This window comes from Selenomonadales bacterium (assembly GCA_018335585.1).
Classification (GTDB): Bacteria; Bacillota; UBA994; order UBA994; family UBA994; genus UBA994.
Genome location: JAGXRZ010000040.1, coordinates 115,344 through 159,428, shown reverse-complemented (window position 1 = coordinate 159,428; position 44,085 = coordinate 115,344). Strand labels below are relative to the sequence as shown.

Annotated in this window: 41 protein-coding genes and 1 tRNA gene (1 of these 42 cut by a window edge); 25 read left to right on the top strand and 17 right to left on the bottom strand. The window is 54.5% G+C overall.

Annotated elements, in window-relative coordinates:
- Positions 1-222 precede the first annotated feature (222 nt).
- Positions 223-1,590, bottom strand: a complete 1,368-nt coding sequence (locus tag KGZ66_07270) for a L,D-transpeptidase (GenBank protein ID MBS3985388.1) — start codon at positions 1,588-1,590, stop codon at positions 223-225.
- Between the two features lie 302 nt (positions 1,591-1,892).
- Between KGZ66_07270 and KGZ66_07265 the strand changes: the two genes are divergently transcribed.
- The 5 genes from KGZ66_07265 to KGZ66_07245 all read left to right on the top strand — a co-directional run bounded on the left by KGZ66_07265 (position 1,893) and on the right by KGZ66_07245 (position 7,808).
- Positions 1,893-3,857 carry a hypothetical protein gene (locus tag KGZ66_07265; protein ID MBS3985387.1) on the top strand — a complete coding sequence of 655 codons (1,965 nt, stop codon included), beginning with the start codon at positions 1,893-1,895 and terminating at the stop codon, positions 3,855-3,857.
- A gap of 87 nt (positions 3,858-3,944) precedes the next feature.
- Positions 3,945-4,916 (top strand): ABC transporter permease, encoded by a 972-nt coding sequence (locus KGZ66_07260; GenBank protein MBS3985386.1) that lies wholly within the window; start codon positions 3,945-3,947, stop codon positions 4,914-4,916.
- Between the two features lie 13 nt (positions 4,917-4,929).
- Positions 4,930-5,823: an ABC transporter permease gene (locus KGZ66_07255; GenBank protein ID MBS3985385.1), complete on the top strand. Its 894-nt coding sequence runs from the start codon at positions 4,930-4,932 to the stop codon at positions 5,821-5,823.
- An 18-nt stretch (positions 5,824-5,841) separates the two neighbouring features.
- Positions 5,842-6,843, top strand: a complete 1,002-nt coding sequence (locus KGZ66_07250) for an ABC transporter ATP-binding protein (GenBank protein ID MBS3985384.1) — start codon at positions 5,842-5,844, stop codon at positions 6,841-6,843.
- Positions 6,840-7,808, top strand: a complete 969-nt coding sequence (locus KGZ66_07245) for a dipeptide ABC transporter ATP-binding protein (GenBank protein MBS3985383.1) — start codon at positions 6,840-6,842, stop codon at positions 7,806-7,808. Before KGZ66_07250 ends, KGZ66_07245 begins: the two co-directional genes overlap by 4 nt.
- Positions 7,809-7,819: 11 nt before the next feature.
- Here the strand turns inward: KGZ66_07245 and KGZ66_07240 are convergent, their stop codons facing one another.
- Together KGZ66_07240 and KGZ66_07235 are read right to left on the bottom strand one after the other, a co-directional pair.
- Positions 7,820-8,572 carry a DUF421 domain-containing protein gene (locus KGZ66_07240; protein MBS3985382.1) on the bottom strand — a complete coding sequence of 251 codons (753 nt, stop codon included), beginning with the start codon at positions 8,570-8,572 and terminating at the stop codon, positions 7,820-7,822.
- A 27-nt stretch (positions 8,573-8,599) separates the two neighbouring features.
- Entirely contained in the window at positions 8,600-8,920 is a 321-nt protein-coding gene (locus tag KGZ66_07235) for a DUF1657 domain-containing protein (GenBank protein MBS3985381.1), read from the bottom strand.
- 151 nt (positions 8,921-9,071) lie between these two features.
- Between KGZ66_07235 and KGZ66_07230 the strand changes: the two genes are divergently transcribed.
- The 10 genes from KGZ66_07230 (at position 9,072) to KGZ66_07185 (ending at position 20,048) form a co-directional block, all read left to right on the top strand.
- Positions 9,072-10,859: a sigma 54-interacting transcriptional regulator gene (locus KGZ66_07230; protein MBS3985380.1), complete on the top strand. Its 1,788-nt coding sequence runs from the start codon at positions 9,072-9,074 to the stop codon at positions 10,857-10,859.
- Between the two features lie 212 nt (positions 10,860-11,071).
- A complete protein-coding gene (locus tag KGZ66_07225) occupies positions 11,072-12,625 on the top strand; it encodes an acyl CoA:acetate/3-ketoacid CoA transferase (GenBank protein ID MBS3985379.1) in 1,554 nt (517 codons plus the stop codon).
- Positions 12,626-12,707: 82 nt separating this feature from the next.
- Positions 12,708-13,997 (top strand): GntP family permease, encoded by a 1,290-nt coding sequence (locus KGZ66_07220; GenBank protein MBS3985378.1) that lies wholly within the window; start codon positions 12,708-12,710, stop codon positions 13,995-13,997.
- Between the two features lie 99 nt (positions 13,998-14,096).
- Positions 14,097-14,837 (top strand): 3-oxoacyl-[acyl-carrier-protein] reductase, encoded by a 741-nt coding sequence (fabG, locus tag KGZ66_07215; GenBank protein MBS3985377.1) that lies wholly within the window; start codon positions 14,097-14,099, stop codon positions 14,835-14,837.
- 24 nt (positions 14,838-14,861) lie between these two features.
- Entirely contained in the window at positions 14,862-16,064 is a 1,203-nt protein-coding gene (locus KGZ66_07210) for an acetyl-CoA C-acetyltransferase (GenBank protein MBS3985376.1), read from the top strand.
- Positions 16,065-16,167: 103 nt separating this feature from the next.
- Positions 16,168-16,252: transfer RNA gene (locus KGZ66_07205), tRNA-Leu, on the top strand.
- Positions 16,253-16,600: 348 nt separating this feature from the next.
- Positions 16,601-17,164, top strand: coding sequence for a hypothetical protein (locus tag KGZ66_07200; protein ID MBS3985375.1), 564 nt, complete (start codon positions 16,601-16,603; stop codon positions 17,162-17,164).
- The gene (locus KGZ66_07195) at positions 17,112-17,876 is read left to right on the top strand and encodes a DUF1828 domain-containing protein (GenBank protein ID MBS3985374.1); all 765 of its coding nucleotides are present in this window, start codon (positions 17,112-17,114) and stop codon (positions 17,874-17,876) included. Before KGZ66_07200 ends, KGZ66_07195 begins: the two co-directional genes overlap by 53 nt.
- A gap of 356 nt (positions 17,877-18,232) precedes the next feature.
- The gene (locus tag KGZ66_07190; protein ID MBS3985373.1) at positions 18,233-18,997 is read left to right on the top strand and encodes a site-specific DNA-methyltransferase; all 765 of its coding nucleotides are present in this window, start codon (positions 18,233-18,235) and stop codon (positions 18,995-18,997) included.
- Positions 18,990-20,048, top strand: coding sequence for a hypothetical protein (locus KGZ66_07185; protein ID MBS3985372.1), 1,059 nt, complete (start codon positions 18,990-18,992; stop codon positions 20,046-20,048). Before KGZ66_07190 ends, KGZ66_07185 begins: the two co-directional genes overlap by 8 nt.
- A gap of 78 nt (positions 20,049-20,126) precedes the next feature.
- Here the strand turns inward: KGZ66_07185 and KGZ66_07180 are convergent, their stop codons facing one another.
- Positions 20,127-20,654 (bottom strand): hypothetical protein, encoded by a 528-nt coding sequence (locus tag KGZ66_07180; GenBank protein MBS3985371.1) that lies wholly within the window; start codon positions 20,652-20,654, stop codon positions 20,127-20,129.
- Positions 20,655-21,093: 439 nt separating this feature from the next.
- On the opposite strand from KGZ66_07180, the gene KGZ66_07175 reads away from it, so the two are divergent.
- Entirely contained in the window at positions 21,094-22,005 is a 912-nt protein-coding gene (locus tag KGZ66_07175) for a DMT family transporter (protein MBS3985370.1), read from the top strand.
- A gap of 4 nt (positions 22,006-22,009) precedes the next feature.
- Positions 22,010-23,848, top strand: coding sequence for an asparagine synthase (glutamine-hydrolyzing) (gene asnB, locus KGZ66_07170; GenBank protein MBS3985369.1), 1,839 nt, complete (start codon positions 22,010-22,012; stop codon positions 23,846-23,848).
- Positions 23,849-23,877: 29 nt separating this feature from the next.
- Here the strand turns inward: asnB and KGZ66_07165 are convergent, their stop codons facing one another.
- From KGZ66_07165 to KGZ66_07135, 7 genes are all read right to left on the bottom strand, one after another.
- Positions 23,878-24,990 (bottom strand): YibE/F family protein, encoded by a 1,113-nt coding sequence (locus tag KGZ66_07165; protein ID MBS3985368.1) that lies wholly within the window; start codon positions 24,988-24,990, stop codon positions 23,878-23,880.
- Between the two features lie 41 nt (positions 24,991-25,031).
- Positions 25,032-26,171, bottom strand: coding sequence for an aminotransferase class I/II-fold pyridoxal phosphate-dependent enzyme (locus tag KGZ66_07160; GenBank protein ID MBS3985367.1), 1,140 nt, complete (start codon positions 26,169-26,171; stop codon positions 25,032-25,034).
- Between the two features lie 66 nt (positions 26,172-26,237).
- Positions 26,238-26,663, bottom strand: coding sequence for a hypothetical protein (locus KGZ66_07155; GenBank protein MBS3985366.1), 426 nt, complete (start codon positions 26,661-26,663; stop codon positions 26,238-26,240).
- A gap of 70 nt (positions 26,664-26,733) precedes the next feature.
- Complete coding sequence (locus KGZ66_07150; protein ID MBS3985365.1) at positions 26,734-27,756, bottom strand: aspartate-semialdehyde dehydrogenase; 1,023 nt, start codon at positions 27,754-27,756, stop codon at positions 26,734-26,736.
- Between the two features lie 20 nt (positions 27,757-27,776).
- A complete protein-coding gene (gene pfkA, locus KGZ66_07145) occupies positions 27,777-28,736 on the bottom strand; it encodes a 6-phosphofructokinase (GenBank protein ID MBS3985364.1) in 960 nt (319 codons plus the stop codon).
- 22 nt (positions 28,737-28,758) lie between these two features.
- On the bottom strand, positions 28,759-29,229 hold the full coding sequence (locus KGZ66_07140; protein MBS3985363.1) for a phosphatidylglycerophosphatase A: 471 nt from the start codon (positions 29,227-29,229) through the stop codon (positions 28,759-28,761).
- Positions 29,230-29,263: 34 nt separating this feature from the next.
- A complete protein-coding gene (locus KGZ66_07135) occupies positions 29,264-32,722 on the bottom strand; it encodes a DNA polymerase III subunit alpha (GenBank protein ID MBS3985362.1) in 3,459 nt (1,152 codons plus the stop codon).
- Positions 32,723-33,242: 520 nt separating this feature from the next.
- On the opposite strand from KGZ66_07135, the gene KGZ66_07130 reads away from it, so the two are divergent.
- The 3 genes from KGZ66_07130 to KGZ66_07120 all read left to right on the top strand — a co-directional run bounded on the left by KGZ66_07130 (position 33,243) and on the right by KGZ66_07120 (position 34,523).
- The gene (locus tag KGZ66_07130) at positions 33,243-33,890 is read left to right on the top strand and encodes a cell wall hydrolase (GenBank protein MBS3985361.1); all 648 of its coding nucleotides are present in this window, start codon (positions 33,243-33,245) and stop codon (positions 33,888-33,890) included.
- Positions 33,891-34,005: 115 nt separating this feature from the next.
- Positions 34,006-34,260, top strand: coding sequence for a type II toxin-antitoxin system Phd/YefM family antitoxin (locus KGZ66_07125; protein ID MBS3985360.1), 255 nt, complete (start codon positions 34,006-34,008; stop codon positions 34,258-34,260).
- Entirely contained in the window at positions 34,260-34,523 is a 264-nt protein-coding gene (locus tag KGZ66_07120) for a Txe/YoeB family addiction module toxin (protein ID MBS3985359.1), read from the top strand. Before KGZ66_07125 ends, KGZ66_07120 begins: the two co-directional genes overlap by 1 nt.
- A 91-nt stretch (positions 34,524-34,614) precedes the next feature.
- On the opposite strand, the gene KGZ66_07115 is transcribed toward KGZ66_07120, so the two are convergent.
- Together KGZ66_07115 and KGZ66_07110 are read right to left on the bottom strand one after the other, a co-directional pair.
- Entirely contained in the window at positions 34,615-36,237 is a 1,623-nt protein-coding gene (locus KGZ66_07115; GenBank protein MBS3985358.1) for an ABC transporter ATP-binding protein, read from the bottom strand.
- 43 nt (positions 36,238-36,280) lie between these two features.
- Positions 36,281-37,066, bottom strand: a complete 786-nt coding sequence (locus KGZ66_07110) for a CPBP family intramembrane metalloprotease (GenBank protein MBS3985357.1) — start codon at positions 37,064-37,066, stop codon at positions 36,281-36,283.
- Between the two features lie 530 nt (positions 37,067-37,596).
- On the opposite strand from KGZ66_07110, the gene KGZ66_07105 reads away from it, so the two are divergent.
- Positions 37,597-38,808 carry a DUF401 family protein gene (locus tag KGZ66_07105; protein ID MBS3985356.1) on the top strand — a complete coding sequence of 404 codons (1,212 nt, stop codon included), beginning with the start codon at positions 37,597-37,599 and terminating at the stop codon, positions 38,806-38,808.
- A gap of 12 nt (positions 38,809-38,820) precedes the next feature.
- Here the strand turns inward: KGZ66_07105 and KGZ66_07100 are convergent, their stop codons facing one another.
- Positions 38,821-39,024 carry a small, acid-soluble spore protein, alpha/beta type gene (locus KGZ66_07100; GenBank protein MBS3985355.1) on the bottom strand — a complete coding sequence of 68 codons (204 nt, stop codon included), beginning with the start codon at positions 39,022-39,024 and terminating at the stop codon, positions 38,821-38,823.
- A 100-nt stretch (positions 39,025-39,124) separates the two neighbouring features.
- On the opposite strand from KGZ66_07100, the gene KGZ66_07095 reads away from it, so the two are divergent.
- The gene (locus KGZ66_07095; protein ID MBS3985354.1) at positions 39,125-39,376 is read left to right on the top strand and encodes a hypothetical protein; all 252 of its coding nucleotides are present in this window, start codon (positions 39,125-39,127) and stop codon (positions 39,374-39,376) included.
- A gap of 196 nt (positions 39,377-39,572) precedes the next feature.
- Here the strand turns inward: KGZ66_07095 and KGZ66_07090 are convergent, their stop codons facing one another.
- Positions 39,573-40,259 (bottom strand): TIGR01906 family membrane protein, encoded by a 687-nt coding sequence (locus tag KGZ66_07090; GenBank protein ID MBS3985353.1) that lies wholly within the window; start codon positions 40,257-40,259, stop codon positions 39,573-39,575.
- A 139-nt stretch (positions 40,260-40,398) separates the two neighbouring features.
- Here KGZ66_07090 and KGZ66_07085 point away from each other — a divergent pair, with 139 nt between their 5' ends.
- The 3 genes from KGZ66_07085 to KGZ66_07075 are packed head-to-tail and all read left to right on the top strand — an operon-like array spanning position 40,399 to position 42,388.
- Complete coding sequence (locus KGZ66_07085) at positions 40,399-41,175, top strand: DUF368 domain-containing protein (GenBank protein ID MBS3985352.1); 777 nt, start codon at positions 40,399-40,401, stop codon at positions 41,173-41,175.
- Positions 41,172-41,597 (top strand): hypothetical protein, encoded by a 426-nt coding sequence (locus KGZ66_07080; GenBank protein MBS3985351.1) that lies wholly within the window; start codon positions 41,172-41,174, stop codon positions 41,595-41,597. Before KGZ66_07085 ends, KGZ66_07080 begins: the two co-directional genes overlap by 4 nt.
- Before the next feature lie 20 nt (positions 41,598-41,617).
- Positions 41,618-42,388, top strand: a complete 771-nt coding sequence (locus KGZ66_07075; GenBank protein ID MBS3985350.1) for a carbon-nitrogen family hydrolase — start codon at positions 41,618-41,620, stop codon at positions 42,386-42,388.
- Here KGZ66_07075 and KGZ66_07070 read toward each other — a convergent pair.
- Both KGZ66_07070 and KGZ66_07065 read right to left on the bottom strand, forming a co-directional pair.
- A complete protein-coding gene (locus KGZ66_07070) occupies positions 42,330-43,343 on the bottom strand; it encodes a transcriptional regulator (protein ID MBS3985349.1) in 1,014 nt (337 codons plus the stop codon). The two genes, KGZ66_07075 and KGZ66_07070, sit on opposite strands and share 59 nt — an antisense overlap.
- A gap of 2 nt (positions 43,344-43,345) precedes the next feature.
- On the bottom strand, positions 43,346-44,085 hold the 3' portion of the coding sequence (locus KGZ66_07065) for an amidohydrolase (protein ID MBS3985348.1). The gene runs 457 nt beyond the window's last position; the window shows 740 of its 1,197 coding nt (coding positions 458-1,197); its start codon lies beyond the right edge, outside the window; its stop codon occupies positions 43,346-43,348.

Genomic DNA, 44,085 nt, shown 5'->3' with positions numbered 1-44,085 from the left:
GAGAACACAGAGAGGGCACTAACAGGCCTCTGTGCCCTCCGTGACTCTGTGGTGCAAAGTCCATCTTCCCCACTCAAGCATACGTGGCACTTCGCACTTTGCACTTAGCACTTCGTGGAGGAGGGGGACCCTTTTAACCACAGAGGCGCGGAGAACACAGAGAGGGCACTAACAGGCCTCTGTGCCCTCCGTGACTCTGTGGTGCAAAGTCCATCTTCCCCCTCACCGCTCGCTGCTCACAGTTAGAACTCCGCTGGCTAGGTCCCACGTTGCGCGTGGGGCGATGCGGCGAAGCTCTGGCAGGGCGAGAAAACTCTGCGTGCCAAGCATCTGGATGGCTAGGCGGTGTCCGCCAAGCAGCACTTGGCTCGGGGAGAGGGTGCTTAGGGCAAGGCCTAACCCGCGCGCGAGGTCGTCTGCGTTTACTAGTGGGCCAAGCTCAGGGTGGACAAACACGCTGTTGAAAGATACGGTGCTGCCGTTAACAACGAGCCGTGTCACTGACAGCTGCACGGCGTTTTGGAGTTCGTCGTAGAAGTACCCGCGACCTGTGATAGCGGCGATAAGGCTGCCACGCAAGAATATCTGCTGATTATAGAACACTGCATCTCTTGGCGTAAGCGGCAGGCCGCCCAAGAAAGCTTCGCCCCCTGCTTCCGTGTATGTCACACCAAGAAGTCGCTCCACGATGGGTAACGGCAGGAACAACTCGTTGTCGCTCCTTAGCGCACCCACTGCCACTATCTGCCCGTTGTTTTCCACCCGCGGGTAATGGCTTAAAACAAACGAACCTGCAAAGGGCTCGCGTAGGCTTAGGCGAAGCCAGCTAGGCACAGAGGCACCGATTTGCGACGCCGCCTCGTCCACATGACTCGCCTTATCTCGCATACGCCCATAGACGTCGTGAAAGACTTCGATAAACGGCGCACCTGTTATCATGTCGCTCCGCTTGACTACCGGCTCATACAGAATGGTGACGGGTATGCGCACGCCGTTTGGCAACATATCAAAGAGCCTTTCCACATCGCGATTGTGCATACGCATACAGCCGAGTGAGACGGAAGTCCCTATAGAAGCGGGAGCGTTTGTGCCGTGGACGCCATAGCCGTCGTGCCTATGCACTACGATAGTCATCCCCGGCACTATGCGTGTCGTAGCAGGCAGGCTGTTCCATCTGCGGAGAGTAGCGGCGGTAGTGCGGTGTTGCCGCGCTAACGACTCCCAGGTTTCGTTGCCCCGCAGCGTAATGCTGTCGATAGTCATTAACCCTAGCCAGCGCGTGCCCAGCGGATTGGCCGGCCCTGCAGCCATTACTTGACCCGTTATTGGACTCCGCCATGCCGGGTGCTTTGCTCGGGAGAAAATCTCAAAGCGCCGCGTAGGCGATGACACCGGCGTAGGCGTAGTCACCCTGCCAATGGAAATGGCGTAGCTGGCCACTAGCTCCTGACCGACAAAATGCCGCAGTCTAAACTCCGGCAGGTTAATAACTATGGAATGGCTGCCTTCATTACGGGCCGAGGCAGGCACAACAAACAAACTGCAACCGACGACTAAGGCAACAGCCAACACCTGACGCAAAAACCGCATTATTGCGCTCCTTTCTTAAGCCACATTAGTATATGCAGAAACGTGCGGCGCTAAGAAAAGACATAGAAATGCAATACAAAATGCGTTGCTTTCGCTCGCCCATTCCTGTATAGTTGTCCACATCATGAATATATATTCATAGCGACGGTGCGATGCGCGGACGGTCAGCACCTGTCGCCGGCCGGACATACCTGACTTGCGACAATTTTTGTGCGAAATGCAGGATTTGCGGTTGCGAGAATAGTATATTACATGAAGAAGTATTGCTTCTTGGCATTCGACATCATTAAGGAGGGAAATGAATGGTAAGAAAATGTCTAGTTGTTCTGGCGGCAGTGTCGCTCCTAGTCGCAGGTTTTTATGGCTTGGGGCCCACAGCTACGGCGTCGCCTAGAATTGCCGTCAACATTAACGGCCGACCCCTAGTAACCGACGTCGCCCCCGCCATCGTAAACGGGCGCACATTAGTGCCCTTCCGTGCCATTTTTGAGGCTCTCGGAGCCAGAGTAGAATGGGACGAAGCTACTAGCACTGTGCGCGGCACCAGAGGACAGACCACCGTCAGGCTGACCCTCGGGCAGCGGATGGCCTTTGTCAACGGCGCACCATTACCTATCGATGTAGCGCCGCAAATCCTTAACGGCCGCACCATGGTACCGGGCCGCTTCGTGGCCGAGACCCTAGAAGGCAAGGTAGACTGGATTGCAGCCACTAACACCGTGTCCATCACTACCCCGATCGAGCCTGCCGTCGGCGGTGAAATCGTGTTTGGCTTGGGCGGCGACCCGACGACGCTAAACCCAATCCTTAGCACCGATGCCGGATCAAATACCGTCATCGGCATGATTCACAACGGCTTGGTGCGCACAAACGAGCGCCTTGAGTTTATGGGTGACCTGGCGGAAGACTGGATTGTCAGCCCCGACAACTTGACCCTAACTTTCTTTATGCGCCGCGGCGTGCAGTGGCACGACGGTCGCCCCTTTACCGCCCACGATGTTAAGTTCACCTACGACACAATCATGCACCCCGATTACACCGGCGTGCGCAGGCGGGACTTCCGCGCGGTGCGCGAAATTACCGCACCGAACGACCACACTTTGGTTATTCGGCTTAGCCAAGTAGACGCCGCGTTTATCTCGAAGCTGACTATCGGCATTATCCCCCGCCACATCTTTAGCGGCACTCCGGTAGCACAGCTGCGCGAGCATCCTCGCAGTCGCTCTCCGATTGGTACGGGGCCATACTTCTTTAGGCAGTGGATCCCCGGGCAGTTCGTAGTGCTCGAGCGCAACCCCAACTACTTCTGGGCAGGCAACGAGCCCTACATAGAGCGCATTCGCTACCGCATTATTCACGACACACAAGCTATGCTGGTGGCGCTTGAAGCCGGGCAAATCGACTGGATGGGCAACATTCCCGTAGACGACATCGAGCGCGTGCGCACGCAGCACGCGGCACGGCTGCAGTTTAGGGAACTAAGACAGCATGGCTATTGGTATATCGGCATGAAGCAGGATCACCCCATCTTTAAGGATGTGCGCGTCCGGCATGCCATGAAGTACGCACTTGATCGTCCGGGCATGGTACAGACCCTCTTTAAGGGGTACGGCACCGTCATTAACGCTGACCAACCCCCAACCTCCTGGGCGCATAACCCTAACGTCTACAATTACCCGCATAATCGCCAAAAGGCCATCGACCTCCTGGTGCAGGCCGGATGGAACAGGGTAGGAGCAGACGGCATACGCATGAACGCTCAAGGCCAGCGCCTAGCGTTTAACCTCATCAGCGCCTCCGGCGACCAAACCCGTACCGAAATGTTAGCCATTATCCGCAACCAGTGGCGCGCGGTCGGGATTGACATGAACATTGAGCTTTTTGAAGTCTCCGTGTACTTCGGCAAGCTCGACGCCGGTGAATTCGAGATTTACCAGTGGGGTTGGAACCTTAGCCTAGACCCGGATAACTTCATCTTCTTCCACTCTAGCTCTGGTTTTAATGCCGAGGGCGTCCTCATGGGCTTTAACGACGTCGGCTACAACAACCCGCAAGTTGACCGCCTCATTGAACAAGCCCGCGGTACCTTCGACCAAGAGCGGCGCCGTCAGCTCTATTGGGAAATCTCCTCGATCCTCAACCGCGACCTCCCATACATCTTCCTCTACAACCGCAACCAAGTAGCAGCCCATCACAGGCGCATCCAAGGGATAGTGTGGTCTCATATCGGCACGCTGTTCCCGGAAAAGTGGTTTATCGGTAGATAGTCTGGCGAGCAATGGGCAGGGAGAATTGCTCCCTGCCCGTTTTTGCGATTATAAGTTCTGACTTTTGCGTGGAAAGGGTGTTACACCTTGGCTGGGTACATCGCTCGTCGCGTTATGCAGATGGTTATCCTCCTTATCGGTATCAGTATTGTTTCGTTTGGCATCATGCACTTAGCCCCGGGCAGCCCCATTGACCTTATGGTAGACCGCACGGCCACCGCCGAGGACCGGGCGCGCATAGCTGCTATCTACGGCTTTGATAGGTCAATCCCCGAGCAGTACATCCGCTGGGCGGGACAGGTTGTCCGCGGCGAGTTCGGAAACTCCTTTGTGACCGGCGAACCTGTCTTAGATATGATCACAGCCCGTCTGCCGGCCACACTGTTACTTAACTTCCTTACCCTGATCATTATCTACCTCTTGTCGATACCAATCGGCATCATCTCTGCAGTTAGACAGTATTCGTGGTTTGACCATGTGGTGACCTTTTATGCCTTCCTTGGGCAGTCGATGCCGCAGTTCTGGCTTGCACTGCTATTGCTGTACTATGTAGGACTGCGCTTCCCCTTTATCCAAACCACAGGCATGGCAACGTGGGGGGTTTCGATTGCCGAACACGGGCTATGGTATTTCCTGGTCGACCGCGTGCGATATCTCATTCTGCCGCTAGCGGTAGTGAGCTTTACAAACTTAGCTAGCATTACGCGCTATATGCGCGCTAGTATGCTCGAGGTTGTTAGTCAAGATTATGTGCGTACCGCTAGGGCAAAAGGCTTGCCGCAAATCAAAGTAATCCTTAAGCACGCTTTGCGTAACGCCCTCTTGCCCATTGTCACCTTGATTGGCTTTGAGTTGCCGATTCTCTTTAGCGGCTCCGTTATCATTGAGACCATCTTCTCGTGGCCTGGCGTAGGCCTTTTGAGCTGGAATGCTGTGATGCAGAGAGACTACCAAGTGATTATGGCTTTTAATCTACTGGGAGCGTCGTTAATGGTTCTAGGCGCGTTCCTTGCGGACATGCTGTATCTCGTGGTCGACCCCCGCATCAAGTACAACTAAGGTGGTGAGCGGTTTGAAATCTAGTGTTGCACCTAACGTAACACCTCTGGTTTTGGCAATGCCCAAAGAAGAAACCTACGCGCGCATGGTTTGGCGCCGTTTTCGCCGCCATAAGCTGGCCATGGTCAGTTTGTTTGTGTTGCTCCTGCTCTATGGCATGGCTATTTTTGCGCCGCTTGTGGCGCCGCACCATTACGACCATATGGACTTCACTAAGTCACTGCAGCCCCCATCGCTCACCAGCTGGTTTGGCACTGACCGCATCGGCGGAGACATCTTTAGCCGGGTAGTTTGGGGGAGCCGCATCAGTCTCTCGGTAGGATTCGTGGCAGCAGGCATTGCCCTAGTTATCGGCACGATAATCGGCGCGGTGGCAGGCTACTTCGGCGGCGTCATTGACGACATTCTCATGCGCTTTACCGAAGTAGTGGCTTCCTTTCCCACGATGTTTCTCCTCCTGACCGTGATTGCCGTACTCCCGCGCAGCACCATGAACATTATGATAGTTATTGGTGCTACCGCTTGGCCGGGACTCGCGCGCATGGTGCGAGGTCAGTTTCTGTCCTTGCGCGAAATGGACTACGTAGAAGCCGCGCGGGCGATTGGAGCGACAGATTCAAGTATTGTGTTTACGCACATTTTGCTTAACACCATGGCTCCTATCATTGTTAATGCCTCGTTGCGCATCGGCGGAGCCATTTTGGTCGAGTCTGGCCTTAGTTTCCTTGGGCTTGGCGTCATCTCGCCTCCTAGCTGGGGAACTATCCTTAACGGCGGCAGGCCCTTGCTCCGCAGCGCGCCGTGGATTAGCACTATCCCGGGGCTGTTTATCTTCGTGACAGTATTGGCCTTTAACTATGTGGGCGACGGCTTGCGCGATGCACTTGACCCCCGTGCCACGCGGTAGCTTTTAAGGAGGGTATGTATGACTGAGCGTTTGCTAGAAGTTAATAACCTCAAGACTTCCTTTCGAGACAAAGACGGACATTTCGTCCCGGCCGTAGACGGCATTACATTTCACGTCAACCAAGGCGAAACGTTGGGAATTGTAGGGGAGAGCGGCTGCGGTAAGAGCGTCACCATGCTCTCGGTGATGCGGCTCCTCGACATCCCCCCGGCGCGTGTAGAGGCCGAAAGCGTTAAGCTCTTGGGCCAAGACCTGCTCGCCCAAAGCGAAAAAGCTATGCAGGGGATTCGCGGTAATCTCATGTCGATGATCTTTCAGGAACCGATGACGAGCCTTAACCCCGTGTTTACTATCGGCGACCAAATTGCGGAGACGCTCGAGCTACACCAAAAGCTGCACAAGGCCAAGGCCCACGCTAAGGCCGTTGAGATGTTGCGCAAAGTGGGCATCCCTAGTGCCGAGCGGCGCGCCCTAGATTACCCCCACCAACTTTCCGGCGGTATGCGACAGAGGGTGATGATTGCCATGGCCTTAGCGTGCAACCCAAAACTCCTGATTGCGGATGAGCCTACGACCGCGCTTGACGTCACTATCCAAGCCCAAATTCTCGACCTAATTCGCGATTTGCGCCAAGAGATGGGCATGAGCATTGTGCTGATTACGCACGACCTCGGCGTAGTAGCCGAGACCGCCGACCGCGTAGTTGTAATGTATGCCGGCAAGATTGTGGAAGAAGCCAGTGCCATAGACCTCTTCGAGCGGCCTAAGCACCCCTACACCGAGGGACTCCTCCATTCCATCCCGAGGCTCGACAAACAAAGCGACCGCCTGCACGTCATTAAGGGCGTAGTGCCGCACCCCATGCATATGCCGCTTGGGTGTCGCTTTAACCCGCGCTGCCCTTACGCTAAGGAGCGGTGCTACACTGAGTCCCCGCCAGAGGTTGATATCGGCGAAGGGCACCGCGTCAGCTGCTGGTATCCCCTACCTGACCACAATACCGGGGAGGTATCGGCATGAGCGAGCTGTTACTTGAAGTCAATAATCTGGTTAAGTACTTTCCCATACGCGCCGGTTTCCTGCGCCGGATAGTTAACCATGTACGTGCGGTCGATGGCGTCAGCTTCACCGTACACAAGGGCGAGACACTTGGTTTGGTGGGCGAGAGCGGCTGCGGCAAGACTACCACAGCGCGCACCATTTTGCGCTTGCAGGAACCGACCTCAGGCAGCATCAAGTTCGAAGGGCAAGACCTTCTCAAGCTGCGCAAACGGGAACTGCGCTTAAAGCGGCGCGATATGCAGATTATCTTCCAAGACCCTTACTCGTCACTTAACCCCCGCCTCACGGTAGGGCAGATTATCGGCGAACCGCTGCGTATACACAAAATGGTAGCGGGTGCCGACTTAGAAGCACGAGTTAAATCACTCCTAGAAAAAGTCGGGCTCGCTTCGTATCACTACCGCCGCTACCCGCATGAGTTTAGTGGCGGGCAACGACAGCGCATCGGCATTGCGCGAGCCCTAGCTCTTAACCCCAAGCTAATCGTCTGCGACGAACCGGTGTCGGCACTAGATGTTTCTATTCAATCGCAGATCCTCAATCTCTTGGAAGACCTGCAGAAAGAGTTCGATCTGACGTATCTCTTTATCGCGCACAACTTAAGTGTAGTTAAGCACATTTCCGACAGAGTAGGCGTCATGTATCTAGGCAAGCTTGTTGAAATGACAACTTCAAACAAGCTCTACGCTGAGCCGCTGCATCCGTATACGCAGGTACTGCTCTCTGCTATTCCGCAGCCTGACGCTAGGCGCGAGCGTAAGCGGATTGTCGTGCAAGGCGATGTCCCAAGCCCCATTAACCCGCCAGCCGGGTGTCGCTTCCACACACGTTGCCCATATGTTGTCGACCGCTGCAAGAGCGAAGTACCGGAGTGGTCAGAAGTGCGGCCGGAGCATTTCGTGGCTTGTCACCTTGCGAAGTAAAACGGACAGGCCTAGCGCCTGTCCTCTTTGTCCATGTTTACCCAAGCGTCTAACTTGTAGTCGCTTGGGTCGCGAATTTGTGCGATTTGGTCTTCGTATTTGTCCACAAACAGGTGCCCCTGCTCATCTATGGAGCAGTAGAAAACTTCGCTAGCAAACTCCACGCCGTGCGCTTTAAGCATTTGCTTGAGCCACGCTTCATCCTTCTTTAAGTCCGAGAGGTTCTTAGACATAATCTCGCCGTCGACTATAAGCTCCATTTCGATGCCGGCATACTCGCCTTTTAGCCCTATCTCCTGGCGCGAGGGCGGCTCCTTATGCGGGCTCTTTTGCACACTTAGTTCGCCCGTAGTCTCAAGTATGGCGTATTCCACATCGGCTAGGCTAAAGGCGTTCATGGCACGCAACTGAGCGCGCAGGTCGTCCACTGTGTAACGTACTTTGCCTAAGTTTCCCTCAAGGATTTTGCCTCTATGCACGAGAATGGTCGGCTCGCCGTCTAGGAGCTTGCGCAGCTTGCGGCTAGAGAGGGCTATTACGGCAGAGAGGACGGTCAACCCGGTCCAGGCTAAGAGAGCTACCCATGCTTCCCAGCCAACTGTCAGGTCGCTTGCCGCAATCGCCGCAATAGAGCCAATGGTGATGCCCGAGATAAAGTCAAAGAAAGTCATCTGACTTAGCTGCTGTTTGCCAACGAAGCGCACCATGAGGAACAAAAAGAGAAAGGCAGCGAAAGTGCGCAGCAGTACCGCTACTAGGGTCATCTGCGTCACCTCCCTGCCCTTGGTCTGTTAGTAGGTCCCTCTATCGCGCTTCTGTTTCTGACCTGTCGTGCCCGCGGCCCCACCGGTGCCCCCTAGCGTGGTAGTGCCCGTTGTGCCGCCGGAGATGTTGTAGGTGCCCTGAATCTCCTGGGCGTACTGTGGTTCTTGCTGCATAATGTAATCCATACGGCCACGCAACTGCTGTGCGGATTGGTCCATGCTCTGGCTTAACTGCTGAAACATCTGCTTGGCTTGTTGGTCTTGTGTCTGCAGGGCGAAGCTTTTAAGATTTGCCGCTGCACCTTCAATGTTTGCTAAGCACTGCGCCACTTGGCTCGCTATTGTCACAAACCTACCTCCTTAATCTTTTGGCCTTAATCTTTTGGACCGAGTGTAGTTTGCGCGAATTGTCTCGCGCCAAATCGTGGTAGATGTTGGATTTCTATTGTTCTGGTATTTGGTATAATAATGGCGAGTCTACGGCAAAGGCGGGTGAAGTATGAAAGGTAAAGATGCTCTCTTAGACAGACAAACGCTATTAAGATCGTATTTTGACAGGCTCGAGGCCGCCGACGCCAACTTGCGCGCTGTCATTGAAGCAATGGAGGCAGCCCTGCTCGCGGTGGACGGTGCAGGCAAGATAGTTTACGCGAACGGCGCTGCGGAGGCGCTCGTTGCCGAGTGCGGCGGCAAAGGAGCGGTTGGCTCAAACATAGGTGATTACCTGCAGAGCGAGGCAGAGCGGTATCTCATCCTCGCTCAGCGCGAAAAAACAACCTTCGTCACGACGCTTTCCGGTCGGCGCTATCGCGTGCGCGCTGTGCCTCTCAGGGGCCGGAAAGCTACTACAGGTGCCATGCTAGTGCTCGAAGACATTTCCGAACAGGAAGTGTTAAGGCACGAACTCGAACATGAGAAGCGCTACAGCGAGGTACTAAAAACGATTCTAGAAATCGCCTACGACGGTATCATCGTGGTAGATAAGCGCGGGATAATCACCATGATGAGTCAGGCCTACCTAAACTTCTTAGGACTAAAAGAAGAGGACGCTATCGGGCGTCACGTCACCGAGGTCATAGAAAACACGCGTATGCACATCGTCTTAGAGACCGGCATCCCGGAAATCGCTGACCTGCAGTTAATTCGCGGCAACTACATGATTGCCACGCGCATTCCCATGATCAGCAACGGCGAAATAATCGGAGCGGTCGGCAAAGTGCTGTTTCGTAAAATGAGCGATCTTGAGGCCCTGCACGAGAAGATTAGCCGCATGGAGGAGCAACTTGAGCTCTACAAAGGGCAGATAAACACAGCCAACCGCTCTCGTTTTTCGTTTGCGAACATCATCGGCAGTAGCCCGGCCATAGAGGAAGTGAAGCGCCATGCGACTAGGGCTGCGCTATCTGATGCCACTGTTCTGGTGCTAGGCGAAAGCGGCGTAGGCAAGGAAGTTTTCGCGCAAGCGATCCACGCGCACAGCAAGCGGGCGGCGCATCCCTTTGTGCGCATAAACTGCGCGGCCATTCCTAACGACCTCTTGGAGATGGAGCTGTTTGGCTACGAAGAAGGCTCCTTCCTCGGCGCGCGGCCCGGCGGCAAGGCCGGCAAGTTCGAAATCGCTGACGGCGGCACGCTTTTTCTGGACGAAATCGCGGATATGCCCCTTAGCATGCAGGCTAAGATCTTGCGGGTTCTGCAGGAGCGTGAAGTTGAGAAGATTGGCGCACAGACGCCTAAACGTGTTGACGTCCGCATTATCGTCTCCTCTAATCAAGACCTAGAGGAACGCGTGCGCCTTGGGTTTTTGCGTCGCGATTTATACTACCGCATCTCTGCCTGGAGCCTCGTAATTCCACCGCTAAGGGAGCGCAAGGAGGACCTAGCCGACCTCATCGAGCATATCTTGGACAGGTATATCCAGAAGTATGGCCGGTACATCGAAGGCGTGAGCGAGAAAGCCATGAGCCTCCTGCACCGTTACTCCTGGCCGGGTAATGTGCGCGAGCTTGAGAACGAGTTAGAGCGCGCGATTGGTCAGCTCGACAAGGAATGGGTGATTCAGCCGCGGCACCTATCAGAGAAAATCACCGAAGGGCGACATGTGGAGCACATTAAGCCACTTGAAGAAGTAATGCTCGCGGCAGAGCGGCAGGCCATCCTAGACAGCCTACGACTGACGGAAAACAACAAGGCAGCTGCAGCTAAGTTGCTCGGCATCGGCCGCACTTCCCTCTATGAGAAGATGCAAAAACACAATTTACTGGAACGCAAAGACGAGGGAGAATAGCGCCTGTACGGGAACCCAAACATATTACGGCCTTGTGTCGGGCAGAAGAACACACAGGGAGCACCAGGACGGTGCTCCCTGTCGACTTTCCGTACAGTTTTTTGACGTCAAAGTGAGCCGTATTACAGCAAAATTCGCATAATTTCCTGCTTGTCGAACTTTGTCCTGCCGCTTAGACTCAAGGTGAAGGAAGAGAAGAAGGAGGACGATTTATGCGGTCTAAAGTTATGTCCGCTGCGCAAGCGGTGGCCCACATTAAAGATAACGCCACCATCGCTTGCGGCGGCTTCGTGGGCAACTGCCACCCCGAGGAACTAACATCTGCCATCGAGAAGCGCTTCTTGGCGGAAGGGCACCCCACCGACATTACGCTGGTGTACGCGGCCGGGCAAGGTGACGGCAAAGAGAAGGGCATGAACCATCTAGCCCACGAGGGATTGGTGGCTAAGGTCATCGGTGGCCACTGGGGATTAGCACCAAAGCTCGGTCGCATGGCAGTTGCCAACAAGATTAAGGCCTACAACTTACCTCAAGGAGTTATCTGTCATCTTTTCCGCGATATAGCTGCAGGCAAACCCGGCACCCTCACACATGTGGGGCTAAAAACATTTGTAGACCCGCGGCGCCAAGGCGGCAAACTAAATTCCATCACCACCGAAGATGTAGTCGAGCTGATGCACGTGCATGGCAAGGAGTATTTATTCTACAAAGCCTTCCCGGTAGATGTCGCCCTCATCCGCGGCACGTTTGCCGATGAGGACGGCAATACCACCATGCACAAAGAGGCCGTGACACTCGAGGCCCTCTCCATTGCGCAAGCTGTGCGCAACTCCGGTGGCTTTGTCATTGTGCAGGTAGAGCGCGTTGTCGCCAAGGGAACACTTGACCCGCGTCTCGTGAAAATCCCCGGCATTCTCGTTGATGCCGTGGTCGTAGCGGCACCTGAAAACCATATGCAGACCTTTGCCGAGCAATTTAACCCGGCTTACTGCGGTGACGCTAAGGTTCCCGTGCAGTCGCTAAAGAAGCTCCCGCTAGATGAACGCAAAGTTATTGCCCGCCGCGCCGCGATGGAACTTGTGCCGCAGGCCATCACGAACTTAGGTATCGGCATGCCGGAAGGCGTGGCACTTGTCGCTAACGAAGAAGGTATTGGCGAGCACCTCCGCCTAACCATTGAGTCAGGCCCTATCGGCGGCGTCCCGGCAGGCGGCTTAAGCTTTGGCTGCTCCACCAACCCGGATGCAATTATCGACCAAGCCTACCAGTTTGACTTCTATGACGGCGGCGGTCTCGACGTGGCCTTCCTTGGCTTGGCCCAATGCGACATCGCCGGTAATGTCAACGTCAGCAAATTTGGCGTGCGCGTCGCCGGCGCGGGCGGGTTCGTCAACATCACGCAAAACGCCAAGAAGGTTGTGTTCTGCGGCACCTTTACCGCAGGCGACCTCCAAGTGAAGGTAGAAGACGCTCAACTCAAAATCGTGCAGGAAGGCCCGCACGTTAAGTTTATCGATGAGGTCGAGCATGTAACCTTTAGCGGCGATTATGCGCGCGAGAACAAGCGCAGAGTTGTTTATGTCACGGAGAGGGCAGTCTTTGAGCTGCAAGCGCAAGGCTTAGTCCTCACAGAAATCGCACCCGGCGTTGACCTGCAAAAGGACATTCTAGACCTCATGGCCTTTAAGCCGATTATCAGCCCAGAGCTTAAGCTAATGGACCAGAGGATTTTCGTGGAACCACCTATGGGGCTAAACTTAGTCTAATCGGCTAATCTTTCGGTAGCAGATCTTGGGCCGGGCTAAGCGCTCGGCTCAAGGATGCGATATAGACAAGGAGGGGAAATTAATGTTAGGTCTAATTCTTGGTTTGGGGCTCCTTATGTTCCTAGCGTACAAAGGCATGTCCATCATCTGGATTGCCCCAATCTGCGCACTCGTCGTCGCTGTCTTTGGCGGTCTGCCCTTACTCCCTACGTATACGACGACGTACATGGACGGGTTTGTTGGCTTCACACGCTCTTGGTTCCCCATCTTTATGTTAGGCGCAATCTTTGGTAAAATCATGGAAGAGACCGGGATGGCGCAGGCAGTTGCCCATTGGTTTGTGCAAATCCTTGGCAAGCAGCGCGCTATCCTGGCAGTAGTCGTCGGCTGTGCTATTCTGACTTACGGTGGCGTCAGCCTGTTCGTTGTTGTGTTCGCTATGTATCCTCTCGCCCTCGCTCTCTTTAGAGAAGCCAATATTTCCCGTAAGCTTATTCCAGGTTGTATCGCGCTTGGCTCATTTACTTTCACCATGACTGCCCTGCCGGGCACACCGCAGATTCAGAACCTTATCCCCATGGAATTCTTTAAGACTCCAGCCACCGCTGCCCCCATTATGGGTATTGCCGCCGGTATTGTGCTCATGGTAGGCGGCTACCTATACATGATCTGGAAAGAAAAGCGCCTCACGGCGGCAGGCGAAGTCTTTACCGAAGGCAAAGGCGCACCAAAGAGCGTCGACGCCTCGAAACTACCCAATACTCTCCTCTCCTTCGTTCCCATCATCGTAGTACCCGCCACGCTAAATCTGCCCTTCCTCAAGTTCCCCCCCATTCTTGCTCTGCTTTCCGGTATTGTTGTAGCTATCGCCCTTAACCCGGGCATCCTAAAGAAACTAGTCGCCACGATTAACGCAGGTGCCAACGCTTCGCTTATAGCGATTATCAACACCAGTGCCGCCGTCGGCTTCGGCATGGTAGTGCGCGCGGTACCCGCTTTTAAGACCTTGACCGATGCCCTCATGGACCTTGGCGGCAACCCGCTAATTTCGCTATCATTGGCAGTTAACGCGCTTGCCGGCGCAACCGGGTCTGCCTCGGGTGGTCTAGGTATTGCGCTACGGGCGCTTGGCGCAGAATATTTGGCCTTAGCGCAGGCAACCGGACTTAATCCCGAAGCCCTGCACAGAATCGCCTCGCTGTCTTCCGGCGGTTTGGACACCCTGCCGCATAACGGTGCCGTGCTTACACTGCTCGCAGTTACAGGCTTAACCCATCAAGACTCCTACTTCGACATCTTTGTCGTATCGCTGCTAATGCCCGTCCTAGCCACCGTTGTCGCCATAGTTCTTGCCAGCATGGGGTTAGTCTAAGTCGGACCGAGTTTCCACCCCGCAGAACGCGAGTGACGGCAGAAAGGAGGCTACTCCTTTCTGCCTCTCGCTCTGAGTAAAATCAAGGGAGGTTTGTTTATGAGACTCAAGGACAAAGTCGCAATCGTCACCGGCGGAGGACGCGGCATCGGCGAAGCTACTGCTAAAGCCTTTGCCCGCGAAGGCGCAAAAGTTGTAGTTGCCGACATGAACCAAGGGGATATCGACCGCACTGTAGCTGAAATCACGCAAGGCGGCGGGCAAGCTATCGGTTGCCTCGTCAACGTTACCGACCGCGCCATGGTGGACGCTTTGGTGCAGACCACGCAGACCCAGTTCGGCCGTATCGACATCCTTGTTAACAACGCCGGCATCACCGCCGACAACACGCTCGCCAAGATGACCGAGGCAGAATGGGATAGAGTTATTGACGTCAACTTAAAGGGTGTCTTCCACTGCGGCCAAGCCGTAGCCAAAGTAATGACCGAACAGGGCGGCGGGGTAATCCTTAACGCTTCGTCGGTTGTAGGCATCTACGGCAACTTCGGTCAAACTAACTATGCGGCCACCAAGTGGGGCGTTATCGGTATCACTAAGAGCTGGGCCAAGGAACTTGGCCGCAAGGGTATTAGGGTTAACGCAGTAGCGCCAGGGTTTATCCTGACACCTATGACAGATAAAATGCCGGAAAAGGTGCTTGAGATGATGAAGGATAAGTCCCCGCTCAAGACCCTTGGCTACCCCGATGACATTGCCGCGGCTTACGTGTATCTGGCCTCGGATGAGGCGCGCTTTGTTACCGGTGCGGTTCTCTCGGTTGATGGCGGCCTAGTGCTGTAGTTTAAGCTAAGAGGAGGAAGAGTAATGGCTAAGGTCTACTTAGTAGCCGCAAAGCGCACTGCCATCGGGTCCTTTAACGGTGCCTTGGCTGCCGTGCATCCGGCTGAGCTAGGTGCCGCAGTAGTAAAGGACTTGCTGCAGACGACCGGCATTCCCGCAGCCGATGTCGACGAAGTAATTGTCGGCAACATACTCCCCGCCGGACTCGGGCAAGGTCTGGCACGTCAAGTATCGATTAAGGCTGGGGTTCCCATTGGAGTCCCCGCTTACAGCCTAAACATGGTCTGCGGCTCGGGCATGAAGGCGCTGTTTAACGCTTACGCCAATATCAAGGCCGGACTGCACCACGTCGTCATTGCCGGCGGCACGGAGAACATGTCGATGACCCCCTACATTTTGCCTAACGCGCGCTCAGGCTTCAGAATGGGTCACGTACAGGCGCTCGACCACATGATTCACGACGCACTGACAGACGCCTACAACAATGTCCATATGGGCATTACCGCCGAGAACATTGTAGAGAAGCACGGCATCCCCAGGCAGGTACAGGACGACTTCGCCTTTAACTCGCAGAAGAAGGCCATTGCCGCTGTAGATGCCGGGCGCTTTAAGGACGAGATTACGCCGGTGGAGATTAAGGATCGCAAAGGCACCGTTGTCGTGTCGCAAGACGAGTATCCAAACCGCGCTGCGGCTGCCGACAAGTTTGCTGGATTGCGGGCTGCCTTTAAGAAAGATGGCACGATTACCGCTGGCAACGCATCTGGGATAAACGACGGCGCAGCCTTCACCGTCGTAGCTTCCGAGCAGGCAGTCGCCAAATACGGACTTACCCCGCTAGCCGAGATTATTGGCATAGGTCAGGGCGGCGTCGAGCCTTTGGTAATGGGTCTGGGCCCGGTTCCCGCTGTTTCGGCGGCACTAAAGCATGCAGGCGTCAAGTTGGCGGATATGGATCTGCTCGAGCTTAACGAAGCATTTGCCGCACAGTCGCTCGGCGTGGTGAAAGAACTGAGCGAAGAGCACGGCGTAAGTGAGGAATCCATCCTCGCGAAGTGCAACGTCAACGGCGGCGCCATTGCTTTAGGTCACCCCGTCGGAGCATCAGGCGCACGCATAATTACTACCCTAGCGCACGAAATGAAAAAACGCGGCTCGAAGCTCGGCTTGGCCTCGCTCTGCATCGGCGGCGGCATGGGCACGGCGATTGTCCTAAAGAACATCTAGTCGCACATCTTCTGCATCTAGCCAACAGGTGGGCCGAGCTCGCGCTCGCCCACCTGTTGCTTATGCGTGAAGTCGATGCTATACTACTTGTGGCTTCACTCATGCCGAGATGGCGGAATGGCAGACGCACTTGACTCAAAATCAAGCGTCCTCTGGACATGTGGGTTCAAGTCCCACTCTCGGCACCAGCCAGCAATAGCAAGGACCTTCGGGTCCTTTTTAGTTTAGTTTTTCGAGTCTTTTCGGTGGGCTACTAAGAGCTTATCCGCGAATTATCCGCGAATCTGGTGAAAACCAAAGTCCACAATAGGCCAGCGGCTTCTTGTCGTCGATTGTCACCGCGGCTGTTTCAAACACAAGGCCCATTTGTTATAATGTTCATAAGCGCCGGTAGTGATTCCCAAGGAGGGACCTCAGCCAAACGCGTGCACGTCAGGATGAGCCTTGTTTTCATGGAGGCTTTCTGCGGAAATGCGCCTAGCATGCACGCAAATGTCTGCGCTAGGCTACTAGAATAGTTACAGGGGTGTTGACAGGTGGCGTATCTTCAGTCCGACATCGACCAGTTGATTCAGTGCCCAAAGCGGATAACAAAACCGCCGAAACGTAGCCACACAGAGGAGCGGCAGCACAAGAAGAATGGGATAGAACTCGCTTCCCTAGACGGTAAACTGAAGTTCTCCGCTTATTTCAGGCAGCACAGCAGTTTTGAAGAGAACTACAGCGTTGGCCTTATCTACCACGCTGACGACGGGACGGAATTAACACTTATGCGCTGTAACGGCCCGCACGGTGAGCAGTCAGAGATACAGACTAATAATAACAACCACCACCCCTATACTCACATCCACCTAGCGAACGCGACGTGCATCGAGGCCGGACTTAGGGCCGACCGATACGCCGTAGTGTCGGCGGCATGTTCTTCATACCAAGACGCAATCAGATACTTTTTGACGGCAACAAACATCCAAGGCGGAGAGGTATACTTCCCATATCTAAGTCAAGCTGTACAGACCTCATACTTAAGCTCAGAAGGAGAAAACAAAGATGGCAATAGCGTACCAAGATCTACTGCGCACCCAACTGAACAATCGTATTAGCTTCAGAGAAAAGCGGCCTGGCATTGTACAGCTCTTTGCTCCTTTTTACCATGAGGACGGCGATATGGTGGATGTTTTCTTCCAAGAGATTGGGGAAGATATAGTAAGGATTAGCGATTACGGCCTTACTGTTATGCGTCTATCCTACAACTACGAGCTTGACACCCCGCACAAGGAGAAGGTCTTTACTAGGATAATAGCAGAGCATGGCCTCAAAGAAGAGCACGGCAACATCTATGCAGATACTGATGCAGAACACCTGTACATGAATCTAATGACATTCGTTCAAGTAGTGTCTAAGGTTTCGAGCATGCGGCATTTCAGCAGAGAAGTGGTAAGGAGTATGTTCTATGAGATGCTAGAGGAACACATCATGGGAAAGTTCAGCAAGTACCACCCGGCTAAGAGGACTGTCCCCCTTGTTAATAGGGACGATCTTGAGGTGGACATGTGCCTTGAGGTTGGCCACCGACCCATTTATCTGTTTGGCGTAAAAGATGCTATGAAGGCACGCTTAGTAACGATATCCTGCCTAGAGTTTCAGAAGGCGCGACTGCCCTTTAGAAGCGTGATTGTTCATGAGGACATGAGCGCTCTGTCTCCTAAGGACATCAGGCGCTTAACTAACGCTGCAGACAAGCAGTTCCCGTCTTTAGAGGACTTTAAAGCAGATGGCGAAACATATCTTGAGCGTGAGGCGGCTGCTAGCTGAGAGCTACAAAAGCGAAACAAAAGAAACAAAAGGAAACAAAAGGAAACAAAAGGGACGGTTCTTCTTGTATTTTTCAAGAAGAACCGTTCCACTTGTTGTCTATTTGGCTTTGCGCAGACGCATCAGCTCATTGTCGTGTTCATTGGTGCGATGGATGAGATCGGCCTGTAAGATTCTTTGGCTTAAGGCGTGGTCTTTTACTTGAGGCCCGCGATATGCATGCCATAGTAATACAAAGAGAACCGTCCCTTTTGTTTTTCAAATTGTCTTGGATTGCCACCGTAGCTGTTTGAAACGCAAGGCCCGTTTGGTATAATGGAGCTGAAGTCACGCGATCATTTCGAGGAGGCGTGTTAATGGCTAACACTATTTTTCAGCTAGAGCGCCACAAGCTAGATAGCTATAGAAATACCTTTATTTGTGGCGATGCAATTGATGTCATGAAGTCACTGCCACAAAACAGCATTCCACTCATCGTTACTTCTCCGCCATACAACCTAAAGAACAGCTCGGGAAATGGGATGAGGGATGGTCGCGGCGGTAAGTGGTCGAACGCGAGGCTTATTCAAGGTTACGAGACCCACAACGACAACATGCCACATCGCGAATATGTTGCTTGGCAACGTGACTGCCTAACCGAGATGGTTCGCTTGCTGACGGACGAGGGAGCAATCTTTTACAACCATAAGTGGCGAGTGCAGAACGGGTTGCTGCAGGATCGAAGTGATATTTTGGCAGGCTTCCCTGTCAGACAGATCATTATTTGGCGCCGCAAGGGAGGAATAAATTTTAACCCAGGGTATTTCCTACCTACATACGAGGTTATTTATCTTATCTGCAATAGAGGCTTCAAACTAAAGCCCAAGTGCAACAGCTATGGGGATGTATGGGAATTTACGCAGGACATGGACAATCCCCACCCCGCCCCTTTTCCGGTGGACTTAATTGAGCGAATCGTGTCGAGCTGCTATACTGACTTGGTTTTAGACCCATTTATGGGCTCAGGAACAACCGCCGTGGCTGCTCGTAATCAAGGAGTAGACTTCATCGGCATCGACATTTCCCCCGAGTACTGTGCAATGGCCAACAGGCGGCTGGCAGGTGTTAGCTGGCATGAGTAGGCCTGTCTGTGAGGTTATTGAAGACAGCCCATGGGCAAATGTATATTGGTTTGCCCGCATGCTCATAAACGGCGACAAGTATGGAGGAATAGGCACGAACTCACGGCTCTTGTCAGATCTAGCATTGTCCCTAAGAGCAATTACTAGCGACAAAGCCAATGACGACAATGTGAAGGTGAAGATCGCCCAATCAACCATCCAGACCCTTATTTCCACTAGGTATGCTAGCTCACGCGCCAAGGCAGATAGGGTGGCTCTGCTCGCGGCAGATATCACGGATAGGATTAAGACTGTGGACGATGTGACTGTTCTCGCCCTGACGTGCGAAAACGTGATGATCCCAATAAATAAGGCCTTGTCCGAGATTCCTGCAGATGATCGGGCCTATACATTGGCTACTGCAAGGGCCTACTTCGATACGCTCGGGGAGAAGGCTCTGGCAACTGTAGTACGTCTCTGGGATGATGCGGGTGTTGAGGGGTGCCTTAGAGTTGAACGGACAGCCGTAACGAGAGAGTTCGGTGCATTGCGCCGCTGCCTTGCTTTCTTGCCTGAGGCTGCGGAAGACATGGTTCTAACGGCGTTTGTCCAAGAGTTTGAGCGACGATTAGGCCAGAAGCGTAAATCGCGTGCAGGCGGCAGCCTTGAGGATATCACGGACTTCTTGTTCCATTACTTTAGTATCTCTGCAACCACGCAGCCGGAGCACTTCCAGGCAGACATTGAAGTTGACAAGTGGGTAAAGTGCAAGCAGGGCTGGCTAATTGGAATATCGTGTAAAAGAACCTTGCGAGAGAGATGGAAGCAAGTCTCGAGCGCGACGGGCGAGATATTATCCAAGTATAAGATTCGGTATCTCTGGCATCTCGTCACCTATGAGGAGGACTTGTCGGATGACAAACTTGCCCTGCTAGGTGGTCTTCGCCACCGCTTCTATTTGCGTGACGATAACAGGGTGCTTAAGGCCGCACTAGACAATGTAGGTCTGCGGGACTATGTTCGCCCCATGTCCGCCTTTATTGATGATCTAAAGGGTGAACTGCAAAAGTAACAAATATGATGGCAAACAAAAGAAACAAAAGGGACGGTTCTTCTTGTATTTTTCAAGAAGAACCGTTCCACTTGTTGTCTATTTGACCTTGCGCAAGCGCATCAGCTCATTGTCGTGTTCATTGGTGCGATGGATGAGGAAGTTAATCGCGGCCTGCACAGAATCAAAGCGGCGGTCCATATGCTCCCTTAGGTCATTGACTTGGTCGCCCCGCAGCGAGAAGGCATCAAAGAGCGCCCCGAGCTGCATGCCGTGGTCGTTTTCAATGCGGACAACGGATTCCTCTAGACGTGTAGCTCTAACGTCGAGTCGCGTCACCTTTTCATCTAGGCGCGAGACGCTGACATCTAGTTGCGTCACTTTCTCATCTAGGCGGGTTACTCTTTCACCGAGCTGCGTGACTTTATCGCCTAAACGGGTTACCCTTTCATCGAGCTGGGTGACCTTATCGTCCAAGCGGGCCACCTTGTCGTCTAACCTGGTGACCTTGTCATCTAATCCTGCCACTCTCTCTGTCAAATGCTTCTGCCCGTGGGCTAGGTCCTGCACTGATTCAGTAAGCTTCAGCAGTTGCTCCAACACAGCTTCCTGCACCTTGTCGCTCAAATCAAGACACCTCGTTTCTGCTCGTGACAGAATGATTCTCTAGCAGCAGTGTTGTTTCCTGCACAACACAAGAGAACAAGGAGGACGGAAACAAACCGAGACCAAAAGGAACGGCAGACTGTGTGAAAACATGGCTACCCCTCACTGGCAGAAAGCAGGAGGCGACAGAAACCTTGTAGGGACGTGCGTTTCGCACGTCCGCTGACGTGCCACAGGCACGTCCCTACGCCCGAGGAAGGATTTTCGCACAGTCTGACGGGTCTTCTTGTATCGGACTGCAAGATTCTTTGGCTTAAGGCGTGGTCTTTTACTTGGGGGCCGCGATATACAGGCCACAGTAATACAAAAAGAACCGTCCCTTTTGTTTTCTACGGCGCACCGCAGTGTGTTACAATATGAGTGTTGCCGTGTCGGGCTTGACTGAGATGAGGTGAAGAGCTTGCGCTCTAGACAAGGTATCACGCCCCCCGTGGGGCGTCTCGTGTCGGATTCCCCGCTGGTGGGATTTCTGGCTGTGCTGCTGTCATCCTTCTTGTTTGGTTTTAACGGCTATTTCGGCAAGCTCGGCTTTGAGCTAGGGTACACGCCTCTTAGGCTCCTTACAGTTAGATTCACGGTAGCCGCGGCAGTGATGTGGGGTATAATGACGTGGTACGGGAAAAATAAGGGCAGCATAACCCGCCCAGAGCTAGGTAGCCTAGCGGTGCAAGGCGTAGCCTATGCCTTGACGGCGCTTGGCTTTTTTAAGGCGCTAGAAGTAATGCCCGCCGGATTAGTAGCAGTTTTGTTCTATATTCATCCGCTTATTACGATGAGCGTAGCCAGAATCATCTGGGGGGAACGAGCGAACAAGGCCATGCTCGGGGCAGTTGTCTTAGCCCTCTTAGGCACAGCACTGGTCACTTGGTCGGACGGTGGGCGAACGATTGCCCCGCTTGGTTTGCTTTGGATTGCGCTTTCGGCTTCTTCGTACGCCGCCTTCACTCTTATTGGCCAAAAGACGACCGGCAAACAAGACGCAATTGTAGTCACGACTTACTCGATTACTTTTTGCGCTCTGTTCCTGAGCTTACTTAACCCACCGGTGTATATGCTCTCCGGGGAGCTTACCGCGGCTATGTGGTTAGTGGGCCTAGGGATTGGCATTATATGTACTGCATTGGCAATACTGCTTTATGTAGTGGGGATTAAGTCTATTGGAGCGTCGCGCACGGCCATTCTTAGCGCCGCTGAGCCGCTCTCCGCTGTACTGCTGGCTGCCGTGCTGCTAAATGAGCGGCTCTTTGCCTGGCAATATGTCGGTATGGCTTTGATTGTCGCTGCGGTGGCAACATGCAAAAAGGGAGGCTAACACTATGTGTGGTATTGCGGGCTTTCTTGACACGCGTCTCAGCCTAGAAGAGAAAAAAGGCGTACTCGCCCAGATGATGTCGGCCATCGCTCACCGCGGGCCAGACGACAGCGGCTCGTTTGTGGACGAGGATGTCGCGCTTGGTTTCCGCCGCCTCAGCATTATTGACGTGGCGGCCGGGCATCAGCCGCTCTGCAACGAGGACGGCACGCTGTGGCTTACATTTAACGGCGAGATTTATAACTACGAACAGCTGCGCGCCGAGCTTATTTTGCGTGGCCACCGCTTCGCTACGCATACAGACAGCGAAGTAATCCTCCACCTGTTTGAGGAACAAGGCATAGAGTGCCTTAGTGCCCTGCGCGGCATGTTTGCCTTTGTTGTTTGGGACACTGCCAACAAGACCCTCTACGGGGCGCGCGACCGCTTTGGCATTAAGCCACTCTACTACACCATGCAAGGCGATGCTTTCATCTATGCTTCCGAGGCCAAGGCCGTTCTCGAACATCCTGCCGTTATGCGCGCGGTCGACGAGGACAGCTTACAGCACTACTTCACCTTCCAGTTTGTACCTGACCCAAGAACTCTGTTTAAGGGGCTGCTGCGTCTCCCCCCTGCCCACTACTTCTCGCTCCGCGACGATAAGCTCACGCTTAAGAGGTATTGGCAACTGGAATTCCGTCCGGTGAGCAAGCCCGCGTCATACTTTATAGAGGGCACCGAGCACTTATTGACCGAAGCCGTAAGAATGCACATGATGAGCGAAGTCCCGCGCGGCGCGTTTCTCTCGAGTGGCGTAGACTCAAGCGTGATTGCCGCGTTGCTGCGCAGAATGGACAACCTCTCCACGTACTCCGTGGGATACGCCGAAGAAAAATACGACGAACTGCCGGAAGCGCGCTACACCGCGCAAGCTTTAGCCACCGACCACCACGAAGTCCACGTTTCTGCCGAGGATATGTGGCAGGCACTGCCGGATATTATCTGGCATATGGACGAGCCGGTAGCTGACCCTGCCGCCTGCGCACTCTACTTTGTCGCACGCCGTGCGAGCCAAGACATTACAGTCGTTCTGTCAGGCGAAGGCGCAGACGAGGTGTTTGGCGGTTATGGCATCTACAAGGAGCCGGGCGAGGTACGCAAATTCGCGCGCTTCCCCTCCCCGGTGCGGGCTCTGCTTTCCTCGCTTGGGCGCGCATTGCCGGAGGGCGTAAAGGGAAAAGACTACCTGCGCCGCGCCAATACCCCACTAGCCGAGCGTTACTTCGGCAACGCCCTTATTTTCACCGAAGCACAGAAGGACAGGCTGCTCGCAATGCGGTCCAATCGACGCCTGCTACCTACTGACATTACCCGCCCCTACTTCGAGCAAGTAAAAGACCTAGACGACATCGCGCAAATGCAGTATCTAGACTTTAACACTTGGCTCTCCGGCGATATTCTGGTTAAGGCTGACCGCATGACGATGGCGCATTCCTTGGAACTGCGCGTCCCCTTTCTTGACCATCGCCTCGTGGAGTTTGCGGCTACCATCCCCCCGGAGCTAAAAGTTACAGGCAACATAACGAAGTACATCTTACGCCAAGCAGCGCTTAACTGGTTGCCCCCGGAAGTGGCCAGCCGCCCGAAGCGCGGCTTCCCTGTGCCTACCCGCGAGTGGATTAAGCGCGAGTGGCAGGCACGCCTTGCAGATACGCTGCAGAGCCCGAGCATCAGTCAATACGTCAACACGAAATACGCACAGGAAATGCTAGCTGAGCATATCGCGGGAAAAAACGACCACAGCCGCAGGCTGTGGACGATTCTGGTTTTTCAGGTGTGGCATAAGTTGTATATTGAGTAGGAGGACGAGGGGTTGCTGGCTCCTCTCCCCTACCGCTTCTTCGCCAAGAACGCCGCCGCTAAAGCCGTCATCGGAATGGCTGACACCAAGCCTATGCTTCCGGCAAGTGCCCGCAGCACTTCACTGGCGATAGAGTCCATGTTAATGAGGCGGATAAACTCAACCTCGTAGGCCTGCACCAAGAGCAGCAAAGCCAACGAGCCGCCTGTATAGGCGAGAATAAGGGTGTTGGCCATGGTACCCATTACGTCGCGCCCGACGTTCATGCCTACCCAAAAGAGCTCTTTTCTTCTAAGGCCCTGACTAGCGCGCTGCACCTCGGACACGGCTGAGGAAATGCTCATGCCCGTGTCCATAATTGCGCCAAGCGCCCCGATAATAATCCCCGCCATGAGCAAGCCGCGGAAGTCAAAGGCCACGCCTTGAGGAATAAACGCAAGCATCTGCGCCTCCTCACCCGCTAGGCCCGTAGTGTGGATTGCTCCGCCTACGACTATGGCCAGCACCCCGGCAACTATTAGGCCACCCACTGTGCCGACAATGGCCGCTAGAGCCTTACGGTTAGCTCCCCCTACTAATGTAGTGGTAAAGGCCGTGGCGATAGCGGCTACGATTACGGCCAGCGTAATCGGGTTATAACCGCGCAGCAACAGCGGGATAAGCACATAGATAATCAGCACCCCGATGAGGGCAAGCGAGATAAGGCTAAACAGCCCCTTCTTGCCGCCTAAGACAATGAGTAGGGCGCTAAAGGCAATAGCTAAGGCCAACAAGTGGCGGTCGCGCTCGTGGTCGGCGATAGCTACCTCTATAACTTCACCCTCAACCTGCTCTACCGCGATAAGCACACGTTGCCCGGGCGAAATGACAATATCGAAGGCGGGCGTCCCGGTGAGCACATGTCTGATGTCCACCGTGCGACCGCGGAGGCTGCCGCTTAAGACCTCTAGCTGTACGTCAAACTCGCGCAGTTCAAACCCTGTTTCAGTCTGCCCTTCCTCTGCCGGCAGTTCCACTAGCGTCAGCACACGCGCTCGCGCGAACTCAATCGCTACGTCTGCTGGTGGTTCCTCGGTTTGGGCTGCCACGGGCGATGCCAAACACACCAGGAACAACAGCACAAGAGCTATTGTTCGCCTCACTTCCACTGCTCCCCTCACGTTAAATTTGGCTGCGAAAAGACTCACCAAGTGAGCGCTTGCGCAAAGTCGGCACGAATCTCTTCTTGGTCCTCTAATCCCGCTGATACGCGGATAAGGCCGTCATCTATGCCTAGCCTAACTCGCTCCATAACGGTCATGCCGCGGTGACTGGTTTTGGCCGGATGCGAAACGGTAGTCGAGGTGCCGCCAAGGCTTGGCACAAAGTCTACGCGCCGTAAACGCTTAATGACTTGCCCGGCGCCGTAGCATCCGCCTTCTACAACAAAGCTCAGCATGCCGCCGTAACAGCTCATCTGCGCCTTGGCCAAAGCGTGCTGCGGATGCCCAGGCAACCCGGGGTAGTACACCTTCATGACCTTAGGCTGTGCGGCCAGAAACTCGGCCAAAGCCGCGGCGTTTTGGCAGTGCTGCTGTAGCCTAAGCTTTAATGTTTGCAGGCTCCTTTGCACTAACCAAGCGTCAAAGGGGCTGGTGATGGCACCAAAATCTGTATGGAGCGGCCGCATGCGCTCGATTAATTCCTTAGAGCCCATTACGGCACCGGCGGTGACATCGGAGTGCCCGTTAATGTACTTAGTTAGGCTCTCCATGACGAGGTCTGCTCCCCATTCGCTTGGCCGACACAGCACCGGGCTGGCAAAAGTGTTGTCTACCATCAAAGTGATGCCAAAACCACGCTTAAGGGCGGCTAGGCGCGACAAGTCTGCCACTTTCATGAGAGGATTCGAGATTGTCTCCACAAAGATAAGCTTAGTATTTGGCCGAATTGCTTCCTCTACTCGGGCTATGTTTTGCGCGTCCACAAAGGTTATATCGATACCCCATCTGCTAAAGTCGCGTTGAAACAGCGCTTGCGTGCCTCCATACAGGTCTTGCGCCGCGATAATGTGGTCGCCCTGCCCGCACAGAGACAGCACGGCGACAGCAAGCGCAGCCATACCCGAGGACGCGACTAAGGCGGCTTCCGTACCCTCTAAGTGGGCTAAGGCCGTCTCTAGTGCCCTAACTGTTGGGTTACCGTAACGGGAATAGACGAATGCTCCTTCTTCGCCGCCAAAGGCTTGGTCCACCTGCTCTAGCGAGTCAAAGGCAAAGACTGATGTCTGATAGACAGGTGGAACCGCCGGACGGGTACGGAGCGGCAGCATGCTTCTTTTCATGAAATCACCCCCGAAGGTAAGTGTTCGGGGGTGATGCTCTTAATCCTTCTCGGATCATGGGTTTGGTTAAACTGACATGAGTTTGAGCATGGCGGGATTCTTTCGCCCTTCATCAGACACGTTGCCGTCTAGAGCTTGTTGGCAGTCAAAGGTGAAGGCCCCCCTCGCGTCTTCCCACTTGCCGTGCACGCGCTTCTTGATGAGCCCGAGCACCGCCGCCCATTCGCCGATTGAGGCCGCACAGACCTGGGCGCTGCTCTTATTGGTGATTAGCTTAAACCCGGTCTCATGCTGCCCTACGGGAATAATGACGAACAGCCCATCCTGCAGCCCCATGCGCACGTAATGCGCACCCATATGTGAGAGTCTCCGCGTCAGCGCGACATTACAGCGCACGCCTTTAGGCTTGTCGGTGAAGGTAATCTTGAGTGCCTTATCCCCTGCTGCGTTCCCTCTCCCCTTAGGCGCCTTTTCAAACCAGACGATGTTCACAAACCATACCTCCTATATTGGTATCACCATCCATAGTATGATTTGCCAACACCTTTGTTATGCATAGTTCTTAATTCTTAATGATGGCCTCCGCTATCTGCACGGCATTTGACGCAGCGCCCTTTCGCAGTTGATTGCCTACTGCCCAAAGGTTGAGCGCATAGTCGCGACTTATGTCTTCGCGGATTCTCCCTACAAAGACTTCGTCACGGTCAGGAAAGTCAATGGGCATAGGGTAGAGCTGTTCGCCAGTATCATCAAGCACAACCACACCCGGGCTCCTTGCTAAAAGCTCGCGCGCGCGGCTCGCCGTGAGCTTTTGCTTTGTCTCGACGTTAATGGACTCGGAGTGGCACCACATCACGGGCACGCGCACGCACGTGGCCGAAACCATCAGCTTGTGGTCATGAAAGATTTTCTGCGTTTCGTAGGTCATCTTCCACTCTTCTTGGCTGTATCCGTCAGCCCGAAAGACATCTACCTGGGGGATTACGTTAAACGCTAATTGGTAGTGCTTCTTACCGAGCGCTGTGGGCAGCACTTCCGCCGTCAGCGGGCGGCCCTCGATGTAGGCTGCTACCTGAGCTTTGAGCTCCTCCACGGCGGCTATCCCGGCTCCCGAGGCCGCCTGATAGGTCGACACTACCACCCGGTTAATGCCCACCGCGTCATATATGGGCTTAAGAGCCACGGCCATAATAATGGTAGAGCAGTTGGGATTGGCGATAATCCCGCGGTGCTGCCTTAAGTCCGCGGCGTTAATCTCCGGGACTACTAGCGGCACTTCTTCTACCATCCGGTAAGCAGAGCTATTATCGATGACTATGGCGCCGTGCGCCACGGCTGCCGGTGCTAACTCCTTAGCTACTTCGCCGGAAGCCGCGAAAAAGGCGATATCGATGCCGGCGAAGGCCGCAGGAGTGGCCTCGGCTACAGCGAGCTGCCGGCCCCCAAACTCCATCGTCTTTCCCACAGAACCAGCCGACGCCAACAAACGCACTTCGCTCTGGGGAAAACGGCGCTCATCTAGTACTTTGAGCAAGGTCTGACCGACGACGCCCGTCGCGCCAACGATGGCTAGCTTGATACCCACTCTGGTAGTTCCCTCCTTAATTATTGTGCCAAAATCGCGGCCAGGCGGTAAGACGCATGGCTAAAAGTTGAATCTGCGGCAAGCGCTTGACTGATGGGTAAGGCCACAATTTCGCCTCGCTTTACCCCAACCATTACGCCGCCCTTCCCTTCCGCCAATAGATCTACTGCTTTGGCACCCATGGTGCTGGCCAATACTCTGTCGCGTGCGGTGGGACTCCCGCCGCGCTGTACATGGCCTAGCACTGTCACGCGCGTGTCAAAACCTGTGCACTGCCGCACAAAGTCGCCTAGCTTAAAGCCCTCCCCCGCCCCTTCGCACACGACGATAATGCTGTGGACTTTGCCGCGTTGGTGGCCGCGCTTTAAACGTGCGCAGATTTCGCTTAAGTCGAGCGGTTCTTCCGGCACAAGTATAGACTCCGCTCCCCCCGCTAAGCCGGCCTCAAGTGCGAGGTGGCCGGCATTTCGCCCCATTACTTCGATGACGAAGGCGCGCTCATGCGACGTAGCGGTATCGCGAATCCGGTCGATGGCCTGCAAGGCGGTATTAACTGCCGTGTCAAACCCAATGCTTTCGTCGGTGCCGGGAATGTCGTTGTCTATAGTGCCGGGAACTCCTACTGTGAGTATTCCCTGTTGGTACAACTTCTCTGCGCCGCGCAGCGACCCGTCTCCGCCGATGACGACAAGTCCTTGTATCTCGCGCGCCTTTAGCACCTCGAGCGCACGCAGAAAGCCGGCCTCGGTCTTAAACTCTTCCGACCGCGCCGTGCGGAGCATGGTGCCCCCACGGTGGATAATATCGCCCACTGAACCGGCCCCAAGCTGCACAAAGTCGTCGGCAAGCAGCCCGGCATAGCCCCGCCTGATACCAAAAACCGTAAGGCCTACGTGCAATCCTTTACGCACCACCGCACGGATGGCCGCGTTCATGCCGGGGGCGTCTCCCCCGCTGGTCAGTACGCCAATCTTTTGCATTGCACTGCTCCCTTTTCTGCTTCTATTGGCTCTGCCTGCGGTTGTGAGCAAGCCTTGAGGCTGCTGCCGCGGCGAGCGCAGCTACCAAGTCATCCATAAAAGTATGTACTCGCTCTTTGTGGCTGTTAAGGGTTCGCAGGATGCCGAGTTTTGTCTTGTCGAGATACCCAAAATTTGTGAGGCCAATCGTGCCGTAAATGTTGGTTATTCCTAAAGCGAGAATTTCATCTATACCGTAGAGTGACGCGTCTCTCGTCACAATGGAGCAGAGTGGCTCGGGGAGCGCATGCTGCTCTGCCAGTACGTCGAGGGCGACGCCGGTCAAAATAGCGTGCTGCACTTCGCGCTTTTCTAGCACCGCTAGAACCGAGGCCAGGCAATCGTCAAGGGTAAGACCGGGCTGATAAGGTTTTTGCAGCTCTAACACTAGGTTCGCAATTTCGTTTAGGGGGACGCCTCGTTCGGACAACAGCTCTACAACTACGTCTTTCATAGGGTTCTCCTCTCTACCTTCTTCTCTAACATATTCATATGTCGCGCCGGGCAGTCAGTACATTCCCCGCACCCAACACCTGCTCTAGGTCGTGGCATAGCTCTAGAGAGCCATCGACAAACAGCTTGTCTGATACCCGCACGGTAGCGCCCTCGCCTAGGAGTTCAAGATAGACAGGGACAGTGCCTTGGTGACGCCTTAGAATGTTGCGCACGGCTAGAAGCTGCTCGCGTTCGGTGCCTGCCACACGCAGCGAGAGCATTGGCGGCACCTTGGCTTGGGTTTTGTCTGGGGAGAGAGGATGGAGAGAAGCTGCGCTTACGCTAACTCGCTCGTCACGCAGACTCGCCTGGCCTTTTACTCCCAACACGGCGTTTGGGCTTAGCACGTCGATGTACTTTTCGTAGGCTTGGGGAAACACGACAATCTCGCTGGCACCCTCGAAATCCTCGAGTTGCACAAAGGCCATACGCTGACCCTTTTTAGTAAGCACCACGCGCACATCGGTGACCATTCCCGCAAGCGAGACCTCGGCCTTATCCTCGAGTTCGCCGATATGGCTAGAAGGCAGTGCGCCAAACCTCTTCATGGCACTGCGAAAGGCGTCTAACGGATGCCCGGAGACGTAAAAGCCAAGCAGCTCTTTCTCCTTTGCCAAAAGCTCGCCTAGGGAAAACTCGCTCAAGGAAGCAGGGCGTACCTCAACGCGGTGCCCGTCTTGGCCGTCTAGCAACGCAAACATGGAAATCTGCCCGGATTGCTTTGCCCGCCGCTCATCGGCGGCCTTTTCCACGCACTCGTCCATAATGCTCAGCAACTCGCGCCTGTTGTAGCCGAGCGAATCCATGGCGCCTGCGTTAATTAAGGATTCGAGCACACGCCGGTTCACGGTGCCCTCGTCAAGCCTGCTTATGAAGTCATAAAGAGACGTAAAGCGCTTTGTGCGGCGCTCCGTCACGATGCGTTCAATAACTTTTTCGCCCACGTTTTTAATGGCTAAGAGGCCAAAGCGGACGGCTCCGTTCTCTACGGTAAAGTTAATGTCACTGGCGTTAATGTCGGGCGGCGCGACCGTGATGCCGAGGCGCTTGCATTCTTCAAGGTATAGCTTGAGTTTATCCGAGCTTCCCGCGACGGAAGTCAGGAGTGCCGCCATAAACTCGGCGGGATAATGGCATTTTAGGTAGGCACTGCGGTAGGCAAGCACTGCGTAGCCGGCGCCGTGCGACTTATTAAAGGCGTAGTTAGCGAACTCCGCCATCTCGTCAAATACTTTGTTAGCTACAGCGAGCGGCACGCCTAGAGCTAACGCGCCGGGCACGACGCGGTTGCCCTCGCGGTCAACCAACCCGTGCAGGAAGTACTGCCTTTCCTCGGCCATAGCTTCGGGCTTTTTCTTGGCCATCGCCCGCCGCACTATGTCGGCGCGCCCTAGGGAGTAGCCTGCTAGCGCCTGCACACTCTGCTGCACCTGCTCTTGGTAGACGAGGCAGCCATAGGTCACTTTCAGGATAGGCTCTAGTCGAGGGTCGGCATACTGAATGCCGTCAGGGTTTTCGCGGTTCGCAAGATAGCGCGGTATTTGGTCCATAGGGCCGGGGCGAAACAGCGATATCCCTGCCACTATATCTTCAAAGCAGGTCGGGCGCAGCTTCGCGAAAAAATTGCGCATGCCGCCGCCTTCAAGCTGAAAGACGCCCAAAGAGTCGCCCTTAGCCAACATGGCATAGGTTGCAGCGTCTTCAAACCCAAGGGAATCAAAGTCGATGGTGAGCCCCCGGCTTACCTTTATGTTATCGACACAGTCCTTTATGACAGTAAGCGTGCGCAGCCCAAGAAAGTCTATTTTTAGGAGACCAAGCTCTTGAACGGTGTTCATATCGAACTGGGTGATTACAGCCTGGCCGGACTTGGCCAGGGGGATTAGGTTCACGAGAGGCTCCGGCGTAATAACCACGCCAGCCGCGTGTACCGAGGTGTGGCGAGGCATGCCCTCGAGCGCCTCGGCCAGGTCTAAGAGTTCTTTCACTCGCTCGTCAGTCTGATAGAGCCTCTCTAGGTCAGGCGATTTAGTGAGGGCGTCGCGCAGGGTAATGCTTAGTTCCTCCGGCACTAGCTTGGCGATGCGGTCGGCTTCCGAGAGAGGTATGGCCAACGCGCGGGCGACGTCGCGCACGGCGGCGCGCGCCCCCAGCGTTCCGAAAGTGACGATTTGGCAGACGTTGGCGTGGCCGTACTTTTCTGTCACATACTGTATTACTTCGTCGCGCCGTTCGTAGCAGAAGTCGATGTCTATATCCGGCATCGACACGCGCTCAAGATGGAGAAAGCGCTCAAACAGCAGGTTAAACGGCAAGGGGTCAAGGTCGGTAATGCCAAGTACGTAGGCCACAAGCGAGCCTACAGCCGAACCACGACCCGGTCCCACCGGAATGCCGCGTTCGCGCGCAAAGCTCGTGAAGTCTTGCGTAATTAACATGTAACCGGCAAAGCCGGCTTCGGCAAACACTCTAAGCTCGTATTCCAGTCGCTCGCGTACCTCGTCGCTGGGATTTGGGTAGCGCCAAGTAAGTCGCTCGCGGCAGAGATGTTCAAGGTAGCTTTGTTCAGTATGTCCGGCGGGGATTTCAAAGCGGGGCAAATAGCGCTTGTCGAAATCAAACTCCAGGTGACAGCGCTCGGCAATGCGCACGGTGTTGGCGATGGCCTCATGTAAAACGTGCGGCTCGAGATACGGCAGCCGCGCCACCAGTTCCTCTGCGCTAGTGGCATGAAACTGCGGCACAAAGCGCATGCGGTTAGGGTCTGTCACGGCTTTTCCGGTCTGTACGCAGAGCAGCACGTCGTGTGCCTTGTGGTCTTCGGGGGTAACATAGTGTACGTCGTTAGTTAGAACGAGCGGTAGCTTTAGCTCTGCCGCTAACTGCACCAAGGCTGTATTTACCGCGCGCTGCTCGGGCAAAAAGTGCTCTTGCAGCTCTAAGTAGAAGCGGCCGGGGAAAAGCCCGGCAAAGCACGTCGCCACCTCGCGCGCTCCGTGATAGTCACGGCGCAGGAGGCGGTGCGACACTTCGCCGCTTAGGCAGGCGCTCAAGGCGATAAGTCCCTCGTTGTGCTGTTCGAGCAGCTTCCAGTCAATGCGCGGCCGGTAATAGAACCCTTCGGTATAGGCGGCGCTTACTAAGCGTAGCAGGTTTTTGTACCCACAGTCGTTCATGGCTAACAGCACGAGGTGGTAAGAATCGGAGTCAAGGTTAGGCTCGCGGTCAAAACGAGTGCGAGTCGCCATATATACCTCGCACCCGATAATCGGCTTAATCCCTTCGCGCCGCGCCGCCTTATAGAAATCGACGACGCCGTGCATATTGCCGTGGTCTGTAATGGCGAGCGCTTTATGTCCAAGGGATTTTACGTGCTTAATTACATCGTCAATCTTGGCAAAACCATCCAGCAAACTGTACTCTGAGTGAACGTGAAGATGGACAAAATCCATAGGAAACCTCCAGACTCGCACTCGATGACCTGTAAGTGTTCTACGCAGGCAGCTGCTTTCCCTGCCTTTTGAGAGGTGAGAGGTGAGAAGTGGGAGGTGGGAAGTCAGAAATCGTGAATCGTGAATCATGAACTGTGACCGAGGAAGACGCTGTCAGCTGTAAGCTGTAAGCCGTAAGCGGTGAGCGGTGGAAAGGACAAAGGTGAAAGGCGACCCCGTCTCTAGCGCGACAGCGCTCTACTGAGCACGAAGCACGGAGCACGAAGCACGCTCCCTCAGCCAAATGCTTCTTCCTGCCAACATTTACGTTTGACGTCCTGCCGCCGCATCGGTATACTACAGGTCAAGCCGAATCTGGGATTAGTGCCTAGTCAGCCTGTTTGCATGGCGAGCGGCACTATCTCGTACGGGGGACTACAATTGGGGTGAATCCGGTCGTCCGACTGGTAGGGTCTGCCTTTCTTCCCGAACCCGTCAACTAACCTCGGAGGCTTACTCTACTTGAGAAAGGATGTCTTCCATGTACAAGCGTCTGTTGTCACTCGCGTTGCTGCTCATGTCTGTTGCCGTGTTTGTTGCTCTCCCTACTTTTGCCGCTGCTCACCACACGGCTAGCACACAAGCTACCGTACACCGCATTGCCTGGGGAGATACTCTGACCTCTATCGCGCGCCGTTACCAGACAAGTGTAGCGATTTTAAAGTCGCTAAACAACTTGCGCAGCGATAGGATTATTGCAGGTCGGTCACTCAGACTGCCGGGACAGGCGGCCGCTCTGCCCCGTCAGGCTGCCGCGTCGCGCGGCATTGTGCTTTCCGCGAGCGAGCGGTCGGCGCTTGCCAAATTAATCTACGCCGAAGCTCAGGGCGAGTCCTTCAAGGGCCAAGTCGCTGTGGCTGCAGTCGTATTTAATCGCATACGCGACCCGCGCTTCCCTAACACTCTGCGCGGCGTCATGTATCAGCCCTTCCAATTCGAGCCGATTCTAAACGGCTGGGCATATAAGCCCGCAGGCCCAAGCGCCTACCGTGCCTTAGACGCAGCACTTGCCGGCCAAGACCCCACGAACGGGGCAGTATTCTTCTACAACCCCGTTAAGGCACCACACGCTTGGATGGCCACCCGACCTGTAGTTGCCCGCATCGGCAACCACGTGTTTATGCGATAAGAGGCAGACCAAACCGGCTGTTGCGCTAAGCAACAGCCGGTTTCGCTTATCTTCGCCCGGCTCTTTACACCCCGCGCCGTGTACGCTACGATGTACATACAACGAAACGGAGGTCATGCAGGTGATTAACACAACCATCACTAATTTGCGCAAGAACCTCTTCAGCCTGCTTGAACAGACCATACGCTTTAACGAGCCCATAACGGTCAGTACGAAGGACGGGAATGCCATAATTCTCAGCGAAGAAGACTACCGAGGCCTGATGGAAACCTTGTACCTCTGCTCTATCCCTAACATGCGCGAGCGTATTATGGCTGGCTTAAAGACACCCTTGACCGAGTGTGTGGCTGAAGATGAGGTCAACTGGTAATGTACGCTGTCGTCTATCACAAGCAGGCGATAAAGGACATTCAGAAACTAAAGGCCAGCAAGCTAGACGGCAAGGCCATGGCGCTAATTGAGGTTCTGCGCCAGAACCCCTATCAGTCTCCCCCGCCATTCGAGAAGCTCGTAGGCGATTTGCAGGGAGCCTACTCACGCCGGATTAACGTAAAGCACAGGTTAGTTTATCAAGTCATTGAGGACCTCCGTACAGTGAAGATTATCAGTATGTGGACGCACTACGAAGCGTAGCGCTCGGCTCTGCTGCGTACTGCGCGAAAATATGGCAACATCTTGCCGGTAGAAAGCGGGAGGACCGAGGAAGCATTCTTCCACGTGTGTTCTACTCGGCCCCGCGGATCGGTGCCATTTCCAGGAGTCTTCCGTCATCAACGTAGTGCACGATTTGCGACTGCTCATGATCGCTTAGACGGTGTGAAACGATGATAACAATCGACACGTGTTGGCTTGCCTGCCGTACTATGCGCTCAGCCATAGCCGGGTCCACTCCCGAAAGCGCCTCATCTAATATCAAAATTGCTGGCTTTGTGAGTAGTGCCCGTGCAATCAGCAGGCGCTGACTCTCTCCTTGACTGAAGTTCGCTTCACGCGCTGTAGTTGACAAGCTAATGTCGCGTTCAACCAACAAAGTCTTCAGTTCAGTAAGGTCCAACACCCACTCTATGCTTGCGGCTGGCATCTCGACTCCGAGTGTTAAGTTCAATAGGATGGGCAGCTCCTCGAACAACACCATGTGAGAATCAACTAGGTGCACATGACGGCGGATTTCGCTAGGGGCGACGCTCCCAGTCTCAGTCTCGTACACAACTATACCTGCTGTGGGAGACAAGTAACCCGCCAAACACTCGCAGATTGTGCTTTTCCCAGCACCTGTGCGCCCCGCAATACTAGTGATCGGTGCCAGCCCCATGCGGTAAGTAAGATTCAGCCCCCCTTGCTGAAACACTGCGCGCTCAAAGCTTACAGCACAGACGTTAGGCGAGTAAGCCATGCTCCCGACTCTTGTTTCCTGCAACCCGCTGTAGTAGGCTATTTTTGTTGCTGCAACCCGTGTATCGTGCCATGATAGGGCCAAGTTAGTTAGATTACTCACCGGTGATAGCAAACTTCCCGCATGAGTGGTAAAAGCCATGAGCATGCCAACCGTAACTCGGCCTTGCACAACGAGCACAGTGCCGAGAATGAAGGCTGTCGCGCTCATCATGAACGAGATGCCGGACAGCGTAAGACCTGACCAAGCGTTGTTAATGATGCTTTTGTACTCGGCATCATTGCAGTCTTGTAGGCGATGCTCCAGTTGCGCTTCAATTACGCGCTGTGCCCTGTGTACATAGATTGTTCGCTGGTGCATAGTTGCCGCTGCCATGCTGTCAGCTAGGGACCCGTGCCTATTCCTGACATCTAACGATAGCCTGTAACGGACATCGGAAAACCTTTTATAGACGATAAAATAGAGGGGAATAAAGGCAATTATCAGCCCATACAATGCCATATTCATGTGTGCTAAGACCAAAGAAACGCCAATAAAGCTTGTTACTGAAACCGAGATGCTATTCAAGTCACCCGTAACAAAACTTACCAGCCTATTGACATCACGCGATGACGTCGTGAGAAAGTCCCCTGGGTCGGGGACTTTTGTCCTAGGCGACGAAAGATAGCGGCTTGCGATGTGCATGCGAACTTCTTTGGCGATGGTTAGTGCTATCTTCCCAAGATATCTAGCCAGAAACACGCCTAACGCTAGACGCATCACTGAGGCCGCCAGCAAAAAGGCTACCGCTCCTGCTAAGACTTGAGGGCGAGCAGATTCATGTTTGGCTAACTCATCAATCAGTCGTGTCATGTATAAAGGGTTAATTGAGCTTACCACGACTTGCAAGAGATAACATGACATCACCAGTGCAATATTGCATCTGTACTTGCGGACAATATCCCAAACTGCCATAAAACCCCTCCAGACCAATGGGCAAGCGTGAAAGCCCGGTCAATTATGAAAGCCATAGGTACAGCAAGCCTGCCATTAGACGCCCGCCGATGTTCATGACCCCCACCCACCAGTGAAGGAAAGTAATGAGGAGCAAGTCCCTGTGCCGAGCGTAGATGAGGCCCAAAATTAGCCCCAAGAGGGTTGTGGTTGCGACATTGTACAATGTGGCAACCCTGAGTAGTTCAACCTCTGTCCTAAAATACGGCAAGATATGCAGAGCGCCAAAGATGACGCCTGTCCCTAAGACTATAGCAGCCTCCTTCAAACGGAAGATCTTCTGAAACACTTCAAACAGGGTAACCCTGAAGAGCAGCTCCTCGCCAACACTGACCAGTGCATATACGAGCATGGCATAAACAACTTGGTTAGCTAACGTTGCCCCTAGACCACCCTCGTCTTCGCGCGTGCTGATCCAGCCAACATCGTGCTGGCTGACGATCGTGAACAGGGCGTGTGTTTCGACGACGTACGTTGCCAAAAACAGCAGACCAATCAAGGCAAAATTGGGGAAATTCGCCCGCCGCTTGGCTGACGTGTAGTATGCAAACATTCCGATGGGGAGAGCCATATGCCACATGACCATGAGCACCCGATAGTAGGGATCGGGAGACAGCTGGTAAATCGTCGACGCTACGCCATAACTAATACTACGGTGGACCAACAACACACCTAGCGCGACGCTATGCCCCCTCAAAAACTCCCTAAAAGGGCTCCACTTTATAGGCACTTCACATCCAGAGACCCCGATGTACATGAGAGAAACAAGCAGCATCGGCACAAAAGACACCTAGCACATCCCCTTCCGTTCCTTCGGGACTGAACCCCAAATGAGACTAGCTCGTTCTCGCACGCGACCAGCGTAAAACTCTTCATGGCTCCGCATAATCACACAAACAAAACCAGAATCACCGAACAAGGACTCTGGCTCCAAATGCTGCAAGGAGTTATCAGGACGCCAATGTCTCGCCAAAGAAATGCCCCAAATGCGGCAATTTTCACGGGAATCTCCCACTTAAATGCGCCGTGTATCAACAGAGATACTACAATCCACACTATTGGCATTGCGTAACATTATCCTCTCCGCCACAAGGGGGGCTAGTTCATGATGGCGAGGCTGTACTCGTTTAACATGAATTACTAAGTCGGCACAATTCTACCTACCCTCCTCTAATAAAGTCAATAGCTCTAACAAAATTGTTGCACTATCGCTGAGTTCAAAATTGGCTACGTTTATCGTGGCGCATTTTCGGGTGTGATGTTAGGCAAGCGACAATACACCTCTCTTTGCGCTATAATAATTGCATAGAGCTAGAAGGGATGACGGCAGTGGCTGTATTGGGCATAGTGGTGGCCTTTATTGCTATCGTGATGCTGGTGCAACGCAAAGTGCAAGTAGGGCTGGCGCTACTTATTGGAGCGTTAATAGTAGGACTTAGTTCCGGCAAAGGACTAGGGACGCTTTTTAGCATTGGGATAGAGTCGCTTGTCGACCCGAACTCCGTGCAGCTTATCCTGACTCTAGGCATGATTAGCCTCTTAGGCCACGTCATGCAAGAGGGCGGAGTCTTGGCTAAAATGGTTGCCCTCCTCCAGGTGACCTTGCGCAGCACCAAACTGACTATTATGCTAGTGCCCTCTCTGATTGGCACGCTAATAGTCGCCGGCGGGGCGATTATGTCTGCTCCGACGGTAGAAAAGCTAGGCGGGGAGCTCGAACTATCGCGCGAGCGCATGGCCGCAATTAATCTCTTGTTTCGCCACGCGTGGTTTTTTGTCTACCCGTTAATCCCTGCGTTTATCCTCATAACTAATATGACTGGGTTGCCCTTGTCGCGCCTCCTCGCGTGGCAGTTACCTTTGACTGTCACATTACTGGCGGCAGGGTATTTCACTTATCTGCGGGGCGTGCCCGATATAATTCCCAGTTCGCCTCGCCCAACCCGACGGGATTTTTGGCACCTGCTCTGGTACACCAGCCCGATTTGGATAAGTCTTCTCCTCACCGTGGCCGGCGGCCTGTCATTTCCTGTCGCACTCCTTGTCGGAGTCATCCTGGCGCTCTTCTTGGGAGATTCAGGCCTAGAGCACTACCCGCGCATGCTCTACCGCGGGCTTAATGCTTCGATGATTGGCGCAGGCGTAGGCATTGTGATTTTCCAAGGCGTGATGAGCCGCGTTGAGACGCTGCCGCTCCTGATTAATCGCCTGCTAGAGACGGGGCTCCCCGTGTCTGTGCTCTACGTCGTCTTGCCGTTCTTTGCTGGCATGATCTCAGCTTCGAATACTTCTGCCCTGGGCTTAACCCTGCCACTCTTGGTTCCTGCCATGCAGGCTACGGACACCGTGCTTTTGGGTACCGTTGTGGCCTACACTTCGTCTTTTCTCGGTTACTTTGGCTCCCCGCTCCACCTGTGTCAAGTGGCGACCACTACGCACTTTAAATGCCAGGTGCTACCGCTCTACCGCGAATATCGCTGGCCGGCAGCGGCAGTGATAGCCACGCTGGTGGTGCTCGGAGTAGTGATGTAGCCAAACCTCGCCTTACTTTAGGTGCTCTTTGGTTAAGCCACGCTCGCGCAAGCGTTTGCTCATCACCCCGCCTAAGTAGCCTGCTTCGGCTGCGCTGAGTCCCGCCCACCCCACCTCCCGCACCTTAGGTAGCAGACCTATTTCTTCGGCAATTTCTAGTTTCAAACGAGCTAATGCCGTGACGACTGCTTCCTTCTTAGTTTGCTTGGGCTTCACCCATCCCACCCCCTGTCATACGTAGTATGGACGAAGCGCCCATGCATAATCCGGCAACAGGCTGGAGAAACTGGGATGAACTATGGGAGGGAAACACGGCATGCGAAAAGAAATCAACATCGTCGGCATCCTCGTCGACCAACGTGCCGAACATGCGCCGGAAGTCCAGCGAGTAATAAGCGACTTTGGGCGGTGTGTTCTAGGACGCTTTGGCATCCCCTCGCCCGATGATAAGCACGGGCTCATTACTCTCGTCATGGAGTGCGACGAAGAAACAAGCCGCCAGTTAATTGGGCGGCTTGAGAGCATTCCGGCAGTATCGCTTAACCATATGCAGGTGACGCGGGAGTAGGTGCGTGTGGCATGTCGCTGGTCGCTTGTCGCTTGTGGGGAGGGTGGCAAGGTGGAAAGGTTAAAGGTAAAAGGGGAGCAACCGGTCACCACTGCGACACCGCTCTACTAAGCACGAAGCACGGAGCACGGAGCACGCTCTCTCTACCACAGCCCCTACCACTAACAGCTCCCAGCTCACCGCTCACCGCTCACCGCTACCTCCGGACTCCCGGAGGTAGCCTTTTGCTTGTCTGCCAGGCCACGATGCCAAGCAAAGCATAGGCGATGAGCGCAGTTAGGGCTATGCGCAGAGCGGCGGCGGCAAAAAAGGCTTCCGGGAACATGTTGATGAGGTTCTCGGTGGCCGGGTCTAGTAGCCATAGGTCGTTGTCGAACGATATAAGGTGAAACCAGGTGAAATAGCGCGGAAAATCTAAGATGGCTAGGCCCGTTAACCCTAAGAGCCCAATAATTACGGCGGCAGACGCTTTGGCGTAAGCCCGCAGTAGGCGTACTAGGTGTCTGCCCTTGTACGCTACGTAGACGACACACAGCGCTGCGATTAGACTCAGATTGCGCACCTGCCAACTCAAGGCATAGAGGTTTCGCACATCAACTAAGTGCAGCAGTTCACGCTCGCCGTAGAGCGGCCCGCTACGCCCGCGCACGGTAGCCTCCACATTTGGCGTGTCCCTGTGCCCGGCCAGGTAGTCGAGTAAAGCCCGGGTATACCCCATCAGTGTAGGCATATCTACCTGCAAACTCTCAGGCACTGCCAACCACTCGTACTTGCTCTCATAGAAATCTAGGTCGAAGGTTACCCAATGTAGGGCCAGTGTTACGCACAACAGCAATGTACAGACCGCGAGAAGAACGCCGAGGGCGGGTGTTAAGACGCGCAATGAAACTCCCCCCATAATCGTCTCTATCTAGAGTTCGCCGCAGTGAATCGTCTTCCTCCCTACACATTGACAAGCTAGTGCTCCACAAGCGTATAATGGGACAGGCACTATAGACACATAAAGTAAAGGTCGGTGGCGCATGACAGGTGTCATACAAGGACTTATCCTTGGGTTTATTATAGTTTTGCCCGGCATGAGCGGCGGCACAGTATTCTTAATGATGGGCCTCTACGAGAACCTAGTTGCCGACTTAGTGCGCTTGCGCCTAAAGCGTTACCTGCCTCTCTTGGGTGGCATGTTGCTCGGCATCTTCATAAGCGGCGTAATTTTTGCCAGGATTTTTGCCTTGTATCGCGACATTACGGTTACCGTCCTACTAGGCTCACTGCTAGCTTCAGTTCGCTCCGTCCTGGCGGCCTCCCCCACACTTTCCTGGAAACGCGCGCTGTTCCTTGGCGTAGGCCTAGTAGTTGGACTACTGCTCGGTGTAGAGCCGCTCGACATCAGGCAGGCGACCGGTGCTATCAATCCCTTAACGCTAATTGTCGGTGGTGCGCTCGGGACTGCGGCCATGGTGTTGCCGGGAGTCCCCGGCAGTTCTGTGTTAATCATTATGGGCATTTACGATTCGTTGATTTACGCACTAAGCGTGCTGGCTGTCGTCCCACTCCTTTGGTTCCTGCTAGGTAGCGTGGCCGGATTATTCTTGCCAGCCCACGTGCTAGATAGGCTCTACGCGCGCTATCATGACTTAGTATCTTACTTTTTTGCCGGACTTATCGTCGGGTCGTCGCGTGCCCTACTGCCTAACACTTATGACTTCATACTCGTGCCGTTCTTCCTGCTCGGCTTCGCCTTGGTATGGTGGTGGAGCGGCAGGCAAGGGCAGCCCCGAGCCGAAGGAGAGACAACATGATCAGCAACTACCTTTTTGTCGCGCTTCTAGCTGTTATGTGGCTCTTGGCCTTTGTCTATCCGTTTAGGAAGAAGCCGAGGCGCAACGTCCTGCGCCTGCTCACCTTGCTTCGCTACGCGTTCGTGTGGTGGGTGCTTGGTATGTCGTACAGATTTCTGGGCTTCCTCGTCCCGGACTTTATCCTGCCAAACTCCTTGGACTGGCTCTTGTCCTTTACTGTCGCTTTGCCTTGCCGATTGGGAGAGAGCATAGAACATGTGCGCACGGCATCCCTCGGTGGGCAGTTTGATTTGGCGTTAGCGATGGTCTTCGGGCTAGTCTGGAGCCTTTTTGGTAGCTCACTCATCCTTGCCTCTAAAGCCGCACTTAAGCGGAGGCTCGCGCGGCAGCGCGCAAGCCAAGCGACGGATCCCGCTATTTAATCAGTGGGGAGTGGTAGACAATGTGGATTAACGCAGGTCTCGTGCAAATCGACGTAGTCAAGGGAAACAAAAACGCCAATATGCAGCGCATTAGGGCGCTCATATCAAGCGTCTTCAACCGGCAGATTATCCTCCTGCCCGAGCTATGGAACACCGGTTACGATTTGGCGCGCAAGCACGAACTCGCCGAAGACCTCTCGGGTGACAGCGTGGCCTTCATGATCGACATTGCGAGGGAGAAATCGGCATTTGTGGGGGGCTCCATCTTGCGGCGGAGCGAGTCGCAGGTGCTAAACACGTTTGTACTCGTAAACGCTAGGGGAATCGTAGCTACCTACGACAAGGTGCACTTGTTTAAGCGCATGGAGGAGGACCTCTACCTTGCACCGGGCCAAAGGTTTACGACCGTTGACCTAGGGTTTGCCAAAGCCGGGCTGGCCGTCTGCTATGACTTGCGCTTCCCCGAGATGTTTCGGGAATACATCGACCGCGACGTCAACATGATTCTCTTGGTGGCACAGTGGCCAACTGCGCGTTATGAGCACTGGTGTACACTGACGCGCGCCCGCGCGATAGAGAATCAATGTTTCCTTTTAGCGTGCAACCGTGTGGGCGGGGAAACACACCTTGAGTTCAATGGTGGGTCTATGGCCATTGACCCTTGGGGAGTAATCTTGGCCGAAGGTAGTCGGGAAGAAGGCGTGGTGACGGCGGAGATGAACCTTAACCACATCAATGTTGCCCGCACGCGCTTTCCTGTTCTGCCTGACCGCCGGAAGGATCTGTACTAGAATAGCGCGCTGCCGCCCCGAGCAGACGCTCTGTAATCGCGGCGCGGAGCTCCGGAGGGCTTATTACTTCGGCGCAATCTCCATAGGTGAGCACCCAGCGCATAATCTCGTCTAATCCATCGACATCCGCGGAGAAGAGGATAGTTCCATCGGGCAGAGAGGTAATTTTCTGCGTCCGATGCCAAGCAGTTTCCGCAACAAGCCGCGAGGCCGGGGGAAAGAACTTAACGACGACGTTTTGTCTCTCACCCCGCATCATGCTCCAAGCGCAGCCTAGGTACCGATCTAGGCTAAAGTTTTTGGGCCGCACGAAAGTGCGGTCTTCGCGCTCTAGTGCTCTAATACGGTCCACGCGGAAAGTGCGAACATCTTTACGCCAATGGCAGTAACCCGCCACATACCAGGCTCCACCTTGGTGAAACAAGTGATAGGGGTCTATCTGCCTGTTCTGTTCACTGTCACGGTGTAGCGCGTAATAGGTGATGACTATACCTGCCTTGTCGGCGATAGCTACGGTAAGTTGCTCCAGCACATCCGCAAGTCGCTCGTAGTCGGCTAGTTGCCCAACGTACACGGAAACATCAGGCATTGTGTCCCGCACTTCGCGCCACTGCTCGGCGCCTAGCGACTGCTTAACTTTATCCATGGCCGTCGCCAAGTGGTCGCCATAGGGCAGCAGGTTATGCTCCGCCACGATACACGCGGCCATAAGTAGCGCGCGATACTCCTCGCTTGTCAGGAGCTTGGACATATCAGGCGGGCTTAACCGGAATCCCCCGTGACTACCCGGGCAGGCCTCGACACCTACACCTTGGCGCTTAAGTGTCTCCATATAGCGGTATACCGTGCGACGGCTACTGCCAAAGTTCGTGGCCAGTTCCTGCGCCGTAATGCGACCCTGCTGCGAGAACACTTCCATGATGTGCGCTAGTCGTTCTCTCTTCTTGCTTCCCATCGCTATACCTCCTTAAGAGCATTAAGTGCGGCCTGCACCAATACCCTACTTCCCACTGCGAGCGCATCTTCATCGAAGTCGAACTTGCCGTTATGGATAGGCGCGTCAGGCGTTCTCGGACTGCGACATCCGAGCCAGAACATGGCTCCGTTAGCTAAGTCTAGGAAATAGGCAAAGTCCTCTCCACCCATAGACGGCCGCGCCATTTCTACTAACGCTTCCTCGCCTAGCACCTCTGTCACAGCGCTACGTACTACCTCCACAGCGCGCGGATGATTGTACAAGGTGGGGTACCCAAACTCGTAGTTGACTTCTGCCTCTGCTCCAAAAGCCTCTGCGGTAGCCTGCGCTAGTTTAGTGATGCGGCTAGGCAGCGCGCTGCGTAAGGCCTCGTTCTGAGTCCGCACTGTACCGTCAAGCTCGGCTGTCGGGGCGATGACATTATAGCGCTGCCCGGCGTGGATACTGCCGATGGTTAAGACAACGGGTTCTAGTGGGTCGACTTGTCGGCTGACGACAGTCTGTAGTGCCGAAACTACTTGGCAGGCTACCACCACCGCATCGACAGCCTGGTGTGGTGCCGCGCCGTGGCCGCCTTTCCCTTGAATGCGTATACGTACCCGGTCTGAAGCCGACATCAGGGCGCCGGTTTTAACCCCGACTTTGCCAAGCGGCAGCTCCGGCCAGACGTGTAGCGCAAACACGTAATCTACCTTTGGGTTCTCCATTACCCCCGCCGCAA

Bases quoted from the DNA above. Each gene is read 5' to 3' on its own strand.
- KGZ66_07270 (MBS3985388.1), bottom strand. From the start codon at position 1,590: ATGCGGTTTTTGCGTCAGGTGTTGGCTGTTGCCTTAGTCGTCGGTTGC.
- KGZ66_07265 (MBS3985387.1), top strand. From the start codon at position 1,893: ATGGTAAGAAAATGTCTAGTTGTTCTGGCGGCAGTGTCGCTCCTAGTC.
- KGZ66_07250 (MBS3985384.1), top strand. From the start codon at position 5,842: ATGACTGAGCGTTTGCTAGAAGTTAATAACCTCAAGACTTCCTTTCGA.
- KGZ66_07245 (MBS3985383.1), top strand. From the start codon at position 6,840: ATGAGCGAGCTGTTACTTGAAGTCAATAATCTGGTTAAGTACTTTCCC.
- KGZ66_07240 (MBS3985382.1), bottom strand. From the start codon at position 8,572: ATGACCCTAGTAGCGGTACTGCTGCGCACTTTCGCTGCCTTTCTCTTT.
- KGZ66_07230 (MBS3985380.1), top strand. From the start codon at position 9,072: ATGAAAGGTAAAGATGCTCTCTTAGACAGACAAACGCTATTAAGATCG.
- KGZ66_07225 (MBS3985379.1), top strand. From the start codon at position 11,072: ATGCGGTCTAAAGTTATGTCCGCTGCGCAAGCGGTGGCCCACATTAAA.
- KGZ66_07220 (MBS3985378.1), top strand. From the start codon at position 12,708: ATGTTAGGTCTAATTCTTGGTTTGGGGCTCCTTATGTTCCTAGCGTAC.
- fabG (MBS3985377.1), top strand. From the start codon at position 14,097: ATGAGACTCAAGGACAAAGTCGCAATCGTCACCGGCGGAGGACGCGGC.
- KGZ66_07210 (MBS3985376.1), top strand. From the start codon at position 14,862: ATGGCTAAGGTCTACTTAGTAGCCGCAAAGCGCACTGCCATCGGGTCC.
- KGZ66_07195 (MBS3985374.1), top strand. From the start codon at position 17,112: ATGGCAATAGCGTACCAAGATCTACTGCGCACCCAACTGAACAATCGT.
- KGZ66_07190 (MBS3985373.1), top strand. From the start codon at position 18,233: ATGGCTAACACTATTTTTCAGCTAGAGCGCCACAAGCTAGATAGCTAT.
- KGZ66_07185 (MBS3985372.1), top strand. From the start codon at position 18,990: ATGAGTAGGCCTGTCTGTGAGGTTATTGAAGACAGCCCATGGGCAAAT.
- asnB (MBS3985369.1), top strand. From the start codon at position 22,010: ATGTGTGGTATTGCGGGCTTTCTTGACACGCGTCTCAGCCTAGAAGAG.
- KGZ66_07160 (MBS3985367.1), bottom strand. From the start codon at position 26,171: ATGAAAAGAAGCATGCTGCCGCTCCGTACCCGTCCGGCGGTTCCACCT.
- pfkA (MBS3985364.1), bottom strand. From the start codon at position 28,736: ATGCAAAAGATTGGCGTACTGACCAGCGGGGGAGACGCCCCCGGCATG.
- KGZ66_07140 (MBS3985363.1), bottom strand. From the start codon at position 29,229: ATGAAAGACGTAGTTGTAGAGCTGTTGTCCGAACGAGGCGTCCCCCTA.
- KGZ66_07135 (MBS3985362.1), bottom strand. From the start codon at position 32,722: ATGGATTTTGTCCATCTTCACGTTCACTCAGAGTACAGTTTGCTGGAT.
- KGZ66_07130 (MBS3985361.1), top strand. From the start codon at position 33,243: ATGTACAAGCGTCTGTTGTCACTCGCGTTGCTGCTCATGTCTGTTGCC.
- KGZ66_07125 (MBS3985360.1), top strand. From the start codon at position 34,006: ATGCAGGTGATTAACACAACCATCACTAATTTGCGCAAGAACCTCTTC.
- KGZ66_07120 (MBS3985359.1), top strand. From the start codon at position 34,260: ATGTACGCTGTCGTCTATCACAAGCAGGCGATAAAGGACATTCAGAAA.
- KGZ66_07115 (MBS3985358.1), bottom strand. From the start codon at position 36,237: ATGGCAGTTTGGGATATTGTCCGCAAGTACAGATGCAATATTGCACTG.
- KGZ66_07105 (MBS3985356.1), top strand. From the start codon at position 37,597: ATGACGGCAGTGGCTGTATTGGGCATAGTGGTGGCCTTTATTGCTATC.
- KGZ66_07095 (MBS3985354.1), top strand. From the start codon at position 39,125: ATGCGAAAAGAAATCAACATCGTCGGCATCCTCGTCGACCAACGTGCC.
- KGZ66_07085 (MBS3985352.1), top strand. From the start codon at position 40,399: ATGACAGGTGTCATACAAGGACTTATCCTTGGGTTTATTATAGTTTTG.
- KGZ66_07080 (MBS3985351.1), top strand. From the start codon at position 41,172: ATGATCAGCAACTACCTTTTTGTCGCGCTTCTAGCTGTTATGTGGCTC.
- KGZ66_07075 (MBS3985350.1), top strand. From the start codon at position 41,618: ATGTGGATTAACGCAGGTCTCGTGCAAATCGACGTAGTCAAGGGAAAC.
- KGZ66_07070 (MBS3985349.1), bottom strand. From the start codon at position 43,343: ATGGGAAGCAAGAAGAGAGAACGACTAGCGCACATCATGGAAGTGTTC.